This window comes from Streptomyces sp. NPDC002788 (assembly GCF_053592115.1).
The window spans coordinates 57,672-115,342 of the sequence record NZ_JBSFVB010000006.1 but is presented as its reverse complement, the minus strand read 5'-3'; the positions used below and the strand labels follow the sequence as shown (position 1 = coordinate 115,342).

45 protein-coding genes and 4 pseudogenes (2 of these 49 cut by a window edge) are annotated in these 57,671 nt (G+C 71.1%); 26 read left to right on the top strand and 23 right to left on the bottom strand.

Annotated features, from left to right (window positions below; genetic code table 11):
• On the top strand, window positions 1-1,183 hold the end of the coding sequence (locus ACWD1U_RS13540) for a HAMP domain-containing protein (RefSeq protein WP_451107187.1). The gene continues 3,089 nt to the left of window position 1, outside the view; only the last 1,183 of its 4,272 coding nucleotides appear in the window; its start codon lies off the left edge, out of view; its stop codon occupies window positions 1,181-1,183.
• A 103-nt stretch (window positions 1,184-1,286) separates the two neighbouring features.
• The gene (locus tag ACWD1U_RS13535) at window positions 1,287-3,974 is read left to right on the top strand and encodes a SpoIIE family protein phosphatase (RefSeq protein ID WP_451107185.1); all 2,688 of its coding nucleotides are present in this window, start codon (window positions 1,287-1,289) and stop codon (window positions 3,972-3,974) included.
• Between the two features lie 250 nt (window positions 3,975-4,224).
• On the opposite strand, the gene ACWD1U_RS13530 is transcribed toward ACWD1U_RS13535, so the two are convergent.
• The 5 genes from ACWD1U_RS13530 to ACWD1U_RS13510 form a co-directional block, all read right to left on the bottom strand.
• Window positions 4,225-4,881 carry a LysE family translocator gene (locus ACWD1U_RS13530; RefSeq protein WP_451107183.1) on the bottom strand — a complete coding sequence of 219 codons (657 nt, stop codon included), beginning with the start codon at window positions 4,879-4,881 and terminating at the stop codon, window positions 4,225-4,227.
• A 109-nt stretch (window positions 4,882-4,990) separates the two neighbouring features.
• Entirely contained in the window at window positions 4,991-5,764 is a 774-nt protein-coding gene (locus ACWD1U_RS13525) for a ribonuclease BN (RefSeq protein WP_451107523.1), read from the bottom strand.
• Window positions 5,765-6,334: 570 nt separating this feature from the next.
• Complete coding sequence (locus ACWD1U_RS13520; RefSeq protein WP_451107181.1) at window positions 6,335-6,856, bottom strand: ATP-binding protein; 522 nt, start codon at window positions 6,854-6,856, stop codon at window positions 6,335-6,337.
• Window positions 6,857-7,080: 224 nt separating this feature from the next.
• The gene (locus ACWD1U_RS13515; protein ID WP_451107180.1) at window positions 7,081-7,776 is read right to left on the bottom strand and encodes a GAF and ANTAR domain-containing protein; all 696 of its coding nucleotides are present in this window, start codon (window positions 7,774-7,776) and stop codon (window positions 7,081-7,083) included.
• A gap of 477 nt (window positions 7,777-8,253) precedes the next feature.
• On the bottom strand, window positions 8,254-9,051 hold the full coding sequence (locus ACWD1U_RS13510) for a restriction endonuclease (RefSeq protein WP_451107178.1): 798 nt from the start codon (window positions 9,049-9,051) through the stop codon (window positions 8,254-8,256).
• Between the two features lie 422 nt (window positions 9,052-9,473).
• Between ACWD1U_RS13510 and msrA the strand changes: the two genes are divergently transcribed.
• Complete coding sequence (gene msrA / locus ACWD1U_RS13505) at window positions 9,474-9,989, top strand: peptide-methionine (S)-S-oxide reductase MsrA (protein WP_451107176.1); 516 nt, start codon at window positions 9,474-9,476, stop codon at window positions 9,987-9,989.
• A 255-nt stretch (window positions 9,990-10,244) separates the two neighbouring features.
• Here msrA and ACWD1U_RS13500 read toward each other — a convergent pair.
• A pseudogene (locus ACWD1U_RS13500) lies at window positions 10,245-10,409 on the bottom strand (short-chain dehydrogenase); the annotation flags it as partial.
• Window positions 10,410-10,845: 436 nt separating this feature from the next.
• On the opposite strand from ACWD1U_RS13500, the gene ACWD1U_RS13495 reads away from it, so the two are divergent.
• The 5 genes from ACWD1U_RS13495 to ACWD1U_RS13475 all read left to right on the top strand — a co-directional run bounded on the left by ACWD1U_RS13495 (window position 10,846) and on the right by ACWD1U_RS13475 (window position 18,651).
• Window positions 10,846-16,068, top strand: coding sequence for a family 43 glycosylhydrolase (locus ACWD1U_RS13495; protein ID WP_451107174.1), 5,223 nt, complete (start codon window positions 10,846-10,848; stop codon window positions 16,066-16,068).
• Window positions 16,069-16,453: 385 nt separating this feature from the next.
• Entirely contained in the window at window positions 16,454-16,840 is a 387-nt protein-coding gene (locus ACWD1U_RS13490) for a hypothetical protein (protein WP_451107172.1), read from the top strand.
• Window positions 16,837-17,631: a hypothetical protein gene (locus tag ACWD1U_RS13485; protein ID WP_451107171.1), complete on the top strand. Its 795-nt coding sequence runs from the start codon at window positions 16,837-16,839 to the stop codon at window positions 17,629-17,631. The genes ACWD1U_RS13490 and ACWD1U_RS13485 overlap by 4 nt, the downstream gene beginning before the upstream one ends.
• Before the next feature lie 38 nt (window positions 17,632-17,669).
• Window positions 17,670-18,221, top strand: a complete 552-nt coding sequence (locus ACWD1U_RS13480; protein ID WP_451107169.1) for a roadblock/LC7 domain-containing protein — start codon at window positions 17,670-17,672, stop codon at window positions 18,219-18,221.
• A 55-nt stretch (window positions 18,222-18,276) separates the two neighbouring features.
• A complete protein-coding gene (locus ACWD1U_RS13475) occupies window positions 18,277-18,651 on the top strand; it encodes a hypothetical protein (RefSeq protein WP_451107167.1) in 375 nt (124 codons plus the stop codon).
• An 85-nt stretch (window positions 18,652-18,736) separates the two neighbouring features.
• Here the strand turns inward: ACWD1U_RS13475 and ACWD1U_RS13470 are convergent.
• The 6 genes and pseudogenes from ACWD1U_RS13470 to ACWD1U_RS13445 all read right to left on the bottom strand — a co-directional run.
• A pseudogene (locus tag ACWD1U_RS13470) lies at window positions 18,737-19,012 on the bottom strand (alpha/beta hydrolase); the annotation flags it as partial.
• Window positions 19,013-19,031: 19 nt separating this feature from the next.
• Window positions 19,032-19,526, bottom strand: coding sequence for a lamin tail domain-containing protein (locus ACWD1U_RS13465; protein WP_451107165.1), 495 nt, complete (start codon window positions 19,524-19,526; stop codon window positions 19,032-19,034).
• 143 nt (window positions 19,527-19,669) lie between these two features.
• Window positions 19,670-21,034 carry an FAD-dependent oxidoreductase gene (locus ACWD1U_RS13460; protein ID WP_451107163.1) on the bottom strand — a complete coding sequence of 455 codons (1,365 nt, stop codon included), beginning with the start codon at window positions 21,032-21,034 and terminating at the stop codon, window positions 19,670-19,672.
• Window positions 21,035-21,247: 213 nt separating this feature from the next.
• The gene (locus ACWD1U_RS13455) at window positions 21,248-23,983 is read right to left on the bottom strand and encodes a SpoIIE family protein phosphatase (protein WP_451107161.1); all 2,736 of its coding nucleotides are present in this window, start codon (window positions 23,981-23,983) and stop codon (window positions 21,248-21,250) included.
• Window positions 23,984-24,111: 128 nt separating this feature from the next.
• Window positions 24,112-24,657 carry a hypothetical protein gene (locus ACWD1U_RS13450; protein ID WP_451107159.1) on the bottom strand — a complete coding sequence of 182 codons (546 nt, stop codon included), beginning with the start codon at window positions 24,655-24,657 and terminating at the stop codon, window positions 24,112-24,114.
• A gap of 28 nt (window positions 24,658-24,685) precedes the next feature.
• On the bottom strand, window positions 24,686-25,165 hold the full coding sequence (locus tag ACWD1U_RS13445) for an ATP-binding protein (protein WP_451107158.1): 480 nt from the start codon (window positions 25,163-25,165) through the stop codon (window positions 24,686-24,688).
• Between the two features lie 361 nt (window positions 25,166-25,526).
• On the opposite strand from ACWD1U_RS13445, the gene ACWD1U_RS13440 reads away from it, so the two are divergent.
• Complete coding sequence (locus ACWD1U_RS13440; protein WP_451107156.1) at window positions 25,527-25,757, top strand: DUF397 domain-containing protein; 231 nt, start codon at window positions 25,527-25,529, stop codon at window positions 25,755-25,757.
• 153 nt (window positions 25,758-25,910) lie between these two features.
• A complete protein-coding gene (locus ACWD1U_RS13435; protein ID WP_451107154.1) occupies window positions 25,911-26,825 on the top strand; it encodes a helix-turn-helix domain-containing protein in 915 nt (304 codons plus the stop codon).
• 68 nt (window positions 26,826-26,893) lie between these two features.
• Here the strand turns inward: ACWD1U_RS13435 and ACWD1U_RS13430 are convergent, their stop codons facing one another.
• Both ACWD1U_RS13430 and ACWD1U_RS13425 read right to left on the bottom strand, forming a co-directional pair.
• The gene (locus ACWD1U_RS13430; RefSeq protein WP_451107152.1) at window positions 26,894-27,721 is read right to left on the bottom strand and encodes an SAM-dependent methyltransferase; all 828 of its coding nucleotides are present in this window, start codon (window positions 27,719-27,721) and stop codon (window positions 26,894-26,896) included.
• 257 nt (window positions 27,722-27,978) lie between these two features.
• On the bottom strand, window positions 27,979-29,358 hold the full coding sequence (locus ACWD1U_RS13425; RefSeq protein WP_451107150.1) for a GH1 family beta-glucosidase: 1,380 nt from the start codon (window positions 29,356-29,358) through the stop codon (window positions 27,979-27,981).
• 367 nt (window positions 29,359-29,725) lie between these two features.
• Here ACWD1U_RS13425 and ACWD1U_RS13420 point away from each other — a divergent pair, with 367 nt between their 5' ends.
• From ACWD1U_RS13420 to ACWD1U_RS13405, 4 genes are all read left to right on the top strand, one after another.
• The gene (locus tag ACWD1U_RS13420; protein WP_451107148.1) at window positions 29,726-31,408 is read left to right on the top strand and encodes a hypothetical protein; all 1,683 of its coding nucleotides are present in this window, start codon (window positions 29,726-29,728) and stop codon (window positions 31,406-31,408) included.
• A gap of 282 nt (window positions 31,409-31,690) precedes the next feature.
• Complete coding sequence (locus ACWD1U_RS13415; protein ID WP_451107146.1) at window positions 31,691-32,317, top strand: TetR/AcrR family transcriptional regulator; 627 nt, start codon at window positions 31,691-31,693, stop codon at window positions 32,315-32,317.
• Between the two features lie 165 nt (window positions 32,318-32,482).
• Window positions 32,483-32,656: a CsbD family protein gene (locus tag ACWD1U_RS13410; RefSeq protein ID WP_097222607.1), complete on the top strand. Its 174-nt coding sequence runs from the start codon at window positions 32,483-32,485 to the stop codon at window positions 32,654-32,656.
• Between the two features lie 236 nt (window positions 32,657-32,892).
• A complete protein-coding gene (locus ACWD1U_RS13405; RefSeq protein ID WP_451107144.1) occupies window positions 32,893-36,075 on the top strand; it encodes an RICIN domain-containing protein in 3,183 nt (1,060 codons plus the stop codon).
• A 47-nt stretch (window positions 36,076-36,122) separates the two neighbouring features.
• On the opposite strand, the gene ACWD1U_RS13400 is transcribed toward ACWD1U_RS13405, so the two are convergent.
• The gene (locus ACWD1U_RS13400; RefSeq protein ID WP_451107142.1) at window positions 36,123-37,568 is read right to left on the bottom strand and encodes a glyceraldehyde-3-phosphate dehydrogenase; all 1,446 of its coding nucleotides are present in this window, start codon (window positions 37,566-37,568) and stop codon (window positions 36,123-36,125) included.
• A gap of 168 nt (window positions 37,569-37,736) precedes the next feature.
• Between ACWD1U_RS13400 and ACWD1U_RS13395 the strand changes: the two genes are divergently transcribed.
• From ACWD1U_RS13395 to ACWD1U_RS13380, 4 genes are all read left to right on the top strand, one after another.
• On the top strand, window positions 37,737-38,603 hold the full coding sequence (locus ACWD1U_RS13395) for a hypothetical protein (RefSeq protein WP_451107141.1): 867 nt from the start codon (window positions 37,737-37,739) through the stop codon (window positions 38,601-38,603).
• A gap of 197 nt (window positions 38,604-38,800) precedes the next feature.
• Window positions 38,801-39,238, top strand: coding sequence for a Fur family transcriptional regulator (locus ACWD1U_RS13390; protein WP_451107139.1), 438 nt, complete (start codon window positions 38,801-38,803; stop codon window positions 39,236-39,238).
• Window positions 39,239-39,288: 50 nt separating this feature from the next.
• Complete coding sequence (katG, locus tag ACWD1U_RS13385; protein ID WP_451107137.1) at window positions 39,289-41,514, top strand: catalase/peroxidase HPI; 2,226 nt, start codon at window positions 39,289-39,291, stop codon at window positions 41,512-41,514.
• Between the two features lie 166 nt (window positions 41,515-41,680).
• Window positions 41,681-42,460 (top strand): carbonic anhydrase, encoded by a 780-nt coding sequence (locus tag ACWD1U_RS13380; protein WP_451107135.1) that lies wholly within the window; start codon window positions 41,681-41,683, stop codon window positions 42,458-42,460.
• Window positions 42,461-42,506: 46 nt separating this feature from the next.
• Here the strand turns inward: ACWD1U_RS13380 and ACWD1U_RS13375 are convergent, their stop codons facing one another.
• Both ACWD1U_RS13375 and ACWD1U_RS13370 read right to left on the bottom strand, forming a co-directional pair.
• The gene (locus ACWD1U_RS13375) at window positions 42,507-43,904 is read right to left on the bottom strand and encodes a Tat pathway signal sequence domain protein (RefSeq protein WP_451107133.1); all 1,398 of its coding nucleotides are present in this window, start codon (window positions 43,902-43,904) and stop codon (window positions 42,507-42,509) included.
• A gap of 115 nt (window positions 43,905-44,019) precedes the next feature.
• A complete protein-coding gene (locus ACWD1U_RS13370; protein ID WP_451107131.1) occupies window positions 44,020-45,738 on the bottom strand; it encodes a VanW family protein in 1,719 nt (572 codons plus the stop codon).
• Between the two features lie 775 nt (window positions 45,739-46,513).
• On the opposite strand from ACWD1U_RS13370, the gene ACWD1U_RS13365 reads away from it, so the two are divergent.
• Complete coding sequence (locus ACWD1U_RS13365) at window positions 46,514-47,173, top strand: YceI family protein (protein ID WP_451107130.1); 660 nt, start codon at window positions 46,514-46,516, stop codon at window positions 47,171-47,173.
• A gap of 14 nt (window positions 47,174-47,187) precedes the next feature.
• Here ACWD1U_RS13365 and ACWD1U_RS13360 read toward each other — a convergent pair whose 3' ends face one another.
• The 6 genes from ACWD1U_RS13360 to ACWD1U_RS13335 form a co-directional block, all read right to left on the bottom strand.
• The gene (locus ACWD1U_RS13360; protein WP_451107128.1) at window positions 47,188-47,685 is read right to left on the bottom strand and encodes a molybdenum cofactor biosysynthesis protein; all 498 of its coding nucleotides are present in this window, start codon (window positions 47,683-47,685) and stop codon (window positions 47,188-47,190) included.
• Between the two features lie 56 nt (window positions 47,686-47,741).
• Complete coding sequence (locus ACWD1U_RS13355; protein WP_451107126.1) at window positions 47,742-48,752, bottom strand: MASE1 domain-containing protein; 1,011 nt, start codon at window positions 48,750-48,752, stop codon at window positions 47,742-47,744.
• A gap of 51 nt (window positions 48,753-48,803) precedes the next feature.
• Entirely contained in the window at window positions 48,804-49,634 is an 831-nt protein-coding gene (locus tag ACWD1U_RS13350; RefSeq protein ID WP_451107124.1) for a PP2C family protein-serine/threonine phosphatase, read from the bottom strand.
• An 82-nt stretch (window positions 49,635-49,716) separates the two neighbouring features.
• Complete coding sequence (locus tag ACWD1U_RS13345; RefSeq protein ID WP_451107123.1) at window positions 49,717-50,562, bottom strand: DUF817 domain-containing protein; 846 nt, start codon at window positions 50,560-50,562, stop codon at window positions 49,717-49,719.
• Between the two features lie 27 nt (window positions 50,563-50,589).
• Window positions 50,590-51,138: a hypothetical protein gene (locus tag ACWD1U_RS13340; protein WP_451107121.1), complete on the bottom strand. Its 549-nt coding sequence runs from the start codon at window positions 51,136-51,138 to the stop codon at window positions 50,590-50,592.
• Between the two features lie 84 nt (window positions 51,139-51,222).
• A complete protein-coding gene (locus ACWD1U_RS13335; protein WP_451107119.1) occupies window positions 51,223-52,221 on the bottom strand; it encodes an anion permease in 999 nt (332 codons plus the stop codon).
• Between the two features lie 142 nt (window positions 52,222-52,363).
• Here ACWD1U_RS13335 and ACWD1U_RS13330 point away from each other — a divergent pair, with 142 nt between their 5' ends.
• From ACWD1U_RS13330 to ACWD1U_RS13300, 7 genes and pseudogenes are all read left to right on the top strand, one after another.
• The gene (locus tag ACWD1U_RS13330) at window positions 52,364-52,975 is read left to right on the top strand and encodes a DUF998 domain-containing protein (RefSeq protein ID WP_451107117.1); all 612 of its coding nucleotides are present in this window, start codon (window positions 52,364-52,366) and stop codon (window positions 52,973-52,975) included.
• A gap of 261 nt (window positions 52,976-53,236) precedes the next feature.
• A pseudogene (locus ACWD1U_RS13325) lies at window positions 53,237-54,441 on the top strand (glycoside hydrolase family 64 protein).
• A gap of 233 nt (window positions 54,442-54,674) precedes the next feature.
• A pseudogene (locus tag ACWD1U_RS13320) lies at window positions 54,675-55,121 on the top strand (saccharopine dehydrogenase); the annotation flags it as partial.
• A 275-nt stretch (window positions 55,122-55,396) separates the two neighbouring features.
• Window positions 55,397-55,675, top strand: coding sequence for a hypothetical protein (locus tag ACWD1U_RS13315; RefSeq protein ID WP_451107116.1), 279 nt, complete (start codon window positions 55,397-55,399; stop codon window positions 55,673-55,675).
• The gene (locus tag ACWD1U_RS13310; RefSeq protein WP_451107114.1) at window positions 55,672-56,505 is read left to right on the top strand and encodes a UbiA family prenyltransferase; all 834 of its coding nucleotides are present in this window, start codon (window positions 55,672-55,674) and stop codon (window positions 56,503-56,505) included. The genes ACWD1U_RS13315 and ACWD1U_RS13310 overlap by 4 nt, the downstream gene beginning before the upstream one ends.
• Before the next feature lie 68 nt (window positions 56,506-56,573).
• Window positions 56,574-57,662 (top strand): type III polyketide synthase, encoded by a 1,089-nt coding sequence (locus ACWD1U_RS13305; RefSeq protein WP_451107112.1) that lies wholly within the window; start codon window positions 56,574-56,576, stop codon window positions 57,660-57,662.
• Window positions 57,659-57,671, top strand: the 5' portion of a protein-coding gene (locus ACWD1U_RS13300; protein ID WP_451107110.1) for an isoprenylcysteine carboxyl methyltransferase family protein. Its footprint extends 506 nt past the window's final position; 13 of the gene's 519 nt are visible here — the first part of the coding sequence; its start codon is at window positions 57,659-57,661; its stop codon lies beyond the right edge, outside the window. Before ACWD1U_RS13305 ends, ACWD1U_RS13300 begins: the two co-directional genes overlap by 4 nt.

Below are 57,671 nucleotides of genomic sequence, written 5' to 3'. Positions count from 1 at the left end.
CACCGGCATCGGCATCCCGGAGCAGAACCTGGAGACCATCTTCGGCGCCTTCCAGCAGGCGGACGGCACGACGAGCCGCAAGTACGGCGGCACCGGCCTGGGCCTGTCCATCACGCGGGAGATCGCCCAGCTGCTCGGGGGCGCCGTGACCGTGGACAGCACGCCCGGCCAGGGCAGCACGTTCACGCTCTTCCTGCCGGTGGCCCGACCCGACTTCGAGGAACTGCTCAACCACGGCAGAACCCCGGAGCGTGCCTCGGCCGAGCCCCTGCCGCAGGGATCGCCCCACCCGGCGCCGGTGCCCCAGATCGGGCCCGGACCGCGGCCCCGGCGCCTGCTCGTCGTGGAGGAGCGGCCGCGCGGTCTGCTCACGCTCGTCGCGGAGAGCGTGGTCGCCGACCTGACGCACAGCCGCACCGACGGCGCGCAGCGGCCCGCGGTCGACATCATCACCGCCGTCGGCGCGCAGGAGGCGGCAGGCGCTCTCGCCGCCGATCCGTGCCACTGCGTCGTCCTGGAGCTGGGCATGGGGGGCGGCGAGGCGTCCCGCTTCCTCCAGGCCCTGGAGGGGGACTCGGCGCTGACGAGCGTTCCGGTACTGGTGCACAGCAGCCACTCCACGGATGCCGCCATGGACGAGACGCTGCGGTCCCGCTCGGCGGGCGGGGCCCTGGAGTTGCTGTCCAGTCTCGACGAGCTGCGCGAGCGCATCGCGCTGCACCTGTCCGCTGAGGAACCCGGGGACGTGCTGTCCCTGGTCCGGCCCGAGGAACCGCAGCCTCTGTCGCCGCCCCTCGTCGACGACGCGTCGGCGGGCCCCACCGTCCTCGTCGTCGACGACGACGCGCGCAACCTCTTCGCGCTCAGCGGGATTCTGGAGCTGCACGGCTTCCGTGTCCTGCACGCGGAGAACGGGCGCAGGGGCATCGAGACGCTGGTGAACAACCCGGACGTCGCCATCGTGCTGATGGACGTGATGATGCCGGAGATGGACGGCTACACGGCGACGGCGGAGATCCGCAAGATGCCGCAGTACGCCGAGCTGCCGATCATCGCCGTCACGGCCAAGGCGATGCCCGGTGACCGGGACAAGAGCCTCGCCTCGGGCGCGAGTGACTACGTCACCAAGCCCGTGGACACGCGCGACCTCATCGCCTGCGTCCGCCGCTGGCTGCCCGCATGAGCACGCCGGCGCCCGTCCCGCACACCGGCGGGCCGGGCGCCCCGCAGGGCCAGCCTTTCCGCGCCGCAGAGCGCTGAAGCCGAGGAGCATCCACACTGTGAGCATGTCCGAGCAGCCGCGCGAACCGGGTCAGGGCGATGAGCCGCAGCGCGACTCCGCCGCCGGCCCGGCGTCTTCCCGCCCTTCGGTGACGTCTGACGGGTCGTCGATGACCTCCGACCCGTTGTCGGGGACCACTCACGGGGAGTCGACCGCTCCCGACGGGGAGCCGGCAGCTCCCGACGGACAGCCGGAGGTCTCCGGCGGGGAGCCGGTGACTCCCGGCGGGCCATGGGAGTTCTCCGAGGGACGGCCGGGTATCTCCGGCGGGGACCCGGTGACTCCCGGTGGGAAGTGGGGCATCTCCGACGGGCAGCCGGTGTCCGCCGAGGGGCCACTCGCGGAACTCGGCGGTGTGTCGCCCGCCTCTCCGGTGGGCCGGCTGGCGGCCACCGTGGAACGGCTCAGCAGGGAGGTGCGGGCCGCCCAGGCTGAGGCCGAGGGACGCGCCCTGATCGAGCTGGCCAAGGGCGTCCTCGTCGAACGCCTGAAGTGCGGCCCGTCCCAGGCCGCCCGGCAGCTCGCCGAGCTGGCCGAGCAGGCCCAGGTCAGCCCCCTGGAACTCGCCGTCGACGTCATCAACCAGGCCGCCCGGGACCGGATGTCCGAGGTGACGGACGCCTTCCTCGCCGCCACGAAGGCCGCCGACGAGGCGGAGGCCGAGTCGGCCGCCGTGCGCCTGCGCGCGGCCGAGAGCGGCGTGCTGGCGGCGGACGACGCCCAGGCCGTCGCCGACGCCCTCCTGGAGCAGGCGCTGCGCCCCCTCGGCGCGGCCGCCGTGGCCGTATGGGCCGCGGGGGCCGACGGTTCACTCACCCTGGCGGGCAGCGCGGGCTTCTCACCGGCCGAGGCCACCCGGTGGCGCTACGTCCCACCGGACGTGGTGACGGTGGCGCGGCGGGGCCTCATCGAGCGCGAAGGGCAGTGGATCACCAGCCTCGGCGAGACCGGCCTGCCCAGCATCGGCCTGCACCACCATCCGGACGGCGGCCGGGTCGCTCTGCCCGCCGGCACCGGAGGGCGTGTCCACGGCGTGCTGGAGATCGCCTGGCCGAACCCGTTGGAGCGGCAGCCTCCGCAGATCGTGCGCCAGGTGGAGGCGCTGGCCGAACTGTGCGCCCACACGCTGGAGATGTACACGCCGGTGCCCGCGGGGGCCCGGGAGCCGCGCGTCCTGCCGGACGCCGCCGAGCTCATGGACCTGGCCGACGGGCTGCACGACCCCACCCTCGTCCTGGTGCCGCACCTGGACGGCGACGGCCACCTGGTGGACTTCCGCATCCAGCACGTGAACAACCGCTTCCTGGACCCGGCCGGCCGGCCGCGGGCCGTCGTCAGCGGCGCCTTGCTCCTCGAGGCCTACCCCATGGCCGTCGGCGAGAGCGAGCTGTTCCAGCGCGTCGAACGCGTCTACGCCACCGGCGAGCCCTTCCGGGCCCGCCGGATGAACCTCACCGCCCTCGTCGACCAGGTCCCCCTCTCGGCGATCGCGGACATCAGCATCAGCCGGCACGGCACCTCCGTACTCCTCATCTGGCGCATCGAGGACGAGACGGCGCGGCTTGCGAGCCTGCTCCAGCACGCCCAACGCCTCGGCCGCATCGGTGGATTCGAGGAGAACGTGCTGACCGGTGAGATCACCTGGAACGGGCAGCTGTTCGACCTCTACGGACGCCCGCAGTCCAGCACGCCGGTGCCCCTGGAGGAACTGCCGGCCCATGCGCACCCGGACGACGGCGTCTCCCTCCGCCGTTTCCTGCGCACGCTGCTGCACCACCGACGGCCGGCGGCCGCGGCCTTCCGGCTGCAGCGGCCGGACGGAGTGACCCGCCACATCCGGATCGTCGCCGAACCCGTGCTCGACACCGACGACCGGCTGCTCCTGGTCCGCGGCGCCTGCCAGGACATCTCGGCCCAGCACTGGACCGAGGTCGCGCTGGCCGCCACCCGCGACCAGCTGGCCCACACCGAGCAGCAGGCCACCGAACGCAACCGGCTGACCCTGCAGTTGCAGCACGCCATCATGCCCCCCACCCAGGCACCGTTGCAGGTGTCCGGGCTTCAGGTGGCCGTCCGCTACCGGCCCGCGGAGACCGAGCAGCTGGTCGGCGGCGACTGGTACGACACCGTCGTCCTGCCGTCCCGGCAGGTGCTGCTGTGCGTGGGGGACGTGGCCGGCCACGGCATCGAGGCGGCCACCAGCATGGTCGTCCTGCGCAACGCGTTGCGCGGCCTGGCGGTGACCGGCGCCGGGCCGGGCCAGCTGCTGTCCTGGCTCAACATCGTGGCCCACCACCTGACGGGCGCCGTCACCGCGACAGCGGTCTGCGGCCTGTACGACCCGGTCCGGCGGACACTGCGCTGGGCCAGGGCCGGCCATCTGCCGCCCGTGCTCGTCCGGGACACCGAGGCGGCACCCCTGCCCCTGGTCAAGGGCCTGCTGCTCGGTGCCGTCCCCGAGGCCACGTACGAGGAGACGGAAATCCAACTGGCGCCCGAAGATACCCTGTTGATGTACACGGACGGTCTGATCGAACGTCGCGACCGGCCGGTGGAGGAGTCCCTGACCCACCTCCTGACCACGGCCCGCTCGGCCCCCACCACACTCGACCAGCAACTGGACCGGCTGCTGACCTACAGCAAGTCGGACACCGACGACGACACGTGCATCGTGGGCCTCCGGGTCGGTTGAGGAGCCGTCACGGCCTCATCGAAGCGCCCGCCAGAGCCTCGACGAGGGACTGAACCGCCCGCGCAGCACGCCGCCGCCCTCGCCCACCGCCCCCTCGCCCACCGCCCCCTCGCCTCCTTCACCGACCAGCTGCTCCGTCACGTCCGCCCGACCGACAGCGACGACGTCGCCCTGCTCGGGCTGCGCGTCCCGAAGGACTCGGACGCGCCGGTGGCGGAACGGGCAGACGTCGCCGTCGCCGTCACTGTCGTCAGGCTGCGGCTGCGGCTGCGACGGAGAGGCCGATGGCGATGAACAGCCAGCCCGTGGTCAGCTCCCAGCGGTGGCGGATCCCCGGCCTGGCGAGCAGGGCGCGCAGCCGCGCGGCGACGATCACGAGGGCGAACCAGTACACGACACCGATGAGGACGTCCAGGATGCCCAGGAAGAAGATTTGCCGGGCCATGGAACCACCGCCGTCGACGAACTGCGGAAGGATGCTGAGGAAGAACAGTGCCGCCTTGGGATTGAGCACATTGGTGAGGAGTCCCTGGGTGAACCCGGACCGCCGAAGTCCGCGGGCGGGTTCAGTCTCCCGAGGCGCATCGAACGCGTCCTCGTCCGGCCGCCGCCGCTCCCGGGCGGCCCGCCGGGCGGCGCGGACTGCCCGCACACCGAGATGGACGAGGTAGGCCGCTCCCAGCAGTTTGATCGCGTCGTACACCATGGGGGAGCGCGTGGCGATCACCGACAGACCGGCGGCGGCAGCCAGCATGTGCACACACAGCCCCGTCTGCGCGCCCAGCGCCGCGGCCCTCCCCTTCGCGGGGTCCTCGGCCGCCGATCTGAGCACTACGAGGAAATCCGGGCCGGGCACCACGTAGGCCACCAGCACCACCCCGAGGAAACCGACCAAGTCGACCGTCATCCGCCGTCCGCCCGTCCACCCGTCGAAACCGCCGCCGGGGCTCGTCGGTACGTCCGTGCTCCGGCCACCGAGGCGAGGGCCACGTCGAGTACCCGTGACTCGCCCCGCGTCACTCCCCGGCCTCACTCCGCAGTCCGAGGTGTCCGAGGAGCCAGCGGCCCAGCAGCGCTCCGCCGTACACGACGTACCCGACGCCGATGAGCCAGGACTCCACGACGAGGACGACGCCGACCGCTCCGTAGCTGATCGCGTTGGTGACGATGAGCGGGGTGAAGACGAAGTAGGAGAACATGCGCAGGCCGACCAGGCCCGCCATGGTGGCGATCGCTCCGGGGAGGAGACTGACCCAGCGGACCTCTCCGCCGAGGAGGAACCGCTGGCCCCACCAGAAGAACAGCACACCGGTCGCCGAGCTCAGCGCGATCCGCTCCGGTCCCGTGACAAGGCTCCGCGTCTGGACCTCCTGGTACAGGTACGCGGTCATGGCGACCATCCACACCGCTTGGCGCCAGACGCGATGCCATGGTCCGGCCGTCAGATCCCAGATCCGCTCGTATCCGTTCTGCACGCTTCTCGCGAGCGCCACGCCGAAGACGGCGAGTGTGACGCCGCCGAGCACGCTGGTGGTGCCGATGACCTTCCGCGGCGGGCTGATGATCTCCGTGAGCACGCGCGCGGAACGCCCGGACAGTCCCATACCGTCGACCAGCCATGATGCGAAACCGCCGCGTCTCAGTGGGTCGGCGGCGGCGACCACGATCAGCAGCGGTGCCAGCGTGACGAGCGCGAGCGTGGCGAATCCCATGGCCCGATGCAGCAGCTCCAGGTCGCGGCCCTGCTGGATGAGGCCGTGGGCGCCCAACCGCTGCCATCCGTTGTGCACGGCGCGGCCGACCCGGTTCACGGCATGCCGGCTCACACCCGGAGGACGGGCCTGACCGGCCGTCCCTGCGCGAGGACGCCTGGCGTCGTCGGTGGTGTGGTGACGGTCATCCTTGGTCCGCCTCCCGCATACGGTCGGTCGCCGTGCACTCGCGAGATCGTTGACCGTTTCGGCCGTGACGCAAACGCGACGAACGGGGGCGCAGGTCGTCTCAGGCGTGTGCTTCGCCGGGTCCTAGGGCTGGTGGACGTGGCGTTCCGTGCCGTGCGGTTCCCCCGTGCGGACCAGGCCGGTCCCGTACGCGATGACGGACGAGCCGGGCCGCTTCGTCACCGGCCCGGCCCCGGTCCCGCCAACGGCTTGGGCGGGCGGTGAGGCCCTGCACACCCGTGTGCTCCGACGACAGCGACGACCGGCGGGTGCCACGTGCGGCGATCGCCCGCTCGGGGCCCGTCGTCCTCGGACGTCGCTCTTCGAAGTGGTGGACGGACCGCACGGCCGGGACGGCACGACCGTCTACGGCGCCGCGTCCCATGACGTCTGGTGACGACGCCGTTGCGGGACCTCGGGTCACGGCTGTTGCTGTGATCCGCCGGAGAGCGACGTGGACAGAATGGTCCTGTCGATGGAGCCGGTGCCGTCGCTCGGCGTGAGGCCCATGCAGGCGATGATCTGCTTGCCCGTTTCCTTGACGGTGACGGTGACCGCGCTGCTGACGCTGTGCACCACGCGCATTCCGTGGCCCCCGAAGCGGCGCCCGTCTCTTTCCCTCACCACCGGCGCCTCGACGGAGCAGTCCCACACCGTGACGACCAGCTCGTCGTCGGAGAACCGCAGGGTCATCCCGCAGGGGCCGGGCGCGTGCCGGACGGCGTTGGTGACCAGCTCGCTGACGACGAGCTCGGCGTCCAGGAGCAGCGGGCCCGGCACGGGAGTGCAGCCGGTGTGCGGGACATGAGCGAGGAAGGCACGCAGGGCCCGGCGCGCCTCGACGGCGCGGGCAGCGCCTTCGGCCCACGCCGCGCTGAAGTGCAGCGTGGCGCTTCCGTTCCTGCCCTGCTCATCCGCCTGCTTCATAAGCGGGATGACCATGTGGGTTCTTTCGTTGTCGTTGACTGAATCGAGCGACTGTTTGCGCCGTACGCCTACCCGGACACCGACCGCGCATACAGCGTCTGCTGGTGCCCACTGTCACACAGCCGCGGTCGGCCGGGGGCGCCTTCGCCGACGGCCGTGACGCGGGGTGGCCGACGGCCGTGACCCGAGGGTGGTCCGCCGGGGACCGCCGCCTCCCTCTCGACGAGGGCAACGGGTGATCAGCCCGTCTCGTCGGTCCGCTTGTCCCGGACGCGCTGGGCGACGTCGCGGAGCTTGACGTTGTGGTGCTGGGAGATGCGGCGCAGCACGTTGAAGGCGTCCTCCTCGTTCATGCCGTGGCGCTCCATGAGGATGCCCATGGCCTCACCGATCGCGTGCCGGGTCTCCATGGCGTGCTGGAGCTGGTCGATGGTGCGGGCGTCGGCCAGGGCGACGGCGGCGTGCGAGGCCAGCAGCCAGCCCGCGGTCTCGACGTCCTTGGTGAAGGTTCCCGGGCGGCGGGCGTACAGGTTCAGCGCGCCGAAGTCCTCGTCGTGGGTGTAGAGCAGGAGGCCGGTCATGCTGCCGATGCCCAGGTCGCGGGCCGCCGCCGCGTAGCGCGGCCAGTCCGGCTGGGGCCGGGTCATGTCCGGGACCCGCAGGACGCGGTCGTCGTCCGCGCGGCGGGCGAGGTCGAAGCACGGTCCCTCGCCCAGCTCGCCCTGGAGCCGGTCGGATTCCTCGACCATGTCCCCGTGGGAGGACAGCGTGATGGCCCGGCCCTTGCGCACCGCCAGGATCCCGGCCGCGTCACAGCCGTCCACCAGTTTCACCGCCGACGCCGCGATCTCGTCCAGCGTCCCCTGCACCGAGTCCTGCTTCAGCAGGGTCCGGGAGAGCAGGGCCATCTCCTTGGCGAACTCCCGCCACTCCATCCGCCACCACCCGCGTCGATCACCAGTGCGGCCACCCTACTCACAGCCCGGCCGCCCTCTGCCCCACGCCACCACACCGATCTCGTCGGCGCTACCGGGGCCCCGCCGGGGCGCGGGCCGTTCAGCGCAGCACGGCCGTGAGGAGGTCGGTGCCCAGCGCTGTCGGATCGGGCGGTTCGAGAGTGTTACGGACGTACCGGCCTGCCGCGGCGTCGTGAGCGGGCCCGCGCGGCGCAGGACGGCGAGGTGGCGGGAGCCCTCCGGGAGTGACCGGTCCCAGACGGTGGGCCGGCTCCCCGGTGGCGCGCGGGCCGCGGGCCGGAGTGGCGCGGCAGCCGCAGGGTGACCGTCTCCAGTGCAGGGCAGCCTCGCCGCGGCGACGCTCCTGGCCGTCTCCGTCGTCGACCGGTGATCCGGGTGCGGCGTGTGAGGCCGGCGGAACACTGCTCCCGGCGCGAAGACATCAGGGGATGCGGCTCACCCGTTGCCGCCGTCGGACGTGAGTTGCTCTTCGCGCCCTTGCCGAACGTCCAGCCGAACCGTTGCCGAGCCCGCCGGGCCGGCCTCCCAGGGCCGGGGGCCGGTGCCGTCCGTCCATGCCCCGAGGGTCTCCCGGTCCACGCACACGATCCCGCACTGCTCGGCGTACTCCACCGCCGGCGCGGTGAAGTCGCTGGTGGTGACCAGCACGGCGACATCGGCCTCGTGGACGGTGAAGCACGTGCCGCCGAAGCGCTGAAGATCCTGGGAGCCGACCCGGTGGGATTCGCCGTAGTGCTTGCACTGGACGACGATCCGGCGCCCGTCGGGGGTCACGGCCAGCACATCGGCGCCCAAGTCCCCCGCCCCTCCCACGACATCGACGGCAGAACAGCCGTCGCGTTCGCAGAGGGCGGCGATCGCCTCCTCGAACTCCTCGGGTGTCAGGGCGTCGTAATCGACGACGACCTCATCGACCGGACGCTGCCGGGGAATCGGCGGAGCTTCCAGCGCGTCGGCCGCCTCCCTGGCCGCCTCGTCGAGCGCTGCCGCCGCCCGACGCGCCGCTCTCCTCAGATGCAACCGGCGCCTCAGGCCCAGCAAGCCCGCGACACCCACGGCTATCAGGACGAACATCCAAGCGGGACGCCGCTCGACTGCGTCCGTCAGGGTGCGCGCCGCGAGCCCCAGGACGATCACGACCACGGCGAGAAAGACGAAGAACAGGGCGGTGGAACGCAGGTCGAACCTGTGCCGGCGGTGCGCGGACCGGGTAGGACGCGCAGGTGCGGTCACGACATGCCCCCTCTCACGGGACGGATGGAAGATCACCTCCACCGTCTGCCCGAGATCGGGATCTTCATCGTGTCACGGCGGGGTGTCAGGGTGTTCCGGGGAGCACTGGTGCACTCCGTAAAGGTGGGGCGGGGGCCGGCGTCGCACGCTCGGTGGCGGTGGCGGTGGCGGTGGCGCCGTGGGCGGGCAAAGTCGGTGGTGACGCTGTTCCCGGCCGGAGCCGTCGGCGAAGGCGTCTCTGCTCCTGGACGATAGGGCTGAGCGCGAGCCGGGCATCACGTCACCGGCAACGGCTGACCGGTGACGGAATTGGCACTGCATTCCGTCACCTGCCAAGATGGTGACGAGCGATGCGGGGTTACCTGGCCGGTGTGCGAGGCTGGTCCTGAGTGGACGGATGTCCGACAGAAAGGTGATGCGCCATGAGTGACGTCGAGGAGAGGGCGCTGCTGGCGGGTGGTTGCTTCTGGGGTATGCAGGAGCTGATCCGGTCGCTTCCCGGTGTTCTGCGCACCCGGGTCGGCTACAGCGGCGACGACGACAAGCCCCGTCCCACCTACCGTGACCACGGAAAGCACGCGGAGTCGATCGAGATCGTCTTCGATCCCACGGCCACCGACTACCGCACGATCCTGGAGTACTTCTTCCAGATCCACGACCCGACCACGAGGAACCGCCAGGGCAACGACGTGGGCCTGAGCTACCGCTCCGCCATCTTCTACCTCGACGACGAGCAGCGGCGCATCGCGCAGGACACCATCGCCGACGTCGAGGCGTCCGGGCTGTGGCCGGGGCCGGCGGTGACCGAGGTCGTGCCGGCCGGCGACTTCTGGGAAGCCGAGCCGGAGCACCAGGACTACCTGCAGCGCTACCCGGACGGCTACACCTGCCACTTCCCTCGCCCGAACTGGCGGTTGCCCAGGCGCGGCCGGTCCTGACCGACTGCATGACATCAGGAGAAGGCTTTGGCCCACCCCGGTGTGCACGCTACGTGGCGTCGGCGGCACTCTGCGTGCTGGAGTCACCTGCCGAAACGGTGATGATCGCAGATTTGCGTTGTCCCCGGAGAACGCTGGGCCGGCGCCCGACGCGGTGTCGCCTTCCGGTGCGTCGACCGGCGACGCCACCCCGCGGCTGAAGGTCGGAACGGAGCCGCTGGCGGGGGAGCCTGATGAGTGGTCGTGGCCATGTACGCCGTACACCGACTGCGGAGCCTCCGCCTCCCCGGGCGGTTTCAACGCCGTCTCACCTGCCTCGGCCGGCCTCCAGCGGGCGCCCTTGTCGGTGGTCCGGCCGGGGCGCGGGCCATCCATGACGCTGATACGGCCGCCCTCGGCCTCGAAGACCCGTCGGCATGCGGTCGCACAGGAAGCCGGCGTGGTAGACGAGTCTGCGCAGCGGCCGTGCGCGTCAGGGCGATGTGTGCGAGGGAGGCGGCGCCCCCGGCTGTGGTGATGTCGCCGTTGGGGGCGAACTGCGCCGCCCAGTGCCCGGGTGTCGGGCGGCGGCCCGCTGCGCGGGACCGGTGGCACCTCCGGTGCCGTCGAGCCCGACGCCCAGGTCACCGACGACGACCTCGGCGCCCGCGGCGGCGAGCCGGCCAGTTTCGTTCGACCTGTCGGACGTTGTTCGATACCTCTTGACGCTGCCCTGGGCGCCGACTGACACTCTCGCAACACACTTTGGACTCCGTGTCACGACAAGTCCACGGCAGGAGTGTGCCGTTGCCTCGTCGGCCATCGTGTTCCGTCCCGCCTCGCCCGTCACAGCCATGCCTCAGCAGGGATCCTCGACATGACGCACGTCGCACGACTTCGCAGCCGCGCGAGACGTTGGGCGGGCCATCTCGCCGGACTGACCGCCGCGTCGATGCTGCTCACCCTCGCCGCACCCGCCGCTACGGCGCAGGCGGCACCGGCGGCCGAAGCCTCGGACATCACCGACGGCCTGGCCCTGTGGTACAAGCTCGACGCAGGCTCCGGCGGTACCGTGACCGACGCCTCCGGCAACGGCCGGAACGGAACGGTCAGAGGCACCGCCGACTGGTCGGCAGCCGGTCAGGGGCTCGCCTTCAACGGGTCCGACACCTACATCAAGGTGCCGGACGACATCATGAAGGGCATGGGCTCGATCACCGTCTCCATGGACGTGATGATCGACTCCGCCCAGAGCACGCCCTACTTCCTCTACGGCTTCGGCAACACCAGCGCGGGCAGCGGCAACGGCTACCTGTTCACCACCGGCAACTCCCTCCGCACCTCCGTCGCGACAGGCAACTGGTCGACCGAGCAGACCACCAAGCCGTCCGACTCCCACAACCTGACCCGCGGGGTGTGGAAGCACCTCACCTACGCCCAGACCGGCTCCACTGGCGTCCTCTACGAGGACGGCGTCGAGGTCGGCCGCAACACCTCGGTCACCATCACGCCCGGCGCCATCGGCTCCGGCACCACCACGGCCAACTACATCGGCAAGTCCGTCTACGACGGCGACAAGCTCTTCAAGGGCCGGATACGCGACTTCCGTGTATACGACAGGGCCCTGGCCGGCTCGGAGGTCGAGCAACTCTCCCTCCCCGTCGCCACGCAGGGCGTCGCCGACGACCAGGAGGCCCTCAGCCTCGGTGACACCAGCGGCGTCACCTCCGACCTGGAGCTGCCCAGGACCGGACCGGCCGGCGGCTCCTCCATCAGCTGGGACAGCGACAACCCGTCGGTGGTGTCGGACACCGGCAAGGTGACCCGCCCCGAGGCCGGTTCACCGGACGGCCGGGCCACGCTCACGGCGTCCCTGAAGAAGGGCACCGTGACCGGCACCAAGACCTTCGACGTCACGGTCCGGCCCGCGCTCGACGACGCCGCCGCCACCCGGCAGGCCGCCGAGGCGCTCGCGGTCCACAACCTCGACGACGTACGCGGCAACCTCACCCTGCCCAAGAGCGGCGACTACGGCACGGCCGTCACCTGGTCCTCCGCGAAGCCGGACGTCGTCTCCGCCGACGGCGAGGTCCACCGCCCCGCGCACGGCGACGGCGCCACCACCGTCGACCTGACCGCCACCGTCACCAAGGGCGACGCCAAGGCGACGCGCGTCATGACGGCCAAGGTGCCCGAACTGCCCGCGAAGCAGGCCCTCAAGGGCTACATGTTCAGCTACTTCACCGGCGAGGGCACCTCCGACGGCGAACAGCTCTACGCCGCCCTCAGCAAGGGCAACGACCCGCTGCACTGGCGCGAGCTGAACGACGGCAAGCCGGTTCTCACCTCGACCCTCGGCGAGAAGGGCCTGCGCGACCCGTTCATCATCCGCTCGCCGGAGGGCGACAAGTTCTACCAGATCGCCACCGACCTCAGGATCTACGGCAACGGCGACTGGGACGCCTCCCAGCGCACCGGCAGCAAGTCCATCATGGTCTGGGAATCCACCGACCTGGTTCACTGGACGAACCAGCGCCTGGTCAAGGTCTCACCCGACAGCGCGGGCAACACCTGGGCGCCGGAGGCGTTCTACGACGCCGAGCGCGGCGAGTACGTGGTCTTCTGGGCGTCGAAGCTGTACGACAACGCCGACCACTCCGGCGACACGTACAACCGCATGATGTACGCCACCACCCGCGACTTCTACACCTTCAGCGAGCCCAAGGTCTGGATCGACCGCGGCTACTCGGTCATCGACTCCACGATGATCCGCCACGACGGGACGTACTACCGCCTGTCCAAGGACGAGCGGAACAACACCTCCTCCACCCCCGACAGCAAGTTCATCTTCCAGGAGAAGAGCGACTCGATCCTGAACCCGTCCTGGACCGCGGTCGCCGAGGGCATCGGCAAGGGCGCGATGAACGCCGCCGAGGGACCGCTGGTGTTCAAGTCCAACACCGAGGAGAAGTGGTACGCGTTCCTCGACGAGTTCGGCGGGCGCGGCTACATCCCGTTCGAGACGACGGACCTCGACTCCGGAAAGTGGACCCCGTCCACCGGCTATGACCTGCCCGCCAAGCCCCGCCACGGCACCGTGCTGCCGGTCACCCAGGCCGAGTACGACCGGCTGCTGCGCGCCTACCAGCCCGACCAGCTCGTCAGGAGCGTCGAGGAGGTGTCGGTGAAGACGCGGGTCGGCGTCGCCCCGGTCCTGCCGGCCACGGTCGTCGCCGAGTACGCCGACGGCGTCAAGCGGCCGGTCTCCGTCGACTGGGCGGACGTACCGGCGTCGTCGTACGCCCAGCCGGGCACCTTCACCGTCACCGGAAGCCTGCCCAACGGCGCCGCCCTTGCGGTCCGGGCTGAGGTCACCGTGTCGCAGGAGGGCTCGGACGTTCCGGCCGACCTGCTCCTGCACTACGACTTCGACGAGACGAGCGGCAGCATCGCCCGGGACTCCAGCGGGCACGGCTACCACGGCACCTACGTCCGCACGCCCGGCTTCGGCAGCGGCGTGCACGGCGGCTCGTTCAAGATGTCCGGCGGTTCCAGCAGTTCCACCACATCTCCGTACGTGAAGATCCCGAACGGCGTGCTGAAGGACGCCGACAGCGTGACCGTGTCGACGTACGCCAAGTGGAAGGGCGGCAACAGCTTCCAGTGGCTGTTCGGGCTGGGCCCCGACAGCGACAAGTACCTCTTCGCCACCCCGTCCAACGGCGGATCCAAGCTGTACTCGGCCATCACCAAGGCCAGTTGGTCGGCGGAGTCCAAGCTGACGGCCGGCTCGCAGCTCACGGCGGGGCAGTGGCGGCACGTCACCGTGACCCTCGACGGCCCGACCGGCACGATGGTCCTGTACGTCGAAGGGTTCGAGGCGGCCCGCGCGAGCGGTGTCGGCATCAAGCCGTCCGAGCTGTACGACGCGAACAAGGACTACAGCGGCTACATCGGCCGGTCGATGTACGGGGCGGACCCGTACTTCGGCGGTGAGGTCGACGACTTCCGCGTCTACGACCGGGCCCTGTCCGCCGCGGAGGTCCAGGAGCTCAGCGGAAACACCACGGGCATCGCCAAGGTGGCCCACCCGGCGCTGAAGGTCGACGCACTGATCGACGACGCGGACGGCAGGATCACGCTGCCGCTGAAGGCGGGCACGGACATCAGCGCCCTGGCACCGGAGTTCACCCTCGCCAAGGGTGCCTCGATCAGCCCGGCCTCCGGCAGCGTGCGGGACTTCACCCAGCCCGTGACGTACGAGGTGACCGGCTCCGACGGTGCGAAGCGCACCTGGACCGTGTCGGCACTGATCATGAAGACACCGGTCCTGCCGGGTCTGAACGCCGACCCGGACATCGTGCGCTTCGGCGACACCTTCTACATCTACCCGACGACCGACGGCTTCGAGGGCTGGAGCGGTACGCAGTTCAAGGCCTACTCCTCCACCGACCTGGTCCACTGGAAGGACCACGGCGTCATCCTCGACCTGGGGCCGGATGTCAGCTGGGCGGACAGCCGGGCCTGGGCGCCGGCGATGACCGAGAAGGACGGCAAGTACTACTTCTACTTCTGCGCCGACGCCAACATCGGCGTCGCGGTCTCCGACTCGCCCACCGGACCGTTCAAGGACGCCCTGGGCAAGCCGCTTCTGAAGGCCGGTGACTTCCGCGGCCAGATGATCGACCCGGCGGTCTTCACCGACGACGACGGCAAGAAGTACCTCTACTGGGGCAACGGTCGTGCCTACGTCGTCCCGCTGGGCGACGACATGACCTCCGTCGACACCTCGAAGGTCACGGACATCACCCCGAGCGGCTACAACGAGGGCACCTTCGTCATCAAGCGCAAGGGCACCTACTACTTCATGTGGTCGGAGAACGACACCCGGGACGAGAACTACCGCGTCGCCTACGCCACCGGTCCCTCACCCACCGGCCCGTGGACCAAGCAGGGCGTGATCCTGGAGAAGGACCTCTCCCTCGGCATCAAGGGTCCGGGCCACCACTCCGTCGTCCACGTCCCGAACACCGACGACTGGTACATCGCCTACCACCGCTTCGCCGTCCCCGGCGGTGACGGCACCCACCGCGAAACGACCATCGACAAGCTGGAGTTCGACTCCGACGGCCTGATCAAGAAGGTCGTCCCGACCCTCGGCGGCATCGATCCGGTCACCGTCGTCCACGCCGGGCCGGACGCCACCGGCACCGAGGGCGAGGCGATCACGCTCGCCGGCACCGTCTCCGGAGCCGGCACCCCCAAGTGGGCCGTCCATGACGGCGCCCCGTGCGCCGTCAAGGACCCCGCGGCGGCTCGGACGACCCTCACCTGCACCGACGACGGCACCTTCGAGGTCACCCTGACCGGCGGGCGCGGTACCGACACCGCGACCGTCGAGGTCTCCAACGCCGCCCCGTCGATCACATCCGCCAAGGGCCCCGGCTCGCCCGTCCCGGTGGGCGAGGCCGCGGTCGTCACCGCGTCCTTCGACGACCCGGGCTCGGCCGACAGCCACACCTGCGAGGTCGACTGGAAGGACGGCAGCCCGCCGGCCACCGGCACGGTCACCGACTCCGGCTGCCGCGCCACACACGTCTACGAGGACGCGGGCATCCACCGCCCGGTCGTCACGGTCAGCGACGATGACGAGGGCACGGACAGCACCACGCTCGCGGAGCTGATCGTCTACGACCGTGGCGCCGGTCCCGCTGCCGGCGCCGGCACGATCACCTCGCCGGCCGGTGCCTACCCGGCCGAGCCGGGGCTGACCGGCAAGGCGGCGTTCACCCTGGGTGCCCAGTACCGGAAGGGAGCCACCGTCCCCACCGGCAAGGCCACGTTCGTCTTCGGCTCCGCCCGGCTCATCTTCCGCTCGACCGGCTCCGACTGGCTCGTCGTCAACGGCTCCCAGGCCGTCTACCAGGGCACCGGCACGGTGGGCGGCAAGGGCGGCTACGCCTTCAGGGTCACCGCCACCGACGGCCCGGACACCTTCCGTGTCAAGATCTGGAAGAAGTCCACCGGCGAGGTCCTCTACGACAACAAGACCGGCGCCAGGACGAAGGGCACCGTCATCATCGGAAGCCACCGGCACTGAATGTATGGACCTGGCGTACCGGTTCGCTTCCGTTCGGGAAGCCGTACCGGTACGCCGGGTCCACGGTTTCGTGCCGTTGCCGCCAATCGCGTGGTCGGCGTGTCTGGTCGGAACGGACGGTCGGATGTGCGTCGACGTCCGCTCCGAACCCTGAAAGCGCGGCAGCTGTGCTGTTCTCGCGCCTCGGCGCTCCTTCGAGACGGGGACACTACTCGAGCATCGAACCGGACCCGTTCTGTTCGCTTCGGTTCGATTTCATCGCACCCCTGCCCGGTCCGCTGCACATTCCCTTGGAAAATGCCAAAGCGTTCCCCTGGGCCAAGCACCGTGCGTAGTGTCGTGCTCACGTTCGCGGGAACGGCCGTGCAGGGGGAGGGGATTCGGCGTGCCCGGAATCGACGAGAGTCTGCTGGAAGCCATGCGGCTGCCCGGTGCTCGAGGGGCGTCGGTGGTCGACTGGATCAGTGGTCTCGCCCTGGGCGCGGTGGGTGACGCACCGGGCGGTGACGTGGAGGCGACGGCGGCGGAGACCGCCGAACTCGCCCGGCTCGCCACCGAGAGCGGCGCCCTGGCCGGGGCCGACACCGGCAGCGAACCACCGGTTCAGGACCTGCTCATCACGAACGCCGACTCGTACCACCTGATCAGGTTCGTCACCACGCCCTTCGACAGCACCGTCTTCGTGCACTTATGGCTCGACCGCACGGACGGCAACCTGGCCCTTGCCCGCATCCGGCTGGCCGAGACGGCGGACAGACTGGTGCTCGGGTGATCGCGCCGCTCCTGACCTCGCGCACGGACGAACCCGCCTCGGTCCAGCTCGCCACCCTCGCCGCGGAGCGCGCGAGCGGCGCCCTGTCCACCGAGTCCGGCATCGTCTACCTCGCCGAGGGACACGTCGTCCACGTCGAATCCGCCGTCTCACCCGACCTCGGCGACCTGCTCACCCACAGTGGCGCGCTCGCCCCGGACGGCTGGTGGGAGGCGATCGACCAGGCCGGACGCCGCTGCCGTGTCGGCAGGCAACTGGTGGACAGCGGTCAACTCGCCGCAGGAGCACTGGAGCTGTGCCACCTCGGTGCCTTGTTCGACGCGGCGTACTTCGTCCTCGCTCACGATGGACCGGCCCTCCGCTTCCGCCCCGGCGTCGCACACTGGCTCGGCCCGGTCCGCCCCGTGCCGGTGGACACCGTCCTGCGCGAGTCCGGACGACGCCGCGAACTGCTGCAGCGCATATGGCCCGAGCCCGGCATCGACCTCGCCCCGCTGGCCCGGGTGCCAGGAGCCGGGGTGGACCTGCCGGCCCGCCGCAGCCGGATACTCGCCCAGGTCGACGGCGTCCGTACCGCCGCCCAGATCGCCACGGCCCTCGCCTGCCGCACGTTCCACACCCTCGTCGAGCTGCGCCGCCTGGCCGCCGCCGGGCTGGTCGCCCCCGCAGCCGCAGCCCCCGCGACCCCCGTCCGCGCCACCGCGCCGGTCCCCGCCCCCCTCTGCGCGGTACCGGACGAGCCCGACACCGCGCTGCTGCGAAGGCTCCTGCACGCCTTGGAGGCACTGTGATCCGCGCGCGTCGACAGCGTGCCGAAAGGAGACTGCTCATGGCAGTCGAGACCGACGTCCTGGACGAACTGCGTCGGCTCCGCACCCGCATACCCCGGCTGACCGGCTCCCTCGCGGCCACCGTCGACGGACTCGTCCTCGCCCACGACGTGCCGGAGACCGAACCCGAGGGGCTCGCGGCGCTCACCGCCGCCGCCCTCGGTGTCGCCTACCGCATGACCGACGCCGCCGCCCGCGGCGACTTCCGCGAACTGCTGGTGCGCGGCTCCGGGGGCTATGTCGCGACCTACGCGGCCGGAACGACCGCCGTCCTCACCCTTCTCGCCGAGGACCGTGTCAACGTCGGCCGCCTCCACATGGAGGGCCGTCGCAGCGGCGCCCGGATCGCCGACCTGGTGGCCACACGCGTCGGCCCGGGCCCCGGCCGCCACGCCGACCGGCCCGCTCCGGCACCACGAGCCGCGCCCACCCCCGCGCCCGAAGAGCACCTCACCCCGGCGCCCCCGGTCACGGCCCGCCCCATCGGCACCCTCCCGGTACGCACCCCACAGCGGCCCACTCATCGGCCGGGCCGGCAGACCGGCAGCTGAGCCACCCGAACCTCCCGACCGACCGAAGCGGAAGACCGAAGAAAGGAACGAGCGCATGGCCAACACGGAGACCGCGCTGAAGGAATGCCTGAGCTCCATCGACGGAGCGACGGCCGCCGCACTCGTCGACTACACCAGCGGCATGGCCCTCGGCACCCTCGGCGGCACCAAGGACTTCGATCTCGAAGTCGCCGCCGCCGGCAACACCGACGTCGTACGGGCCAAGCTGCGCACCATGGAGCATCTGGGCCTGCAGGAGGAGATCGAGGACATCCTGATCACCCTGAACACCCAGTACCACCTGATCCGCCTGCTCAAGGGACGCGGAGGCAGCGGGCTGTTCCTCTACCTCGTCCTCGACGGCAGCCGCGCCAACCTGGCGATGGCCCGCCACCAACTGCGCCGCATCGAAGCCGACCTGGAGGTCTGAACCGGCACCACGCTGCGGGAGCCCTCCGCCACGGGCACCTCGCGGAGGACCCCGGCACGCCGACCGGCGCCTGACGGACCTGCTTGTGAGAAGCGGTCAGGCCGGGCCGCGTGGTCGTACGGGCCTCGATCGCGTCGGCCCGGCCAGGTCGTGGACGCGTCCAGGCTGCCGCCCGTGAAGAGCGACGGCTGGGTGACCGGGGCGTCGGCGTGGCCGGCCAGGTCCCGCCAGTCCCGGTCCTGTTCCGGTAGCGGTCCAGGGCGCAGGTCATCCCGGCACCTTCGAACCCCCCGGCGCAGACGTCGAGATCGGCCTCGCTCAGCCAGCCGGGCAGCCGGCCGACCGGGAAGCGATCACGCAGTGCCGGTTCGGCAGAGGGCTCAGCCGTGGTACGTGATGTACCCGTTGCGGTCCGGGTCCGATCCGCTCTTGGTGTACGAGTGCACGTCGGCCGGGCTGCCGGACGGCTTGTACACGTAGATCGTGTCCTTGTCGTTGTTCCACATGAAGTTGCAGTTGTCGCGGTACACGACGTTGTTCGCGTCGGAGTCGGCCCCGTTGCCGCCGCGCAGCTTCACGTAGTCACCCGGCTGAAGGGTGTGGCTCGCCGTGAAGGTGAACCTGTTCCCCGCGGCGTCCTTCACGACGTACCCCTTGAGGTTGACCGTCGTGGACCGCGAGTAGTTCTTGATGGTCAGGTACTCCTCGTGCGTGTTCCCTCCCGAGCAGCGGTTGGAGTCGCTTCCGGGAGCGTCGTACTGGATCCCGCGGATCTTCAGCGCGGAGTTGTACTCGGCGGCCTGGGCCGGAGCCGCCGCCAGGGCGGTCAGGACTCCGGCAGCCGCGGCCGTGGTGGTGACAAGGCGTATACGCATGGACGTTCGTCCCCCCTGCATGGCCCTCTGGTGAAGGCGATGTGATGGTTCGGTGAAGCATCCGGATCGTACACGCTTCAAGCAAGCAGAGGGGCGGGTCCGGTGGCATTGCCACCGGACCCGCCCCACGGGTGCGGACGACGTCAGGCGCCGCTGGCCCGCAGCATGTCCTCACGCTCGACGATCTTCACGCGCTCGCGGCCCTCGGGCTCGCCCAGCGCCTTCTCCGCGGCGTCCAGCCGGTACCAGCCGTCCCAGGTGGTGAAGCGGACGTTCCGCTCGGCCAGGAACGCGTCCACGGCCTCGAGGCCGGGCGAGGCGGGCGTGTGCAGCCGGCCGTTGGCGTAGTCGTCCAGCAGGTTCGCCACCGTCTCGTTCGCGTCGCCCTTGGTGTGCCCGATCAGGCCCACCGGGCCGCGCCGGATCCAGCCGGTGACGTACGTCGACTGCAGGTGCTCGCCGGACTCCTGCATCACTCGGCCGCCCTTGTCCGGGACGGTGCCGGAGTCGAGGTCCCAGGGCAGCTTGGGGAGCTTGTCGGAGAGGTAGCCGACGGCACGGTAGACCGCGCTGACGTCCCAGGTCTTGAACGTGCTGGTGCCCTTGACGTTGCCGGTGCCGTCAAGCTCGGTGCGCTCGGTGCGCAGGCCGACGACCTTGCCGTCCTCACCGAGGATCTCCACCGGCGACTCGAAGAAGTGCAGGAAGAGCTTGTGGGGCCGGTCGCCGACGTCTCGGATCGCCCAGTTCTCCAGGGTCTTGGCGACCATGTCGGCCTGCTTGTTGCCGCGCCGGGTCGCGATCGAGCCCTCGTCGTAGTCGATGTCCTCGGGGTCGACGATGACCTCGATGGTGGGGGAGTGGTCCAGCTCCCGCAGCTCCATCGGGCTGAACTTCGCCTGCGCCGGGCCACGGCGGCCGAACACGTGGATCTCCTTGGCCCGGTTGGCCTTCAGGCCCTCGTAGACGTTCGCCGGGATCTCCGTCGGCAGCAGTTCGTCCGCCGTCTTGGCCAGGACACGAGCGATGTCCAGCGCGACGTTGCCTACGCCGAGCACGGCGACCTTCTCCGCCTCCAGCGGCCAGGTGCGCGGCACGTCCGGGTGGCCGTCGTACCAGGAGACGAAGTCCGCCGCCCCGTACGAGCCGTCGAGGTCGATGCCCGGCAGGGACAGCGCCCGGTCGGCCGTCGCGCCCGTGGCGAAGATCACGCCGTCGTAGAACGCGCGCAGGTCGTCCAGGCCGATGTCGGTGCCGTAGTCGACGTTGCCGAAGAGTCGGATCTGCGGTTTGTCGAGCACCTGGTGGAGGGCCGTGATGATGCCCTTGATCCGCGGGTGGTCGGGCGCGACGCCGTAGCGGATCAGCCCGAACGGCGCCGGCATGCGCTCGAAGATGTCGATGGACACGCCGGGTTCGGCAGCCACCTCGGACTTGAGCAGGGCGTCGGCGGCGTAGATCCCGGCGGGGCCGGATCCGACGATGGCTACCCGCAGGGGGCGGGGCATGGTCAGGTTCCCTTCGAGCGGCGACAAGCGATCTCATCGGGAAGCCTAAACTGAGGCAAGCCTAAGTCGGTATGCGGGTCCGCTCTATGAGCTCATAAGGCGACTTTATGAGCAAGGGCCGGCCTGTCGCGGCACTCCCGCAAGGGAGCCGTCGCGGTGGGGTGGCGGAGCGGATCGGCCGGCCGGCCCGGGCGGTCACGGCCCGATGACCGCTCACGGCAGCGGCTGCTCCGCCCAGATCACCTTCCCCGCAGGCAGATAGCGCGTCCCCCAGCGTTCCGCGAGCTGCGCGACGAGGAACAGGCCCCGCCCGCCCTCGTCCGTCATGGTCGCGTAGCGCAGGTGCGGCGAGGTGCTGCTGCCGTCGAACACCTCGCAGATCAGGTTGCGGTCACGCAGCACACGCACGCGGATGGGTTCCTCGCCGTACCGGAGCGCGTTGGTGACCAGCTCGCTCAGGATCAGCTCGGTGGTGAAGGCCAGCTCGTCCAGCCCCCACGCATCCAGCTGCCGGGTGACCGCGGCCCGCACCTCGCCCACGGCCGCCGGGCGGGCCGGCACCGGCCACTCGGCGACCCGGTCGGCGGCGAGCGCCCGGGTACGCGCGACGATCAGCGCGATGTCGTCGCTGGAGCGGGCCGTCAGCCGCGAGTCGAGCACGGTCCGGCAGGTGTCCTCGGGGGACTGGCCGGCCCGGCCCAGCGCCTCGCGCAGCATCTCAAGACCGACGTCGATGTCCCGCTCCCGGTCCTCGACCAGCCCGTCGGTGTAGAGGACGAGACGGCTGCCCTCGGCCAGCTCCAGCTCCGCCGTCTCGAACGGCAGACCGCCGAGCCCGAGCGGGGGGCCGGCGGGCACCTCGGGGAACTCCACACCGCCGTCCGGGTGGATCAGGGCGGGTGGCGGATGCCCGGCCCGGGCCACGGTGCAGCGCCGGGAGACCGGGTCGTACACGGCGTACAGGCAGGTCGCGCCGGTGACCGGGGCGCTGCCCTCCTCCTCCGTCTCGTCCTGGTCGATACGGCCCACCAACTCGTCCAGCAGCGCGATGAGTTCCTCGGGCGGGAGATCGAGGGCGGAGAAATTGTGCACGGCCGTGCGCAGCCGCCCCATCGTGGCCGCGGCATGCAGCCCGTGCCCGACGACGTCCCCGACGACGAGCGCGACCCGGGCCCCCGACAGCGGCAGCACATCGAACCAGTCGCCGCCCACCCCCGCCTGCGCGGGGAGGTAGCGGTAGGCGATCTCCAGGGCGCCCTGCTCGGGCAGGTTCCTCGGCAGCAGGCTGCGCTGGAGCGTCACCGCCATGCTGTGCTCGCGGGTGTAGCGGCGCGCGTTGTCGATGGAGACGGCGGCCCGCGCGACCAGCTCCTCCGCCAGCGCCGACTCGTCCTCGTCGAAGGGCTCCGGCTTCTCGCAGCGCCAGAAACTGACGACGCCCAGCACCAGGGTGCCCGCGCGCAACGGCACGGTGATCAAGGAGTGGATGCCGTACTCCATGATCTGCGCCGAGCGCTCGCGGTCCTGTGCCTGCCAGCCGGGGGCCTCGCCCAGCCGGGGTTCCAGGACGGGCCGGCCGGTGGCGAGGCTGCGGCCCTGCGGCGAGGTCTCGACGAACCTGATCCGTTCGCCGACGGGGTAGAGCGGGGCGTCCTTGCGGATCCCGCCGAGCGCCGTACGGCTGAGCACGGCCGCCGCGTCCGGCTGCCCGCCGCTCAGCACCGCGTCGAACAGGTCCACCGTGACGAAGTCGGCGAACCGGGGCACGGCCAGCTCGGTCAGCTCCTCGGCCGTACGGGTCACGTCCAGGCTCGTCCCGATGCCCACCCCGGCGTCGTACAGCATGTTCAGCCGTTCCCGCGCGGTCTCGGCCCGGCCGGACAGTGCCCGCAGTTCCGTGGAGTCGCGCAGCGTGGCGACACTGCCGGTCGGGACGCCCGCACGGTCCGTGGTGCGCTGGTTGACGGCCAGGAGCCGGTCCCCGACGAGATGCACCTCGTCCGTGGCGACCCGCCCGGAGGCCAGCAGGTCGGCGGTGCCCGGGTCGAGACCCAGGCTGAGCACGTGCCGGCCCTCGGCGTCCGCGGGGAGTTCGAGCAGGCGGTGCGCCTCGTCGTTGGCGAGTACCAGGGTGCCGCCCTCGTCGACGATGAGAACACCCTCCCGGACGGCGTGCAGCACGGCGTCGTGATGCTCGTACATCCGGGTCATCTCGTGCGGTCCGAGACCGTGCGTCTGGTGCCGCAGCCGCCGGCTCACCAGCGCGGCACCCGCCGTCGCCAGGGCGAGCGCGGCTGCCGCGGCGGACAGCAACAGCGGCAGGTGACGGTCGGCGGTCCCGCCGACGTTCTTGGTCGTGATCCCCGCCGACACCAGGCCGACCACCCGGCCGTCCGGGTCCATCACCGGCACCACGGCCTGTACCAGGGGGCCGATGGTGCCCTCGATCTCCTCGGTCACCGCCTCCCCGGCCAGCGCGGGCGCGATCGTCCCCACGAACTGCTTGCCGATACGGTCCGTCTTGGGGTGGGTGTAGCGGACCCCGTCCGTGTTCATGACGACGATGAAGTCGACCTTCGACCGTTCACGGGCGGCCTCGGCGCGCGGCTGGAGCGCTGCCGTGGGATCGGGACCCTCCAGCGCCTCGACCGTGCCCGGCGCGTTGGCGAAGGTCTCCGCGACGGCGAGCGAGCGGTTACGCGCCTCCTGCGTCGTGTCGTGCCGCACCTGCAGGACCAGCGCCACCACGGCCGCCACGACCAGCAGCAGTACGATCACCACGACCAGCAGGAACACCTGTCCGGCGACGCTGCGGCCGCCCAGCACCGACCGCAGCCCCGCCACCGGATGCCACCGCGGCGGGCCCGCCTCCCGCCGCTGCCGTGCGGACGGCGCAGCGCCGGGCCGCAGGGGCGATCGAGTCCCGGATCGACCCAAGAGTCGGACCATGTGCCATGTCTACACTGCCCGACTCCGGGAGGCGAGGGGCACCACCCAGGGTGACAAGGGGCCTCACCGTTTCCTCACGTCACCGGGCTCGCGCGGGCTCCCTGCCCGCCGCACACCCCACGACGGCCTCAGGCACCCAGCGACCGGGCCAGCTCCGTCGTCGCCCGGGCGATCTCACCGTCCTCGTCCGCCATCAGCCGCCCGAGCTCCCCGCGGCGCGCCCGCACCGCCTGGCGCGCCGCACGCTCCCACACCACCGGGTTCTCCCGATGGTTCAGCAACTTCGGATAGACGGCGGCCGTGCTCTCCCACTGCCGGGCGTCGGCGATGCTCTTGAGCAGCTGGATGATCTGGGCGCGGACAGTCACCTGCGGCAGCTTCGCCAGCTCCCACAGGAACGGAACCGTGGCCGCCGTCGCCTGCTCCACGACGAAACCGAACTGGCAGATCCGTTTCCGCAGGTCGTCGAGGGCGGACCGGGCGGTGTTCGCGTCGCCCGAGGCGATGCCGTCGAGCAGGAGGGGAATGGCCGCCGCCGAGCCGGTGGAGTCCTGTATGTCGCCCCACGGCACGCGGTCCAGTGCCGTGAGCGGCGTGGTCCGGGCCACCCCCGTCGGGGCGTCGGGGCGCTGTGGGCGCTCGCTGCTCGGGTGTTCCGTCGAAGCGCTGCGCATGGCGAGGGGCCTTTCCGCGGCAGTCGTGTCAGAGGGGTGGGTGGCTCGTCAGGGGACAGGTCGGGAGGAGAAGGGTCGACAACCTGGCCCAGACCGTTTTGCCCGCCGGGGGAGTGGGGGTCCAGCCCCACTCCTCGGACAGGGCGTCGACTATGCACAGGCCCCGGCCGTGTTCCTCCAGGGCGACGCCGGCCGGTGCGCACACCGGCGGCCGGTCCTGGCTGTCGGACACAGTGACCAGCAGGTGGGTCGGGTTCAGGACCAATCCGAGCCCGATCCGCGGCGCCTCCGTCGCGCCCGAGGGCTCCGGCGCCCCGTGCGTCGCGGCGTTGGCGGCGAGCTCGGTGACGACGAGCGTGGTGTCGTCGCAGCGGTGGTCGAGCGACCAGATGTGCAGGGTGTCCCGGGTGAAGGACCGGGCTCGCGCGAACCCCTCCCGGCTGCACTCGATGCGCAGGGTGGCCGAGGCGGACCGGGCACCCGAGAACTGCGGAAGCGTCTCCGGCACCGAGGGCGGGGTTCCGTACGGCGTCGCCGTGCCCGGGGCAGTCGGCGGGCCGGGGCTCGTCACGGGTGCGCCTAAGCGTGCCGCAGCCTCGCTCGGCGGCCGGAGCACTGGCTGCGCAGGTGATGACACGACATCTCCCCGATGCGACATCAGGACGGGGCGTCAGCACGGGGGTTGACGCCGCAGCTATTATCCACGCCGACAGCCCTCGCGTGCAATTGCACGAGAAATTGCGTGAAAATCAAGCCGGGATGGGTACGCAAGCCGGGACGGGGTGCGGCCGAAGGGACGCGGCCGCGCTCGGCCTGGACGGCCGGGCACTTCGTGCGCGGCGGGAAACGCGAACAGCAAGGAGACTGCGGTGCCACCAGTTCAGAACGGAGTGCGGGCCAGCGCGTTGGACGCCAGCTGGATCAAGAGCCGGCACAGCAACGCCGAGGGCAACTGCGTCGAGGTCGCCCCTCTCGTCGACGGGGGGATCGCCGTGCGCAACTCCCGTGACCCCGACGGGCCCGCCCTCGTCTACACGTCGGCGGAGGTGGCGGCGTTCCTGGCCGGGGCGAAGGACGGGGAGTTCGACCACCTGGTGTGAGGAGCGGTGCCGCCGTGTTCGCGGCGGGCGGCCCTGGTGGTGAAGCGGAGCCCAACTCTCTACTTCTGTGGGTCCGCTGCGGGCGGATGCGTGGAAGCCCTGCGAGGTGCGATAGTGTAAGTCGCCCTTGTGCCGGTCTTGCTGGGAGTCAGGATGTCCGCCGCGTCGCATCGCGTCTCCCGTCTGGAACCCTACCTGGACAGGCCCGAGCCGGCGCCGACTCTTCTGAAGATGCTGGTCGGTGTGCAGCTGGCCGGTTTCCGTGAGGACGCCGGGCTCGCCCAGGACCAGGCGGCGCGCGCTGTCGGATTCAGTGCCGCGAAGCTGTCCCGCATCGAGTCGGGCAAGGGTCGACGCCCGCCGACGGAGAACGACGTCCGCGCGCTGCTGCAGCTGTACAACACCGACGACTACGAGGCCTCGGTACTGCTCAAGCTGCTGAAGCGCGCCGGCGAGCCGGGCTGGTGGCAGCGGTACGACAAGCGCCTGATGCCCGAGTGGTTCGACCGGCTGGTCGGGCTGCAGGAGGCCGCCGCGACCATCCGTACCTTCGAGATCCAGTACGTGCCGGGTCTGCTGCAGACGCCCGCCTACACGCGGGCCGTGGTGGAGCGCGGTCTGCCGAACGCCTCGGCGGGTGAGGTGGAGCGGCGCGTCGAACTCCGCAGGCGCCGGGCGCGATTGCTGCTGCGGCCGGAGGCGCCGCAGCTGTGGGCGATCATCGACGAGTCCGTGCTGCTCCGCGTCCTGGGGAGCACCGAGGTGATGCGGGAGCAGCTCGCACACCTCGTCGAGATGGCCGAACGCTCCAACGTGACGGTGCAGATCGTGCCGCTGAGCGTCACGAACGCCTCGGCGCCGGCCATCCCGGTCACGTATCTGCGCTTCGGCGGCCTCGACCTGCCGGACGTGGTCTACCTGGAGCACATCAAAAGCGCGAACTTCCTCGAGGACCGCGACGAGACGGAGGAGTACCGGATCGCGCTGGACCGGCTCGCGGACGAGGCGCTCAAACCCCGTGAGTCCCTGGAACTGCTGCGTCAGACGATGGAGCAGCGCTACCCCTGACGCCCGACTGCCTCTTGCGGGACGCCGTTCGTCCCGCAAGAGGCAGCTCGCTCAGCTCTCCAGGCCGCTCAGTTCTCCAGGGGGAGGCGTCCCACGCCGCCGAACTCGATCCACTCGTGGGTGAGCTGACGGGGCGCCACCTCAGTGTCCGGGCGCCAGGTGGACACCTCCACGAGTCCCGGTTCGAGGATCTCCAGGCCCTCGAAGTACGTGGCCACGTCCTTCGCCTCACGCACCCGGCCCCAGTTCCCCTGGGTCGCCTGGTCCATGAAGTCCGTGACGAACGCGCGGACTTCGGGGTCGTCGCTGACCAGCTGGCACATCACCATGAAGCTGCCGGGCGCGAGCCGTTCCCGGACGCGGCGGGCCACCGCGAGCGGCCCGTCGGTGTCGCTGTCCGGGATGCAGTGGAACACCGAGTTGAAGAGCACGCAGACCGGCTCGTCGAAGTCGATCAGCCGCTTGGTGTCGGTGTGGCCGAAGATCAGGTCGGTCTCGCGCATGTCCGCGTGTATGACGGTCGTACGCTCGTCCTGCTCCAGCAGCGCACGGCCGTGGACCAGCACCATCGGGTCGTTGTCGACGTACACCACATGGGTCGTGGGGTCGATCCGCTGGGCGACCTGGTGCACGTTCTCCTGCGTCGGCAGGCCCGAGCCGTGGTCGAGGTACTGCCGGATGCCGTACTCCTGGGACAGGGTCCTGACGACCCGCTGGAGGAAGCGGCGGTTGTTCAGGGCCAGGCGGCGTGTGCTGGGCACGACCTTGTCGAGTTGCTCGCACGCGGCGCGGTCGGCCGCGTAGTTGTCTTTGCCGCCCAGGTAGTAGTCGTACATGCGCGCTGCCGTCGGCACGGTCGCGTCGATCTCGGTGGACAGCTGCTTCTCGGAGTGCATCGTTCCCCCTGCAAGGGTGCCGCGCCAACGGACTGGCTGGACAGGAAGTACATCCTATGGAGCGGGAGTTGGGCCGTGCCAGCCCACTGGCGAAGGTGCTCGGGATCGAACGGCAAGATGACCGCCTCCCCGGTCGCCTGCACCCGCACCCGTAGCCTTTCGCATACTCCGAGTCACCATTGCTCGGCGCGTACATGCCGATGACGACGTTCCGCCGGCCGGCGCCGCACCGCCTGGCCGGCTTCTGCCCCGGGCTGTCACCGCCGCTGCGCGGCGATCATGGCCCGGTACCAGTGGTAGCTGTCCTTGGGTGTCCGCTGCTGTGTCGCGTAGTCGACGCGCACGATCCCGAAACGCTTGTCGTAGCCGAACGCCCACTCGAAGTTGTCGAGCAGGGACCACACGTAGTAGCCGCGCACGTCCACACCGGCGTCGATCGCGGCCCGCAGCGCGGCGAGATGGTCGCGCAGGTAGGCGACCCGGTCGCTGTCGTGGACGGCACCGTCGGGACTCACCTCGTCGTCCTCCGCCGAGCCGTTCTCGGTGATGTGGACGGGCGGCAGGGCGTCTCCGTACCGCTCCTTGAGGCGCACGAGCAGATCGGTGAAGGTCCGGGGCGCCACGGCCCAGCCCATGGCGGTGCGCCGGACATCCGGCATGGGCACCTCCGCATACCGGTTGTCCGTCGCCACACGCCGCGCCGGGTCGCTCTCGCGGTACGGGGCGTCGGCCACGACGATCGGCCGGTAGTAGTTGACGCCGAGGAAGTCCAGCGGCTGCGAGATCACCTCCAGGTCACCGTCCCGCCTGAAGTCCTGACCGGTGATCAGCCGGGCCCAGGTCTCCTCCTCCGTCTCCGGGTAGCGGCCCGCGAGGATGGGCTCGGTCCACACGAGGTTGTGCAGCGTGTCCGCGCGGGTGACGGCCGCGAGGTCGGCGGGGGAGTCGGTGACGGGCAGATGGTGATCGAGGTTGAGCGTGATGCCGGCCTCGCGCACTCCGGCCGCCCGCAACGCCCGTACGGCCAGGCCGTGCCCGACCAGCAGATGGTGGGCGGCGGCCAGCGCGCCGCGGCCCTCGCGGGCGCCCGGGGCGTGCCGGCCGACGGAGTAGCCGAGGAAGGCACTGCACCACGGCTCGTTCAAGGTGATCCAGCGCGGCACCCGGTCGCCCAGGTGTGCCGCCACGACGGCCGCGTACTCAGCGAACCGCTCGGCGGTCTCCCGCACCCGCCAGCCGCCACCGTCCTCCAGGGCTTGCGGCAGGTCCCAGTGGTAGAGCGTTACAGCGGGCTCGATCCCGGCCCCGAGCAGCTCGTCGACCAGCCGCGAGTAGAAGTCCAGCCCCTTGGGGTTCACCGGCCCGGACCCGTCCGGGACGATCCGCGGCCAGGCGATCGAGAACCGGTAGGAGTCCACGCCCAGCTCGCGCAGCAGCGCCACGTCCTGCGGATACCGGTGGTAGTGATCGCAGGTGACATCACCGGTGTCGCCGTTCGCGACCAGTCCCGGCGTATGGCTGTAGGTGTCCCAGATGGACGGCCCACGCCCGTCCTCCAGCACCGCCCCCTCGATCTGGTACGAGGCGGTGGCGGCCCCGAAGACGAAACCGGGCGGAAAACTCGGGAAGTCAGTCATGCCCACAACCATGCCCGGTGCCAGGCCCCACGTCTGCGGAGCGATCGAGACGACAGGCCCTCAGCCCTCGGTCCTCACCCCCGGGTGACGCCCACGGTCGGACCGCGTGGAAGATCGGCCAGATCCCGTCCGTGGCCGCGAAGACCGCACGGCGGTCGCTGAAGTCGAGCGAGTCGGCGGGCCGGCGCGGTTCGAAGCGCCGGATGTCCGGATCGAGGGCCTCGGTGTCCACTAGGCGGGAAGGGGCATCGGTGCACTTTACCGTTATCCCGACCGCTAATCTGGAAACAAGAGAATTGATCGAAAGTCGAGGGCGTGTCCGCAACCGCTATTCTCACGGCCCCGGCCGCTTTTCCAGGAGAAACTCATGGGTGACTATTACGACCTCGGCACGCACAGCCGTCCCGTCACCACGTCCTCCATCGAGGCCCAACTCTGGTTCGACCGCGGCCTGGTGTGGACGTACGCCTTCCACCACGAGGAAGCCGTCGCCTGCTTCGAGAGGGCGGTGGAGGCGGATCCGGAGTGTGCGATGGCCTATTGGGGTATCGCCTACGCGCTCGGCCCCAACTACAACAAGCCCTGGGAATTCTTCGAGGGCGACGAACTCGTGCGGACCGTCGAACGCACGCACACCGCCGTGGAGCGGGCGCATGAAAAGGCCGTCCACGCCACCCCGGTCGAACAGGCCCTCATCGGCGCGCTCCGGGCCCGCTATCCGCAGGCGGAGGCCGTCGAGGACTGCTCGGTGTGGAACGAGCCCTACGCGGACGCGATGCGAGCGGTGTACGAACTGGCGCCCGACGACCCGGACATCGCCACCCTCCACGCCGACGCCCTGATGAACCTCACCCCGTGGCAGCTGTGGGACCTCAGGACCGGCCGGCCGACCGAGGGGGCCCGGACCAGGGAGGCCAAGGCGGTACTGGAGGGCGCTCTCGCCACGGACGCCGGCGCGGGGCATCCCGGGGTCCTGCACCTCTACATCCACCTGATGGAGATGTCCCCGACGCCGGAACAGGCCCTCACCGTCGCCGACCGGCTGCGCGGCATCGTGCCCGACGCCGGGCACCTGCTGCACATGCCCTCACACCTCGACGTCCTGTGCGGCGACTACCGCCGCGTCGTCGCCGCCAACACCGACGCGATCGCCGCCGACGAGAAGTACCACCGGCGGGCCGGCGCGATGAACTTCTACACCCTCTACCGGGCGCACAACCACCACTTCAAGATCTACGGCGCCATGTTCCTCGGCCAGGCTCGGGTCGCCCTCGACACCGCAGCCCAGCTGGAAGCCGCCATCCCCGAAGAACTGCTCCGCGTGCAGAGCCCCCCGATGGCCGACTGGCTCGAAAGCTTCCTGGCCATGCGCGTCCACGTCCTGATCCGCTTCGGCCGCTGGAACGACATCCTGGGCCTGCCCGCCCCCTCCGACGCGGAGCTCTACGCGGTGACGACCGCCATGCGCCACTACGCCCGAGGCGTCGCCCTCTCGGCCACCGGTGAGGTCGCCCGGGCCGAGGCCGAACGCGAGCTCTTCCGTGCGGCGGCGAGCCGGGTGCCTGAGACGCGGATGCTGTTCAACAACACCTGCCGCGACATCCTCGCCGTCGCCGCGGCCATGCTGGACGGAGAGCTCGAATACCGCAAGGGCCATCACGACCTCGCCTTCGCCGCCCTGGAACGCTCCATCGAGCTGGACGACAACCTCCCCTACGACGAGCCCTGGGGCTGGATGCAGCCCACCCGCCACGCCTACGGCGCACTGCTGCTGGAGCAGGGCCGGGTGGCGGAGGCCGAGGCCGTCTACCGCGCCGACCTCGGCCTCGACGACACCCTGCCCCGCGCCCTCCAGCACCCCGGCAACGTCTGGTCCCTGCACGGCTTCCACGAGTGCCTGCTGCGCACCGGCAAGACCGGTGAGGCGGCCCTCGTCGCACACCAGCTCAAACTGGCGACCGCGCTGGCCGACGTACCGATCCAGGCCTCCTGCTTCTGCCGCCTGGACACCGCGCCAGGCCCCCGGGCAGCCGACGGGTGCTGTCACTGACCCCAGGGGGCACGGCCGGTTCAGACCGCCCGCAGCAGCGCCCTGGTCATGGCCGGCGTCCGGCCGCCGCCCCGTCCACCTCCCCGATCCCGGCGCCGGTGCGCGGTAGGCCGGCCGGGACCAGGACCACGTTCCCGGCGACGATCAGAAAGGCGAAACCGGGGGCGGCGAGGCCGCTGATCCGGGCGAAACCGACGGAGACCGGGACACCTCCCCGACTGTCGTTGACGTTACATATATTGATTATAGGTGGCGTAAATCCAATCAGAAAGGAGCGGGGACATGGGTGAGGAGCCGGGGCGGCGGCGGTACGACTCGCTGCGCCGGACGGCGCAGGCGCAGCAGACCCGCGCCGACATCGCCCGGGCCGCGCTGCGGCTGTTCGTCTCCCAGGGGTGGGCGGCGACGACGGTGCGGGACGTGGCGCGCGAGGCCGGGGTGTCCGTGCCCACCGTCTACGCGGCGTACGGCAGCAAGTCGGGCCTGGCCCGGGCCCTGGCCGACGCCGCCGACCTCTCGGCCGATGTACCGCAGCTGCTCGCCGAGCTGGAATCACCCACGACGGACCCCGCGCGGCAGCTCGCCGCGATGGCCCGCCACGACCGGCGCCTGTACGAGCGCGCCTGCGGCGTCATCACGCTGGTCCGGGAGGCGGGCCGCTTCGAACCGGAGCTGGCCACGCTCTACGACGACAGCCGCCGCCGGGGCGACCTGACCCGGGTGCAGGTCATCTCCTCCTGGCCACCCGGCGTCCTGCGCCCCGGTCTCGACGTGCCGTCCGCGGTCGACGTCTACGCGGCGCTGTGCAACATCGACGTCTACACCGTGCTGACCGGTGAACGCGGATGGTCGCCCGACCGGGTGGAGGAGTGGTGGTGCGGGGCGCTGGTCCGTGAGCTCTTGAGCTGACCGTTGGCGGCGGCCCCCGCCACCTGTCAGGCCTGCGCCCCGGACAGCCGGAGCGGCTGCCCGCGCATTAGGGGTCCTTACCGGCCTGAGACACGTTTGAGGTGCTGCTTCAGGGTCACTCGTCCGCCGACCCCGCAGTCGGACACGACTTGGAGTGAGCGAACCGTGGCTGGAGAGCAGAAGGGCAAGGCCAAGGCCGAGCAGGCCAAGGGCAAGGCCAAGGAGACGATCGGCCGCGCGGTGGGCAACGAGCGGCTGACGGCCGAGGGTCGCGCGGAGCAGTCGAAGGGTGACGCCCGGCAGGCCAAGGAGAAGACGAAGGACGTCTTCAAGCACTGAGATCACACGGCAAACACTGAGATCACACGTCCGGGTGCCGCGTCCCTGTGGGGGACGCGGCACCCGGACGTGTGCCGGCCCGCGGCAGCTCCGAGGCCGGCAGACCTTAGGCGACCGCCGCCGCGCAGGCATTACCCACCAACTCGTCCCACCTCTTGACGTGTTGATTGCCGTCCTAAAACATTCGGGAAGCTCGATTGGTTCTGCGCGGTTCTGTTCGCTCCCGAAGGGAATCCATGTCCAGCAGACATCGCCTGGCCCGGACGGCACTGGCGGTCACCGTCCCCCTGGCACTCGGCGCCGGTCTCGTGGCCGCACCTCCCGCCGCTGCCGCCGACCCGCCGGGCAGCGCGGTCACGGTTCGGATCGACCCGTCCTACCGGCAGCAGGAGTTCGAGGGGTGGGGGACGAGCCTCGTCTGGTTCGCCAACATCACCGGCCACTACCCGGAACCCGTCCGGCAGAAGCTCGCCGACATGCTCTTCGGCGAGGACGGTCTCCGCCTCAACATCGCGCGCTACAACATCGGCGGCGGCAACGCCCCCGACGTCCGCAAGGACTACATGAAGGTCGGCGCCACGATGGAGGGCTTCTGGAAGGCTCCCGAGGGCACCACCCGGGAGGACACCGACTGGTGGAACCCCGACGACCCCGAGCACTGGGACTGGTCCGCCGACGCCGGCCAGCGCTGGTGGGTGGACCGCGTCAAGAACAAGGTGACCCGCTGGGAGGCGTTCAGCAACTCACCGCCCTGGTTCCAGACCGTCAGCGGCTACGTCTCCGGGGGCTTCGACGCCAACACCGACCAGATACGGGCCGACCGCGTCGACGACTTCGCCACCTACCTGGTCAAGGTGACCGAGCAACTGGAGAAGACACACCGCATCAAGTTCGACACCATCGCCCCGCTCAACGAACCCAACACCAACTACTGGGGCACCCGGATCGGCCCCGACGGACAGCCCACCGGCGGTCGCCAGGAGGGCGCCCACGCCGGCCCGGAACTCCAGCAGAAGGTCGTCCTGGCCCTGCACCGCGCACTGGAGAAGGCCAGAACCCGCGCGACCATCTCCGCGATGGACGAGACCAACCCCAGCACGTTCGTCCGCAACTGGAACGCCTATGACAGCTCCGCCCGTGCCGCCGTCGACCAGCTGAACGTGCACACGTACGGCACCGGCATGCGCACCAGCGCCCGGGACAGCGCCAAGGCCGCGGACAAGCCGTTCTGGATGAGCGAGGTCGAGGGCACCTGGGGGACCGGCACCGACTTCACCGGCATGGAGCCGGGCCTCGGCATCGCCACCCGGGTCGTCGACGACATCCGTGAACTGGAGCCGTCCGCCTGGGTGTTGTGGCAGCCGGTCGAGGACTCCATCCCCCAGGCGCAGGCGGGCAAGAACTGGGGCAGCATCCACATCCCGTTCAACTGCACGGCGAAGGACACCCTGGAGACCTGCCCGATCAAGGCCAACACCAAGTTCCACACCCTGCGCAACTTCACCCACCACATCCGGCCCGGCGACCACTTCGTGAAGGCCGACGACCCCTCCAGCGTCGCCGCCGTACGCAAGGCCGGCCGCGGAGCGACCGTGGTGCACGTCAACAACGGCACGGCACCGCGCGCGGTGACCCTGGACCTCTCGCGCTTCCGGCGCGTCGCCCCAGGCGCCACCGTGACGCCCGTGGTGACCAGCGCCGACGGCGCGCTCGTCCGCGGCACACCCGTGAAGGTCAAGCAGGGCTCCGCCACCGTGACCGTCCCGGCCAAGTCGGTCACGACCCTCCTCGTCGACGGCGTGTCCGGCACCGCCGAGGGCGCCGCGCTCGTCCAGCCGGGTCACGTCTACCGCCTCCAGGGGGCCCAGAGCGGCAAGTCCCTGGCCCCGTCCGACGAGGGCAACGGCGTCGTCGTCCGCACCGCCGACCCGGCCGCCAAGTCCCAGCTGTGGTCGGTGAAGCGGCTCACCAGGGGCGACAGCAACCGTGAGCGCTACGCCCTCGTCAACGCCTCCCACGGCGGGCGCCTCGCCGTGCGCGACGACGAGGCGGTACTCGAAGAGGCGGGCACTCCGGCGACGACGGCCGCACAGTGGATCATGTCGACCACCGGGGACGGCACCTGGACCTTCGTCAACGCCGCCACGGGCCGACTGCTGGACGTCGTCGGGCAGTCGACGGCGGACGGCGCCCGGGTCTCGGCCCATCTGCCGATGTCCAACGCCAACCAGCGGTGGGGCGTCACCGACGAGACGGTGCTCCGTACGCAGCCGGCCGAGGCGTTCACCGTCCCCGGCCGCGCACCCGAACTGCCCGCGACCGTCACGCCCGTCTTCCGTGACGGCGCCCGGGGCGCGCTCCCCGTCGAGTGGACCCTGCCCTCCGACTCACGCTGGCAAAAGCCCGCAACGGTACGGGTCAAGGGCCGGGCGACCGACGCGCTGGGCCGGACCGTCCCCGCCGAAGCGGTCGTCACGGTGGACACCATCGCCTCCACGCTCCCGGCCCGCGCCAAGACCTACACAGGCGGGCGGCCCGACCTGCCCGCCACGGTCACCGGCGTGGGGCGGCACGGAGGAAAGGCCGAGCTCCCGGTCACCTGGGACCCCGCCCCCGTCGGCGCCTTCGACGACGCGGGCGTGGTGGCCCTGCGCGGCACCGCCCGAGTCCCCGGCGGCGACACGGCAGCGGCGACCGTGCGCGTACAGGTCACCGCGCCCCGGGAGACCAACACCGCGCTCGACGAGGGGGTGAGGGCCGACGCGACGTACACCGAGAGCGGCTACTCCGCCGCGGCCCTGCGCAACGGAACCACCTCCGAGAAGGCATGGTCGAACTGGAGGTCCGGCACGAAGAACCCGTCGGACACCATCACCTTCACCCTGCCCGAGGCGCGTGACCTGACCAGGGTCGTGACCCACTTCCACCGCGACGGCACCAACGTCAGCTTCGCGGAGTCCCTCAAGGTGCAGGTGCGCGGGGCGGACGGCACCTGGACCGATGCGAGCGAGCAGGTCGCCGTGGGCACCGAGGGCGCACCCGTGGCCGACGTCCCGGTCCGTGCGACCGGCCCGGCGACCGCGGTGCGTGTGGTCATGACGGCCCGCCCGGGCGGCTACATCACCCTCGGTGAGATCGAGGTGTACGCCAAGGCGCCCGGCTCCTCCTCGGACGCCGCGGCCGTGTCGATCGAGGTGAACGGCAAACCGCTCACCGGCTTCGACCCGGAGCGGACCAGCTACCGCGTGGCGGTGGATCGCCCGGACCGGGTGAAGGTCACGGCCACCCCGCGCGACCCCTACGCGACCGTGACCGTCCGCGAGGACACGACCGGGGACAGGAGGGCCCGGGTCGTCTCGGTGCGCGGTGAGGACGGTGCGCAGACTCGCGAGTACAGGATCGAGCCGACCCGCTCCTGACACACGAAAGCGCGGGGCCCGCACGCCCCGCGCTTTCGTCCCCCGGGTCAGACCGCCGGAGCCGGGTACGTCGGGTACTCCACGCCGGACACGTGCTGCACCACACGGATGACCTGGCACGAGTAGCCGAACTCGTTGTCGTACCACAGGTAGAGGATGGCGTTGTCGCCCTCGACCTTGGTGGCGCCGGCGTCGACGATCGAGGCGTGGCGCGAGCCGATGAAGTCGCTGGAGACCGCGTCGGGGGCGCTGATGAAGTCGATCTGGCGCTTCAGCGGCGAGGTCAGCGACACCTCGCGCAGGTAGTCGAGGACCTCCTGGCGGGTGGTCTCGCGCGCGAGCTGGAGGTTGAGGATCGCGATGGAGACGTCCGGCACCGGGACCCGGATGGAGCTGCCGGTGATCTTCGCCTTCAGAGCGGGCAGCGCCTTGGCGACGGCGGAGGCGGCACCGGTCTCGGTGATGACCATGTTGAGCGGCGCGGACCTGCCCCGGCGCTCGGACTTGTGGTAGTTGTCCAGCAGGTTCTGGTCGTTGGTGAACGAGTGGACGGTCTCCACGTGCCCGCGCTGCACGCCGAACTCGTCGTCCATCGCCTTCAGCGGCGGCACGATCGCGTTCGTGGTGCAGGACGCGCAGGACAGGATCCGCTCGTCCGGCTTGATGGTGTCGTGGTTGACGCCGTGCACGATGTTCGGGACGTCGCCCTTGCCGGGAGCGGTCAGCACGACCTTGTCGATGCCGGGGCGCAGGTGCTCGGACAGGCCCTCGCGGTCGCGCCACTTGCCGGTGTTGTCGATGAGGATGGCGTCCTTGATGCCGTACGCCGTGTAGTCGACCTCGGACGGGTCGTTCGCGTAGATCACCTTGATCGTGTTGCCGTTGGCGACGATCGTGCTGGTCGCCTCGTCGACGGTGATCGTGCCCTGGAACTGGCCGTGGATGGAGTCGCGGCGCAGCAGTGAGGCGCGCTTGACGATGTCGTGCTCGCCACCACCGCGCACGACGATGGCCCGCAGGCGCAGACCGTTGCCCGAGCCGGCCTTCTCGATCAGCAGCCGGGCCACGAGCCGGCCGATACGGCCGAAGCCGTACAGGACGACATCGCGTCCCTCGCGGCGCTCGATCTTGTCGGCGCCGGTGGCACCGGCGACGGCCTCGGCGGTGAACTCGGCGACCGACAGGCCGCGGTCGTCCTCGCGGTACGTCGCGGCGAGCATGCCGATGTCGATCTGGGAGGGCCCGAGGTCGAGCTCGGCGAGGGTCTTCAAGAAGGGCAGCGTATCGGTGACCGAGAGCTCGGCACCGGCGATCTGCCGGGCGAACCGGTGGGTCTTGAGGATGCTGACCACCGACTTGTTCACCAGGGAGCGGCTGTGCAGCAGGACCGTCACGTCCCGCTCCCGGTGCAGCTTCCCGATGATCGGGATCATCGACTCCGCGATCTCCTCGCGGTTCTTCCAGTTGGTGAACGAGTCGTCGTTGACAGTCACGAATCCATCTTTCGAGCTAGGCGGCGCTCATATGTTAAACCGTCGATATCCGGGCCATGAACGGGGTCCCTCCGGAGCGGGCCGCAGCCTCCTCGGCAGGCTCTCCGCGAGCCCCTGACGGCGCGGCCTGAGACGATCGAGGCGGAGCCTCCACGGAAAGGGACGCTCATGGACTTCGACGCCGTCGCCGACGAGCTGTATGCCCTGCGGCCGGAGGAGTTCACCGCCGCCCGCTCCTCGGCCGTGGCCTCCGCCCGCACCGCCGGTGACCGGGAGCTCGCCGAGAGGATCGGCGCGCTGCGCAAGCCCAGTCTCGCGGCCTGGGCCGGTAACCTCCTGGTCCGCAGCAGTCCCGGCGAGGTCGAACCCCTGCTCCGCCTGGGGGAGGCGCTGCGCCGGGCGCACCAGGACCTGGACGGCACACAGCTGCGCGAGCTGAGCCGCCGGCAGCACGCCCTCGTCCGCGCCCTGTCCGCCCAGGCCCGGCAGCTCGCGAAGGAGGCCGGTCACCCGATCGGCGAGAGTGCCCAGCGCGAGGTCGAGAACACGCTGCATGCCGTCCTGGCCGACCCGGCGGCCGCCGAGGCGTGGGCGAGCGGGCGGCTGGCCAAGCCGCTCACCGCCGCCGTCGGCTTCCCGGCCGTCGCCGAGGGCGCCGAGCCCCGGCCCCGCACACCCCCCGCGGCACCCTCCCGCCCGGACGAGAAGACCGGCCGGCAGCAGCGGCGACGGCTGGGCAGGGCCCGGGAGGAAGCCGAGGAGGCGGAACGCGAGCTGCGGGCCCGGAAGGACGAGGCCGCTGCCGCCGGGCAGGAGGCGGAGGGGGCGAAGCAGGAGGTGGAGCGCATCGAGCGACGGGTCGCCGAGCTCACCGAGGAACTGGAACGCATCAGGGGCGAACACCAGCAGGCACGCTTCGCCGAGCGGTCGGCACGCGAACGGGCCCGCGCCGCCGACCGCCGCCTCCGCGAGGCCGACCGCCGGGCCGCGACGACGGCAGCCCAGCTCGAACGTCTGACCGTGTCGGACTCCTGACCGCACCTGATCCGGACGTCGCCCGGCGACCCCGGCGCGCCGCGCCCCCACCGGAGATCGCCCGAACGCCACCCTTGCGCCTGTGGCGGAGATCACGCCTCGAGGTGGGCCTGCCCGCGCGCGTTACTGGCACGACATCAAAATTGAACCGTTCGTTTTCTTGAACCATTCGTGTTTGTGCCGCTAGGTTGTCCTGCATGACCGCATCCGGGAACCCGACCACCGCCGAGGAGCTGCGCGGTGCCGGCCTGCGGGTGACGGCCGCCCGCGTCGCGCTGCTCGAGACCGTGCGGGACGGTGACCACCTCGGCGCCGACGCCATCGCCACCGAGGTGCGCGGACGCGTCGGCCACATCTCCGTCCAAGCCGTCTACGAGGGGCTCCACGCACTCACCGCGGCGGGACTCATACGCCGCCTCGAACCACCCGGCAGCCCGGCCCTCTACGAGGGACGGGTCGGCGACAACCACCACCACCTCGTGTGCCGGTCGTGCGGCTCCGTCGCCGACGTCGACTGCGCGGTCGGCCACGCCCCCTGCCTGACCGCGTCCGACGACCGCGGCTTCGCCGTCGACGAGGCCGAGGTCATCTACTGGGGCCTGTGCCCCGACTGTTCCACCGCCCGCAGTTCCTGAGCACGTGATCCACCCGAGCACCGTGATCCACCCCGTCCGGAAGGATTTCCATGACTGAGAACCACGACGCGATCGTCACCGACCCGAAGTCGGAGGAAGCGGGAGGCGGCTGCCCGGTCGCTCACGACCGTGCTCTGCACCCGACCCAGGGCGGCGGCAACCGCCAGTGGTGGCCCGAGCGGCTCAACCTGAAGATCCTCGCCAAGAACCCCGAGGTGGCCAACCCCCTCGGTGAGGACTTCGACTACGCCGAGGCGTTCCAGGCCCTCGACCTCGCGGCCGTGAAAAGCGACATCGCCGAGGTCCTCACCACCTCGCAGGACTGGTGGCCGGCCGACTTCGGCAACTACGGCCCGCTGATGGTCCGTATGGCCTGGCACAGCGCGGGCACCTACCGCATCAGCGACGGCCGCGGCGGCGCCGGCGCCGGCCAGCAGCGCTTCGCCCCCCTCAACAGCTGGCCGGACAACGGCAACCTCGACAAGGCCCGGCGCCTGCTGTGGCCCGTGAAGAAGAAGTACGGCCAGAGCATCTCCTGGGCCGACCTCATGATCCTCACCGGCAACGTCGCGCTGGAGCAGATGGGCTTTACGACCTTCGGCTTCGCCGGCGGCCGCGAGGACGTCTGGGAGTCCGAGGAGGACGTCTACTGGGGCCCCGAGACCACCTGGCTCGACGACAAGCGCTACTCCGGCGACCGCGAGCTGGAGAACCCGCTCGGCGCGGTCCAGATGGGCCTCATCTACGTCAACCCCGAAGGCCCGAACGGCAACCCGGACCCGATCGCCGCGGCCCGCGACATCCGTGAGACGTTCCGCCGCATGGCGATGAACGACGAGGAGACCGTCGCCCTGATCGCCGGCGGCCACACCTTCGGCAAGACCCACGGTGCCGGCCCGGCCGACCACGTCGGCGCCGACCCCGAGGCCGCCTCCATGGAGGAGCAGGGCCTGGGCTGGCGGAGCACCTACGGCACGGGCAAGGGCGGCGACGCCATCACTTCCGGCCTCGAGGTCACCTGGACCAGCACGCCCACCCAGTGGAGCAACGGCTTCTTCAAGAACCTCTTCGAGTTCGAGTACGAGCTCGAGCAGAGCCCGGCCGGCGCCCACCAGTGGGTGGCGAAGGACGCCCCGGAGATCGTCCCGGACGCGCACGACTCGTCCAAGAAGCACCGCCCGAAGATGCTCACCACCGACCTGGCGCTGCGCTTCGACCCGATCTACGAGCCGATCTCCCGCCGGTTCTACGAGAACCCGCAGGAGTTCGCGGACGCCTTCGCCCGCGCCTGGTTCAAGCTGACCCACCGTGACATGGGCCCGAAGTCCCTGTACCTCGGCCCGGAGGTCCCGCAGGAGACCCTGCTGTGGCAGGACCCGCTGCCCGAGGCCGAGGGCGAGGTCATCGACGCCGAGGACATCGCCGTCCTCAAGACCAAGCTCCTCGAGTCGGGTCTGTCCGTCTCCCAGCTGGTGTCCACCGCTTGGGCCTCGGCGTCCACCTTCCGCGGCAGCGACAAGCGCGGCGGTGCCAACGGCGCCCGTATCCGCCTGGAGCCGCAGCGCGGCTGGGAGGTCAACGAGCCCGACGAGCTGGCCCAGGTCCTGCGGGTCCTGGAGGGCATCCAGCAGGACTTCAACTCCGGTGCCGGCGCCAAGAAGGTCTCCCTGGCCGACCTGATCGTCCTCGGTGGCTCAGCCGCCGTCGAGAAGGCCGCCAAGGAAGCCGGCTTCCAGGTGGAGGTCCCCTTCGCCGCGGGCCGTGTGGACGCCACGCAGGAGCACACCGACGCCGAGTCGTTCGAGGCGCTCGAGCCGACCGCCGACGGGTTCCGCAACTACCTCGGCAAGGGCAACCGCCTGCCGGCCGAGTACCTGCTGCTCGACAAGGCGAACCTGCTCACCCTGAGCGCCCCCGAGATGACCGTCCTGGTCGGCGGCCTGCGGGTGCTGGGCGCCAACTACCGGCAGACGCAACTCGGTGCCCTCACCACGACGCCCGGCTCGCTGACGAACGACTTCTTCGTCAACCTGCTCGACCTGGGCATCACGTGGAAGTCGACCTCCGAGGACCAGACCACGTTCGAGGGGCGCGACGCCGCCACGGGCGAGGTCAAGTGGGCCGGCTCCCGCGCCGACCTGGTCTTCGGCTCGAACTCCGAGCTGCGCGCGCTCGCCGAGGTCTACGCGAGCGACGACGCGAAGGAGAAGTTCGTCAACGACTTCGTCGCCGCGTGGGTCAAGGTCATGAACCTGGACCGGTTCGACCTGGTCTGATCACTCCCGCCTGACAGGATGCCCCGGGCCGGCCGGCCCGGGGCATCCCGCGTCGCTCCTGAGGGATCGTCAAGAACCGTTCAAGGTAAGAACATCCCTTACCAAGCTCTCACCATGAAACGGCAAGGACCGCGTCGGCGCCTGGCTCTCGGCATACGTTCACACCGTGAACACAGATTCCGCTGCCCACAGAGGTGCCGGCCGTGCACCGCACCCCTTCGCCGGTCCACGGCCGACCACCGGCGGCCCTGTCCGCCGCACACTTCTGCGCACCGCGCTGACCGGGGCCGCGGCCCTCGGCGCGGGCCTCGGCGCCGCCCGGCCGGCCACCGCCGCCCCCGGTCGCGGCACACCCCCTCGGCCCAGTACCCCGGACGAGGCTCTCAGGGAACTGGCCGCGGGCAACCGCCGCTGGCGCGCCTTCCGGGAACGCCACCCGCACGAAACCCCGGAGATCCGGCGGGAGTTGGCCACCGGCCAGCACCCCTTCGCGGTCGTGCTCGGCTGCATCGACTCGCGCGTGCCCCCGGAACTCGTCTTCGACCAGGGCCTGGGTGACCTGATGACGGTCCGTACCGCCGGCGAGGTCCTGGACGAGGCTGTCCTCGGCAGCGTCGCCTACGGCGTCCTGGAACTCGGCATACCGCTGGTCGTCGTACTCGGCCATCAGTCGTGTGGCGCGGTGCGTGCCGCCGTCGAGGCGGAGCAGTCGGGGAAGCGGCTGCCCGCCCACATGCAGTACCTGGTCGACCGGATCAGCCCGGTCATCGACCACGGCGAGGAAGGTGACGCGCGCATCGACGCGACCGTCGACGCCAACGTCCGGCTCGTCCGCTCCGCGCTCGCCGCCGAGCCCGACCTCGCCGCCAGGGTCGACAGCGGCCGGCTGGCGATCGTCGGCGCCCGTTACGAACTGACCAGCCAGGCGGTCCACCGCCTCGCCTGAGAGACCGCCCGGTCCGCCGCACACGCCCGCGGACCGGGCCGCCCCCTCACGCCTGCAGGGGATTGAATCGCGTCGCCGCCATCACGTACCAGGCGGTCGCCCCCGTGTGCCGGTACGGGTAGTAGCCGAAGCCGAACCCCGTGTCCAGCGGACTGCTCGCGGACACCACCCCGCACCGCTCGGGCAGCGTCTTCCCGCCGACGGTCTGACCGCCGCCCAGCAGATCCTGGGCCTGCTCGGTGGACGCGATCAGGCGCCGGGCGCGCGCCTCGTCGCCACGCGCCCCTCGCTTGCGCAGGGCGAGCGCGAGGTGAGCCGTCCCCTCGAACCACACGCCGTTGCGGTCGGGCTTGGGCTGGCCCGCGGCGATCGGGGCGTCCTCGTTGGCGAGGAGGCTCGCCGAGCTGAAGGTGACGCCCTCGTACGACTGCCCCTCGGGCACGCTGCTGTTGGGGCGGCCGGAGTGGTCCAGGACCGCCAGCTCGGCTGCGGCCCAGTCCAGCGACCGGGAGTAGCCCCGGGCACGGGAGCCGAACGCGAGATACGTCCAGGTCTGGGTGTCCTCCGGAATCGGTGACTTGTTGACCGTCACACCGTCGTTCGTCCCGGTGTGGAAGAAGCCCCCGGCCGGCTCCCACATGCGCTTCACGAACTCCTCGGCCCGCCCGCGCCGCTCCAGCCACACCCGGTCGCCGGTGAGCCGGGCGAGTCGGCCGAAGAGGCAGATCAGGTCGGTGTTGTGCTCGGTGGAGGTGAACGGCAGCTTCTGATTCGCCCCGTCGACGCCGAACTTGTAGCCGCCCAGCGGTTCGTCGGTGCGGCCGGTCCGCTCGATCCACTCGCCGATGCGTACGGCACCGGTGAGGAAGCGGCGCGCCCCGGTGCGCCGGGCGAGGGCGCTGAGCGCGATCCCCGCCCAGGCCATGTCGCCGACCGCGGTGCCGGTGAAGCCGAACTGCGTCCCGACGTTGGCGGTGCCGTCCGCCCGCACGAACCCGTCGGGCTGCGGCGAGCCGTCGTAGAAGGTGTACGGCCCGACGTTGTAGGCCTGCCGGAGCCTGCCGTCGTCGTGGCCCGGGTCGTGGAGCTGGGCGTAGAGCAGGGCGTCGCCCAGCGCCCTGGCCCTGCTCAGGCCGTCATGGGTGCGGGTGGCGAGGTGGGCCAGGATCGCCAGGGCGTTGTCGTAGGTGAACGCGGTGCTGAACAGGCCCGCCTGGTCGGTGTAGCTCTGGGTCAGGCGGACGCTGCCGTGGTCGGGGTAGGCGTCCATGGCGGAGGCGAGGAAGGCGTGTCCCCGGGCCGGGGCCGATGCGGGGCGGGCGCCGGCCGAACCGGCCGCCACCGCCTGCGCCGGACCCACGGCCGTGAGCCCCGTGGCGCTGATGCCGAGTCCGGCACCGATGAGTGAACGCCGGCTGAGGGCCGGGCCTTGTCCGCCAGTCATGGATCTCCTTTGAGAGCGCTCTCATGCGGTGGGCGCCATTGTGCTGGCGCCCGGGAGGCGGGTCAACGCTCAGTGTGAAAAGGAGGGTTCCAGGAGAGGGCGAACCGCGAGGGGATCACTCGCACACGATCTCGTCGCGCGGCGTGTAGTGGGTGCGGAACGGCTCCCGCCGCACTTCCCGGCCGTCGTCGAGGAAGACACGCTCCACGGTGACGTCGAACCCTTCGAGCGGCGACTGCGGCACGCACTCCTTGTCGTCGCTCTCCTTCCGCTCCGGCTTCTTCACCGCCGTGCGCGGGCCCTTGACCGACTTGACCTCGTCGTACTTCCGGGTGCCGAGGAAGGAGACGGTCACGGACATGTCCGTGGACTCGGCCTGGATGTAGAGCGCCTTGCCGGAGTCGTTGGTGAAACGCAGGTCCAGGCTGCCCCAGGCGACCGTCGCCTCGCGGCCCTCCGGGTAGCGCTCGATGTAGAAGGAGTGGGCGCCGTGCTCCACGGGCTTGACCCCTGCGAAGAACAGCGCGTTGTACACGGTGGTCGCCACGGCCGAGACGCCGCCGCCGGGGGCCTTCGTGAACTTGTCGTCGAGGATGATGACGCCTTCGACGAAACCGTTGGCCTCGGTGCGCTCGCCGACGGTGCGGTTGAAGCTCCAGGTCTCGTTCGGCTTGACCAGGGAGCCGTTGATGAGTTCCACGGCCCGGCCGATGTTCTTCGTGCGGTACTCGGCCGGCTCGAAGTGGACGGTGAAGGAGGACATCTTCTCCGTCAGCCCCAGCTCCGCGGCGTTCTCCCGGGTCAGCTCGGGCTGGATCGTCCGCACGTCCACCTCACCGTCGCGGGCGCCGCCCGCCTTGGTGAGCAGCGGCAGCACCGCCTTGCCCAGCGCCCTGTCGGTGACCTCCCGGCCGGGCCTGGCGTCCTCGGCGACCACGGCCTTGTCGCCGTCCGGTCGCAGCTCGGCGTTCTTCGCGGTGGTGGTGACGTCGTCCAGGGGTCCGGCCACCTCGGGCTCGGCGCGCAGCCCCTTCACGTCGAGCCGCGGTGCGAGCCTGCCGCTGCCGTCCGGCCGCATCGTCAGGTGCTCGCCCAGCACGTCCGGCCCGACGGTGAACCGCTTGCCGCCCGCGGTGAGCGTGACGGGCGCCGACACGGCGGGCGCCGCGAAGGCGCGCACCGCCCGCCGTACCTCGTCGGCCGTGACCTTCGGCCGGGTCTCACGGGCGGGCAGCACAGTGACCGCGTCGGCGTCGCCGCGCAGGAAGGAGGCCCGCAGGGTACCGATCGCGGCGTCCACGTCCAGCGCGTAGCCCGTGCGTGGCGCGACTTGCTTCACCCGTCCGTCCTCGAACGCGACGGTGCCGTCACGGACCTTCTGGTCGAGCCCCTTCGCGAGCTGCCCGAGAGCGGCTCGGGCCTTGCCCTCGTCGAGGCGTACGACCGGCTCGACGGCACCGCCCGAGCGGAAGAACCCCTCGAACACGCTGAACGGATCATTGCCGGTGCGCGACGCCCGGTCGACGGTCTCCCGGACGTCGTAGGAGAGCCCCGCGCGCTCCGGATCGACCGTGCCCGTGCGGTCACCGACCTGCACGGGCAGCTCCCGCGCACCGGTCCCGCCCAGGTGCCGCTCCAGCTTCCGCACCGCCTCCGCGCGGCTCAGCCCCCCGATCTCCACGCCGCGCACGGTCGTACCGGAGTCGATCTCCCCGCCCGTGAGCAGCAGCCCGGCGAGATACAGACCGCCGGCCCCCACGGCCAGCGCGCCACCGGCGAGGGCCAGGGGCGGGAGGGAGGAGCTGCGCGGAACGGAGGCTATTCGGGGGCGCATGAATCTCCTGAAGATCGAACGCGGGTGCACCCGATGACGCGACGCTGCTGCGGGCAAACACCTCAACCTATCCACAGGGGCGGCATAACGGTATGGCTCAGGCCACTCAGGGGTCCGTTGCACTGTGCCCGCCCGGGTCGCGCGGCCTGGCCTCGCGCCCTCGCCGCGTTGCCGAAACGCCCAGGTAGCTTCGCTACCAGGGCACTCCGGCCGACGGCCGCCTCGTACCGGTCGGGGACCGTGACGCCTTCGCCGCGGCCGTGCGGGAACTCGTCGGCGACGACGAGCGGCGCCGCCGCATGAGCCGCGCCGCCCTGGAAGACGCGCGCCGCTTCGCCCCGAGCCCCGGCGTGGCCCAGGCCGAACGCATCCTGGAGACCGCAGCCGCTGCCGGGCGCACCGGCCCGCGGGCCACCGCGCAGGAGCGCCCTGGCGGGCCGCGGCCACGCCGCGTGGGCCGGCCGGCTGCTCGACGACGTGGCCGACCGCAAGCACGTGTACGTCTACCCGGCGATCGCCGCGGACGGGTCCACCCTGCGGCCGTACTGCACCGTCGACAACCACCTTTCGACCGAGGGGACCTGAGAACGATTCACCGAAATGCCCGAAATGAAAAACCATGGGGTTTCGGGTGGTTGTTTCGGTGGTGCGCCGCAACAGCGATGTGCGGGTTTCGTGTAAAGCGGCGGTGAAAAAGCTCAGGCGCGCGTTCTCAACAACCGCGAACCGGGAGGGGACTTGCGGCCAAAACCAAACTCAAGTACCTAGATGAATCATGAACTTGTTCAACCGCGTCGTGTCGTCCCGCCGTCAGGCGCCGACCGTCCCCCCACAGCGCCTCGGCGGCGCGGCATCCCCCACTGCCGTGCTGCCGGACCCCCACCTGGCGAATCTCACCGGTGAATGGGTCGTCGACCCCGCGCACAGCAGGATCGGCTTCTCCGTCCGGCACGCCATGGTGACCACCGTGCGCGGCTGTTTCCTGGAGTACGAAAGCCGGCTCTACTTCGACGCGGACGACCCCGCTCGGTCACGGGCCGACATCACTCTGTTCACCTCCAGTGTCGACACCGGAGTGGAACAGCGCGATGCCCACTTGGTGGGTCGTGACTTCCTCGATGCCGCGACGTATCCGCGTATGCGCTTCACCAGCACCGCGGTGGAACAGGCGGGCAGCGATCTCTTCCGCATGTCGGGCGAATTGACCATCAAAGGCGTCTCCCGGCCCGTCGTGCTGGACATGACCTACATCGGGAAAGTCACCGACCCCTTCGGCTACGACCGGGTCGGCTTCGACGGCACCACCACCATCAACCGCGCGGACTGGGGCCTGACCTACAACAGCAGGCTCGCCGAGGGCGGCGCGATGGTGAGTGAGAAGGTGCGCCTGCAACTCGACATCGCGGCCATCCGCATGGCACCGGCGGCCGGCTGACCGCCCCGAGAGGCTTACGGGGCGCCGTCGGCCCCGGCCACGACCCGGAACGTGGCCGGGCCGACCGTGAGCACCCCGTCGCTCAGCGGCGTGCACCGCACACCGCCGCGGCCCCGCAGGGCGCGTTGCGCGCCGGGTCCGATGGTCACGTCCATCCAGGCGCAGGGGCGGGCGGGACGCCTCACGGCGAACAGCACCGGCCCGGTGCCGCAGTCGAGGGAGATCGTCGCACCGATGTACGCGTCGATGTCGACGCCTGTGAGCAGGACGTTCCGGCGGGTGTGCCGGAGGTCGGCGTCCGCCGGGAGGCTCTCCGCGGCCATGAGGGTCACCGCCGCGTTCCTGTGGGCGGGCCGGGCGTAGTAGCGGTCGCCGACCAGTCCCAGCTCGCGGCGTACCTCCACCCGGGTGACGCGTTCGTCGGCGGGCCCGGGGGAGGGGCCGTCCGACGGCCGCCCGGCCAGCCGGTGCGCCGGCGACACCAGCAGCTGCAGCACCTCCACCTCGGTCATGCCGCCCAGCCTACGTTCGGTGACCACCGCCGACGCGTGCCCGGTGGCGCGGCCCGTCACTCGTCCTGCCTCCGCCCCGGACGGCCGTCCCCCACCGGCGTGCGGCCGTCCGCCGACTCGCCCGCGGTGAGGTGCTCCAGGACTTCGACCAGCTCCTGGCACGCGCGCTCCACGGAACGCCGCGTGTGGATCTGCTCGGTGATCACCGCGGAAAGGATCAGGGCCGTCAGTGCCATCGCCCCGTTGAAGGCCTGCAGCTTGATCAACACCTCCACCCGGGTCAGCCGGTCGAACGGCCCGACCCGGTCGGTCGCCGCCACCGTGGCCAGGACCGAGGCGAAGAGCGCGCACGACATGCTGCCCGCCAGCTGGAAACGCAGAGCCGCCCAGATCAGCAGGGGATACACGAGGAACATCAGGCTGACCGGGCTGCGCGTGGCCAGCGGCACGAGGCAGCAGGCGATGACCGCAAGCCCCGTGGCCTCCTTCCAGCGCGACAGCGGCGGCGGCCGGCGCACGCGGGACAGCAGGAGCAGCACCGGCGTGACGATCAGTACGCCCATCGCGTCCCCCACCCACCAGGCCAGCCACACCGCCCAGAAGTCCTGCCATTCGAGCTTGCCGGTGGCGATCAGCATGCCGGCGCCGGTGGTCGAACTGATCAGCATGGCGGTGAACGCGCCCAGGAACACCAGGGCGAGACCGTCCCGGAGCCGTGCGAGATCGGGACGGAAACCCGTCCGGCGCAGCAGCAGGTACCCGACGACGGGGGCGGTCGTGTTGCCCGCGAGGACGCCGAGCACCGAGGGGGTCAGTGAGGTGAGGGACAGGATGACGAGGAAGGCGCCCAGGGCGATCCCCGGCCAGACGCGCAACCCGAAGAGGAGCAGGCAGGCGACCGAAACGCCGGTGGGCGGCCAGATGGGGGTGACCACCGCGCCCTCGACGACCAGCTCCCGCAGGAGGCCCAGCTGTCCCGACGCGTAGTAGCAGGCGGCCACGGCCAGCGTCTGCAGAGCGACGACGACCGGCGTACGCAGATCCTGGCTACCCACCACAGCAGCCATGAGACACCGGGGCCGCCGCGTCGGCGAGGTGGGAGGGGGCGTCTTGCGGCCCTATGGCTGAGCGTCCGGCCCGTCCATGCCGACCACGAGGACGGCGGCGTCGTCGTCGTGGCCCACCCGCTCGGCACCCTTGATCACCGCGGCCGCGAGCGCGTCCACGTCCGTGCCCGCGACCGCCGCGGCGCCCACGAGTCGCCTCACCTGGTCGAGGCCCTCCTCGAGTCGCAACGACGGCCCCTCCACGACCCCGTCCGTCAGCAGCACGAACACACCGCCGGTGGTCAGCTCGTACCGGGTCACCGGATACGGCATCCCCGCCTGGATCCCGAGCGGCGGCCCGCCCTCGTCGTCGGCGACACCGGACTTCCCGTCCGCCGTGGCCCAGACGCACGGCAGGTGCCCCGCCCGTGCGCTCTCCAGTACCCCGGCGCACGGATCGAGTCGCATGAACGTGCAGGTGGCGAACAGGTCGGAACCCAGTGACAGCAGCAGATCATTGGTCCGGGCCAGAACCTCACCGGGCTCGCTGGTGACGGAGGCCAGAGCTCGCAGTCCCGCCCGCACCTGCCCCATGAAGGCGGCCGCCTCGATGTTGTGGCCCTGGACGTCACCGATGCACAGTCCGACCCGGCCGTCGCCCAGCGTGAACGCGTCGTACCAGTCGCCGCCCACATTGAGCCCCTGGCACGCGGGCGTGTACCGCACCGCCAGGTGCAGCCGCCGGGCCACGGGCAGATCCCGGGGGAGCATGCCCCGCTGCAAGGCGATCGCCAGTTCGACCCGGGAGCGCTGCATCTCGGCCTGGGCACGTGCCTGAGCCGTCAGGGCCCCGAGCCTGGTCAGCAGCTCGTCGCCGTCGTCCGTCGTGCCGGTGCGGGACATGGATCACTCCGGCGAGGGATGGCCACGGTCGGTGACGACCCTCGAAGGCAAAATCACCCGATTTATGTCCATAGGATGATACTCATCCGAACGTACCCATGACGACTCCGCGCTCCCCGCGGCCGTCACCGCGTTCCCGCTCCGCCTCGGACCCGGTACGCCGCCCCACCGCAGCCAGCACGAAGGTCACACTGATCAGCAACGCCCAGGCCCCGAACTTCTCCACCCCCACCGGCTCCCAGCCGTGCTCCTGGTAGGGGTAGCGCCACGCGCCGGCGAAGGTCGCCACATTCTCCGCCACCCACAAGAAGAACCCGATCAGCACGAACGACAGCGCCAGTGGCATCCGCCGCCGCACACCCCGCACCGTGTACCGCACCGACGTGCCGAGGGTGACGGTGACCAGCAGCCCGGCCAGCACCCAGCGGGCATCGGGCAGCCAGTGATGGGTGAAGAAGTTGACGTAGATGCCCCCGGCCACCACAGCCGTCGCACGCGGCCGGTAGCGCGCGAGTCCCAGGTCGAACAGATGCCAGGCCCGGCACACATAGCTGCCGACGGCCGCGTACAGAAACCCGCCGTACAACGGCACTCCGGCGAACTTCAGCACGGCCGGCTCCGGATAGCTCCAGGACCCGAGGGACACCTTCACCAGTTCGAAGGCCAGCCCGATGACGTGACAGGCCGCGATCACGGCGATGTCCCGCCCGCTCTCCCAGCCGCGCACCCAGAACACCAGCGTGAGCAGCACGCCGTAGACGACCAGCAAGTCGTAGCGCGCCATGGGCGGTTCGGGAAGCAGAGCGGATACGGCCACGCCGGACAGCAGGGCGATGGCGAACGCGCAGGCCCGCGTCTGCGCCCAGGCGAACGCGAGCAATTGGCGAACGGGTGCGGCAAACGGGCCGGCGAGGCTTGTGGGAATCATGGCGCCTGGTAGGACGGCCCTTCGCGTCTACAGGTTGCAGCGCACCTCCCCGGCCGGCGCACGGCCGCCCCCGTGGTCCCGCGCCTGCGTCACGGCCTGCCGCAACAACCGGGACAGCCGCTCGTCCGCGTCGGGTGCGGCGCGCAGCACCCGGAGCGCACGTTCCATGCACCGACGCCCAGGCCCACGCCACCACAGCAGATCGACGACACGACCCGGCAGCCCAGCGGCACGGGCACGAGCGAGCCTCTTCGCCCTCCGGCGACACGCACGGCCACCCCGAGCCAGCCCCCTGGGGGCGGTCCGCAGTTCCCTGGCCGCGTCCACGGCCATGCCGACGAGCAGGGGAGCGTAGGCCCGGTTCTCGGGCCGGGCGTCGGCGAGGTCGGCGGCCAGCGGCCACAACGCCTGCCGGGTGCTGGGGCCGACACTGTCGTTGACCACGCGGGCCAGGGCGGCGAGCACCGGATGCGTCCCGGCCGGGCTGTCGGTGAAACGGCCGGAGCCCAGCAGCGCGGCGGCCTCCATCAGGCAGGCACCGTCGTCGGGATGCAGATGGGCGAAACGCCCGGGCATCGGAAGGCTTCCCGGGACCCCTGGAGGGGGGTCCGCGGAGGGTCGGCGGACGGGAACAGCGACCATGGGCGGCCTCCGGCTGGTTCACAGACCGGTGACGGTGTGCAGGAACAGGTACAGGGCGGCGGCCGGAATCCCGGCGCCGGGAAACGTGAGGATCCAGGCGGTACCGATGGAACGGGCCACCTGCCAGCGTACGGCCGAGGCGCGCCGGGTTGCACCGGCACCCAGAATGGCCGCCGTGATCGTCTGCGTGGTCGAGATCGGCGCCTTCATCAGGAACGCGGTGGTGTAGAGGACCGCTGCGGCAGCGGTCTCCGCGGCGAACCCGCGCGGCGGATCGAGATGCACGATGCGCCGCCCCAGCGTGGTGATGATGCGCCGCCCACCGCTGTACGTCCCGGCGGCCATCGCGGCCGCCACGGCGGCGATCACCCACACCGGCACGGAGAAGTCGTCCTGCCAACCCGCCGTGACCAGCGCCAGCACGATGACGCCCATGGTCTTCTGCGCGTCCTGCAGCCCGTGCCCCAGTCCCATCGCCGCGGCCGAGACGGTCTGCGCCATGCGGAACCGCCGGGTGATGCGCCGGGGCGTCGAACGACGGAACACCCAAAGGATCGCCGTGTGCAGCCCGTAGCCCAGAACGACACCGACCAGCGGCGACAACAGCATCGGCAGGACGACCTTCTCCAGGATGCCGGACCAGTGCACCGTGGCGGACGCGGCGAGCGCGGCGCCGACCAGCCCGCCGATCAGAGCGTGCGACGACGAGGTCGGCAGCCCCCGCCACCAGGTGAAGACGTTCCACCCGATGGCTCCGAGGAGCGCGCACATCACCAGCAGCAGCCCCGAGATCTCCTTGGGCGCGCCGATGATGCCGCTCCCGACGGTCTGGGCGACCTCGGTCCCGAGGAAGGCACCGCAGAAGTTCATGACCGCGGCCATCGCCAGCGCCACACGCGGTGTCAGGGCCCTGGTGGAGATCGAGGTGGCGATCGCGTTCGCGGCGTCGTGGAAGCCGTTGGTGAAGTCGAACGTCAGCCCCACGATGATGATCAGCACCACGAGAGTGAGCTCCATGCCCGATCACCTTCCGCCGCGAGGCCACACGCTCCCATCGTGCGCCCCCGCGGGCAGAGCGGACCGTGCGACTAGGCCACGCGGGGTGGCCCCGCCTCGCGGGAGCCCGGAAGACCGGGGTGTTCCGCTTTACGGTGTCCTGATGCGATCTGTTCCTGCCTGGGCCCTGGTGTCATCGGCTTGCGCGCCGGTCGTCCTGATCCTGGGCTGGCTGGTGGCGGCGTCGCTGCACGAGGCGACCTACGACCCCGCAGCCCAGACCATCAGTGTCCTGGCGGCGCCCGGAACCTCGGGCTCCTGGGTCATGACAGCCGCGTTCATCGCCCTGGGCATCTGCCACCTGCTGACCGCATGGGGGCTGCGGCCCGCGGCCGTCGCCGGGCGGATCGCCCTGGCGGGCGGCGGCGTCTCGGCACTGGCGGTGGCCCTGTTCCCGGCGCCGAGCAGTGGTGGTTCCCTGCGCCACGGGTCGGTGGCCGCCGTCGCATTCATCCTCCTGGCGGCCTGGCCCGTTCTGGCCGCCCGGGCCGGGCGAGCCGCCCCGTGGGCCCTGCGGCCGGTCCCCTCCGTCGGGGCGACCGCGGTGATGGCGGTGGGTGCGGCCTGGTTCCTCTTCGAACTGCACCACCAAGGCGTCACCGGCGTGGCCGAACGCGCGGTCACCACGCTCCAGTCCGTCTGGCCCTTCGTGGTCGTCCTCTCCTGCCTCCGCCCGGCAACCCGCGTGCCCCCACCAGCGCGGAAACCGGTCTGACCGGTGACCACCCCGGTCGGGGCGGGCCGCAGCGGCAGCCGATATCCACTGGACGCCGCACGGGCAGGTCGGAACAGGTCAGGCAATGCGGAAGCCCGGCACCACCAGCGGCGGGCGGGCGGGCCGGGCGCAGCCGCACTCGCCACCCGGATCCGGTCAACCGACTCCGTTCACCTCATTGACAGGTACGTACCAACGCGGGACGCGCTGAGAGCGCTCTCAGAACTTCCGGATGCAGCCACCTGTCGAACGGAGGCAGCCATGTTACGCACGCTCAGGCGCCGGGCCACGGCCCTGGCGCTGTCCCTCACCACCGCCCTCGCCGGCTCACTGCTCACGACCGGAGCGACCACCCCGGCTCACGCGGCCGTCCCGGCGACGATCCCCTTGAAGATCACCAACAACTCGGCGCGCGGCGAGCAGGTGTACATCTACAACCTCGGCACGGAGCTGTCGACCGGACGGCAGGGCTGGGCCGACGCCAACGGCACCTTCCACCCCTGGCCCGCAAGCGGGAACCCGCCCACACCCGCACCGGACGCCTCGATCCCGGGCCCCGCGGCAGGCCGGTCGGCGACGATCCGCATGCCGAAGCTCTCCGGCCGCGTGTACTTCTCCTACGGTCAGAAGCTCGCCTTCAAGCTCACCACCGGAGGCCTGGTCCAGCCCGCCGTGCAGAACCCGACCGACCCCAACCGCGACATCCTGTTCAACTGGTCTGAGTACACACTCAACGACGCGGGCCTGTGGATCAACAGCACACAGGTCGACATGTTCTCCGCCCCGTACACGGTGGGAGTACAGCGAGCCGACGGCAGTACCGCCAGCACCGGCCGGCTCAAACCCGGCGGCTACAACGGCTTCTTCAACGCCCTCAGGGGTCAGCCCGGGGGCTGGTCGAACCTGATCCAGACCAGCCCCGACGGCACCGTGCTGCGCGCCCTCTCCCCGCTCTACGGCCTCGAAACCGGCGCCCTGCCGACCTCGGTCATGGACGACTACATCAACCGCGTCTGGCAGAAGTACTCCACTTCGACCCTGGCGGTCACCCCGTTCGCGGACCAGCCGGGCACCAAGTACTACGGCCGCGTATCGGGCGGCGTCATGGACTTCACCGACAGCGCCGGGGCGGTCGTCACCAGCTTCCAGAAGCCGGACGCCTCCTCGGTCTTCGGCTGCCACAGGAGGCTCGACGCGCCGAACGACCAGGTACGCGGCCCGCTCTCACGCACCCTGTGCGCCGGGTTCAACCGCTCCACCCTGCTGGTGAACCCCCACCAGCCCGACTCCAGCGCTGTGAACTTCTACCAGGACGGCGTGACCAACCACTACGCCCGCAAGATCCACGCGCAGATGGCCGACGGAAGGCGTACGCGTTCGCCTTCGACGACGTGGGCCACCACGAGTCCCTCGTTCACGACGGCAATCCGCGCCAGGCGTACCTCACGCTCGATCCCCTCAACTGACCCGGCCGCAGCACGGAGTCGGTAGGGGCCGGTCCGACCACGCACACTCCGCCCGCTGCGCTCGGAAAGATGTGGTCGGCCGGACATGAGCCGCGCGAACGGGGGCACCAGGAAAGCGAAGGGCCCGCCGCTCTCCCCCCTGGCGGCGGGCCCGGCTGCCGCTCAGTGCGCGTCGGCGTCGGCCTCCGCGCAGGCTCCCCACGAGACTTCCGGATCCGCGGCGACAGCATGACCTGGAGTACCACCACGACGCCCCGCCGACCCTGGAGTGGACCTTCCCCGACCCGATGGGCCCCCGCGCGGTGATCGGGAGTTGACACTGGCCGACGTCGTGACGATCCCCAGTCACCTGTCCATCCCCGAGGTGTATACCTACATGACGGTCGAGGCGGCCCGCGACATCGCGGCCCCGGACACCCTGACGCCGGCCGCGGCCGACGAGCACGGACGGTCCGACCAGACCTTCCTCGTCGACGTCGTCGTGCGCTCGGGCGACGCCGAACGGCGCGCCGTGGCCCGCGGCCAGGACATCTACGCCGTCACCGCGCCCCTCGTGGCGGAAGCGCTCGACCGCGTCCTCACGGGGACGGACCGGTGCGGTCGGCGTCGCCTCCGCGGGAGAGATCTCCGACGCGCCCGACTTCCTGCGCGCGCTGTCCCCGCACATCACGCTGGAGCTGCACGCCCAGGCCGTCGTCACCTTCCCGTTCGTCGCACGGAGGGCGGCCCCGCGGCGCCGACTCCGCGAGGCCCGGGAAACCGAGACCATGCCTGCCCAGCCGGGCCCGCACCGACAGCCCGGGCCCCCGTCGCCGCCGGCCCGACCACGCACCTTGTCCCACGCGGCATCCTGAACGGCACCGAACACCGACCGGCTCGGCTCCCGTACATCCCGGTTCCACCGGATGCCGGACCGCCTCGTGTGAGCGCGCGGGCAATGTGGCACCGATGCTGCATGCGCATCATCGTCACCAGGGCGACCGGAGACATCGGCTCCGTCGTAGGCACCTTGCGGCCCGAGGGCATGCAGCACAGGGCCGGCTGTCCCCGGCGACTGCCCGACGGCCCCGGGCTCGGCACGGCACCCGTGCCCGCGGTGACGGACACGCCGCGCGCACGCACAGGGCCCGGCACGGCCGACGACCCGATCTGGCGGATGGCCGGCGACGAGGCCTCCCGGATGGCCGGCGACCCGATCTGCCGGGTGCCGGCCGCGGCGGGGCGACGCCCGTGACCGCCGGCACGGCCCCTGCGCGCCCCGTACCGCCGCGTGCGCTCGCGCTGCTCGCCGCCGCCCACGGCGGGCCGGCTCTGGCTGTCACCGCCGTCACGGGCCTGCTGGCACTGGGCGGCGGCCTGCAGCCGTGGGACGCTGCCGCGGTCACCGCGGCGGTGTTCACCGGCCAGCTCACCATCGGCTGGGGCAACGACCTGCTCGACCTCTCCCGCGACCGCGCCGTGGGGCGTCCCGACAAGCCGCTGGCCGTCGGCTCCCTCCCGGCCGGCTGGGTGGCGCGCGCCCTGGCCGTGGCCGCAGTGTCATCACTCGTACTGTCCGCGCTCGTCGGCTGGCGCAGCGCGCTGGTCAATATCGTCCTCGCCACCGGCGCGGGCCACGCCTACAACCTCGGACTGAAGGCGACCAAGTGGTCCTGGGTACCGTACGCGTGCGGCTTCGGGACGTTGCCCTCGGTCGTCACCCTCGCCGGACCGGACCCGGGCTGGGCGCCGTGGTGGATGACCGGTGCCGGCGCCGCGCTAGGCGTCGGAGCGCATCTGCTCAACGTGCTGCCCGACCTCGCCGACGACGAACTCACCGGTGTCCGCGGCCTGCCGCACCGGATGGGCGAAAGCCTCTCGCGCGTCCTGGCCGCCGTGCTGCTCACCGCGGCCTCGGTGCTCGCCGTGGCCGGTCCCGCCGGGTCCCCTCCGGCGTGGACCTGGACGGTCCTGGCACTGGTGGTCGCCCTCGCGGTGCTCACGTGGTTCGCCAGGGGGCGCGCTCCTTTCCGTGCCGCGGTGAGCATCGCCCTGCTCGACGTCCTGCTGCTGGTGGCCCGCTGATGGCGCCGGCAGGCGTTGCGCCGGCCCGAGCCGGCCTGTCTCCCCACCGTCCGATCCCAGGAGCCAGCATGACCATGCGCGTCCTCAGCGTCCGCGGCGCTCTGCCCGAACACTGCCACCGGCAGGAAGAGATCAGCGAGTTCCTCACCACCGCGCTGGTCGGACACTCGGTCGATCGCGGCGTCGTCGAGCGGCTCCACCGCAACGTGTGCGTCGAGACCCGGCACACCGTGCTGCCGCTGGAGGAGTACGGCCGGATCGAGGACTTCGGCCAGTCGAACGACGTCTTCATCCGGGCCGGTGTCGAACTCGGCGGGCGCGCGGTCGTCGACGCGCTCAAGAGCGTCGACCTCACACCGGCCGACGTCGACTACATCGTCTCGTGCACGGTGACCGGCCTGGCCGTGCCCTCCCTCGAGGCCCGTGTCGCGGCGGAGATCGGACTGCGCCCCGACGTGGTGCGCCTGCCCCTGGTCGGCCTCGGCTGCGTCGCCGGCGCGGCCGGCATCGCCCGCCTGCACGACCTGCTGCGCGGCCGTCCCGACGCCGTCGCGGTGCTGATGTCGGTCGAGTTGTGCTCGCTCACGCTCCAGCGCGACGACACATCGGTCGCCAACGTCGTGGCCGGCGGCCTGTTCGGGGACGGTGCCGCGGCGGTGGTCGCCGTCGGGTGCGAGCACCCGCTCGCCCGGACCGAGGACCCTGCCGGGCCCGAAGTCCTCGCCTCGCGCAGCCGCCTCTACCCCGACTCGGAACGCATGATGGGCTGGGACATCGGCTCCGGCGGGTTCAGAGTCGTACTCGACTCCGCGGTCCCCGACCTGGTGCGCCGGTACGTCGGCGACGACGTGCGCGGCTTCCTCGCCGACCACGGGCTGACGTCCGGCGACATCGACTGGTACGTCGCCCACCCCGGCGGGCCCAAGGTCCTCGATGCGTTGCAGGACGCCCTCGGCGTCGAGCGGGACGCGCTGAGCGTGACCTGGGACTCGCTGCGCCGGATCGGCAATCTGTCCTCCGCCTCGGTGCTGCATGTCCTGGCGGACACGCTCGCCGACCGCCCGCCCCCGCCCGGCTCCTACGGACTCATGCTCGCCATGGGCCCGGGCTTCTGCTCCGAACTCGTCCTCCTTCGCGCTCCGGAGGGTGGCCGGTGAGCAGCGAGG

Excerpts from the sequence above, each read along its gene's own strand:
- ACWD1U_RS13475 (WP_451107167.1), top strand. The coding sequence starts at position 18,277 with ATGGCCAACACGGAGACCGCGCTGAAGGAATGCCTGAGCTCCATCGAC.
- ACWD1U_RS13420 (WP_451107148.1), top strand. The coding sequence starts at position 29,726 with ATGGGTGACTATTACGACCTCGGCACGCACAGCCGTCCCGTCACCACG.
- ACWD1U_RS13465 (WP_451107165.1), bottom strand. The coding sequence starts at position 19,526 with ATGCGTATACGCCTTGTCACCACCACGGCCGCGGCTGCCGGAGTCCTG.
- katG (WP_451107137.1), top strand. The coding sequence starts at position 39,289 with ATGACTGAGAACCACGACGCGATCGTCACCGACCCGAAGTCGGAGGAA.
- ACWD1U_RS13480 (WP_451107169.1), top strand. The coding sequence starts at position 17,670 with ATGGCAGTCGAGACCGACGTCCTGGACGAACTGCGTCGGCTCCGCACC.
- ACWD1U_RS13530 (WP_451107183.1), bottom strand. The coding sequence starts at position 4,881 with ATGACGGTCGACTTGGTCGGTTTCCTCGGGGTGGTGCTGGTGGCCTAC.
- ACWD1U_RS13335 (WP_451107119.1), bottom strand. The coding sequence starts at position 52,221 with ATGGAGCTCACTCTCGTGGTGCTGATCATCATCGTGGGGCTGACGTTC.
- ACWD1U_RS13425 (WP_451107150.1), bottom strand. The coding sequence starts at position 29,358 with ATGACTGACTTCCCGAGTTTTCCGCCCGGTTTCGTCTTCGGGGCCGCC.
- ACWD1U_RS13405 (WP_451107144.1), top strand. The coding sequence starts at position 32,893 with ATGTCCAGCAGACATCGCCTGGCCCGGACGGCACTGGCGGTCACCGTC.
- ACWD1U_RS13345 (WP_451107123.1), bottom strand. The coding sequence starts at position 50,562 with ATGATTCCCACAAGCCTCGCCGGCCCGTTTGCCGCACCCGTTCGCCAA.
- ACWD1U_RS13365 (WP_451107130.1), top strand. The coding sequence starts at position 46,514 with ATGAACTTGTTCAACCGCGTCGTGTCGTCCCGCCGTCAGGCGCCGACC.
- ACWD1U_RS13535 (WP_451107185.1), top strand. The coding sequence starts at position 1,287 with ATGTCCGAGCAGCCGCGCGAACCGGGTCAGGGCGATGAGCCGCAGCGC.
- ACWD1U_RS13315 (WP_451107116.1), top strand. The coding sequence starts at position 55,397 with ATGCGCATCATCGTCACCAGGGCGACCGGAGACATCGGCTCCGTCGTA.
- ACWD1U_RS13355 (WP_451107126.1), bottom strand. The coding sequence starts at position 48,752 with ATGGCTGCTGTGGTGGGTAGCCAGGATCTGCGTACGCCGGTCGTCGTC.
- ACWD1U_RS13435 (WP_451107154.1), top strand. The coding sequence starts at position 25,911 with ATGTCCGCCGCGTCGCATCGCGTCTCCCGTCTGGAACCCTACCTGGAC.
- ACWD1U_RS13370 (WP_451107131.1), bottom strand. The coding sequence starts at position 45,738 with ATGCGCCCCCGAATAGCCTCCGTTCCGCGCAGCTCCTCCCTCCCGCCC.
- ACWD1U_RS13515 (WP_451107180.1), bottom strand. The coding sequence starts at position 7,776 with ATGGAGTGGCGGGAGTTCGCCAAGGAGATGGCCCTGCTCTCCCGGACC.
- ACWD1U_RS13495 (WP_451107174.1), top strand. The coding sequence starts at position 10,846 with ATGACGCACGTCGCACGACTTCGCAGCCGCGCGAGACGTTGGGCGGGC.
- ACWD1U_RS13350 (WP_451107124.1), bottom strand. The coding sequence starts at position 49,634 with ATGTCCCGCACCGGCACGACGGACGACGGCGACGAGCTGCTGACCAGG.
- ACWD1U_RS13340 (WP_451107121.1), bottom strand. The coding sequence starts at position 51,138 with ATGCCCGGGCGTTTCGCCCATCTGCATCCCGACGACGGTGCCTGCCTG.
- ACWD1U_RS13330 (WP_451107117.1), top strand. The coding sequence starts at position 52,364 with ATGCGATCTGTTCCTGCCTGGGCCCTGGTGTCATCGGCTTGCGCGCCG.
- ACWD1U_RS13360 (WP_451107128.1), bottom strand. The coding sequence starts at position 47,685 with ATGACCGAGGTGGAGGTGCTGCAGCTGCTGGTGTCGCCGGCGCACCGG.
- ACWD1U_RS13415 (WP_451107146.1), top strand. The coding sequence starts at position 31,691 with ATGGGTGAGGAGCCGGGGCGGCGGCGGTACGACTCGCTGCGCCGGACG.
- ACWD1U_RS13450 (WP_451107159.1), bottom strand. The coding sequence starts at position 24,657 with ATGCGCAGCGCTTCGACGGAACACCCGAGCAGCGAGCGCCCACAGCGC.
- ACWD1U_RS13460 (WP_451107163.1), bottom strand. The coding sequence starts at position 21,034 with ATGCCCCGCCCCCTGCGGGTAGCCATCGTCGGATCCGGCCCCGCCGGG.
- ACWD1U_RS13430 (WP_451107152.1), bottom strand. The coding sequence starts at position 27,721 with ATGCACTCCGAGAAGCAGCTGTCCACCGAGATCGACGCGACCGTGCCG.
- ACWD1U_RS13520 (WP_451107181.1), bottom strand. The coding sequence starts at position 6,856 with ATGGTCATCCCGCTTATGAAGCAGGCGGATGAGCAGGGCAGGAACGGA.
- ACWD1U_RS13305 (WP_451107112.1), top strand. The coding sequence starts at position 56,574 with ATGACCATGCGCGTCCTCAGCGTCCGCGGCGCTCTGCCCGAACACTGC.
- msrA (WP_451107176.1), top strand. The coding sequence starts at position 9,474 with ATGAGTGACGTCGAGGAGAGGGCGCTGCTGGCGGGTGGTTGCTTCTGG.
- ACWD1U_RS13455 (WP_451107161.1), bottom strand. The coding sequence starts at position 23,983 with ATGGTCCGACTCTTGGGTCGATCCGGGACTCGATCGCCCCTGCGGCCC.
- ACWD1U_RS13390 (WP_451107139.1), top strand. The coding sequence starts at position 38,801 with ATGACCGCATCCGGGAACCCGACCACCGCCGAGGAGCTGCGCGGTGCC.
- ACWD1U_RS13395 (WP_451107141.1), top strand. The coding sequence starts at position 37,737 with ATGGACTTCGACGCCGTCGCCGACGAGCTGTATGCCCTGCGGCCGGAG.
- ACWD1U_RS13375 (WP_451107133.1), bottom strand. The coding sequence starts at position 43,904 with ATGACTGGCGGACAAGGCCCGGCCCTCAGCCGGCGTTCACTCATCGGT.